The organism is Variovorax boronicumulans (assembly GCF_019352895.1).
GTDB classification, from domain to species: Bacteria; Pseudomonadota; Gammaproteobacteria; order Burkholderiales; family Burkholderiaceae_C; genus Variovorax; species Variovorax boronicumulans_A.
In genome coordinates, this window is sequence record NZ_JAAAFX010000004.1 from 2,478,156 (window position 1) to 2,533,346 (window position 55,191).

Annotated in this window: 54 protein-coding genes (2 of these 54 running past the window's edge); 22 read left to right on the top strand and 32 right to left on the bottom strand. The window is 69.3% G+C overall.

The features are described from left to right. The 3 genes from ccsB to K0H49_RS13200 all read right to left on the bottom strand — a co-directional run. Positions 1–595: the start of a c-type cytochrome biogenesis protein CcsB gene (ccsB, locus tag K0H49_RS13190; RefSeq protein WP_219212750.1), read on the bottom strand. Its footprint begins 722 nt before the window's first position; 595 of the gene's 1,317 nt are visible here — the first part of the coding sequence; it begins with the start codon at positions 593–595; its stop codon lies off the left edge, out of view. Further along, the gene (locus K0H49_RS13195) at positions 592–2,730 is read right to left on the bottom strand and encodes a cytochrome c biogenesis protein ResB (protein WP_219212752.1); all 2,139 of its coding nucleotides are present in this window, start codon (positions 2,728–2,730) and stop codon (positions 592–594) included. Before K0H49_RS13195 ends, ccsB begins: the two co-directional genes overlap by 4 nt. A 167-nt stretch (positions 2,731–2,897) precedes the next feature. Beyond that, positions 2,898–3,566 (bottom strand): c-type cytochrome, encoded by a 669-nt coding sequence (locus tag K0H49_RS13200; RefSeq protein ID WP_219212754.1) that lies wholly within the window; start codon positions 3,564–3,566, stop codon positions 2,898–2,900. A gap of 71 nt (positions 3,567–3,637) precedes the next feature. On the opposite strand from K0H49_RS13200, the gene yihA reads away from it, so the two are divergent. Together yihA and K0H49_RS13210 are read left to right on the top strand one after the other, a co-directional pair. Then, positions 3,638–4,321, top strand: coding sequence for a ribosome biogenesis GTP-binding protein YihA/YsxC (gene yihA / locus K0H49_RS13205; protein WP_219212757.1), 684 nt, complete (start codon positions 3,638–3,640; stop codon positions 4,319–4,321). Positions 4,322–4,377: 56 nt separating this feature from the next. Continuing rightward, positions 4,378–5,289: an alpha/beta fold hydrolase gene (locus K0H49_RS13210; protein WP_219212759.1), complete on the top strand. Its 912-nt coding sequence runs from the start codon at positions 4,378–4,380 to the stop codon at positions 5,287–5,289. Positions 5,290–5,394: 105 nt separating this feature from the next. On the opposite strand, the gene K0H49_RS13215 is transcribed toward K0H49_RS13210, so the two are convergent. Beyond that, complete coding sequence (locus tag K0H49_RS13215) at positions 5,395–6,279, bottom strand: lysophospholipid acyltransferase family protein (RefSeq protein ID WP_219212761.1); 885 nt, start codon at positions 6,277–6,279, stop codon at positions 5,395–5,397. After that, entirely contained in the window at positions 6,276–7,154 is an 879-nt protein-coding gene (locus tag K0H49_RS13220) for a lysophospholipid acyltransferase family protein (protein WP_219212763.1), read from the bottom strand. Before K0H49_RS13220 ends, K0H49_RS13215 begins: the two co-directional genes overlap by 4 nt. A gap of 208 nt (positions 7,155–7,362) precedes the next feature. On the opposite strand from K0H49_RS13220, the gene metK reads away from it, so the two are divergent. Further along, positions 7,363–8,547 carry a methionine adenosyltransferase gene (metK, locus tag K0H49_RS13225; protein ID WP_219212764.1) on the top strand — a complete coding sequence of 395 codons (1,185 nt, stop codon included), beginning with the start codon at positions 7,363–7,365 and terminating at the stop codon, positions 8,545–8,547. A gap of 3 nt (positions 8,548–8,550) precedes the next feature. Here the strand turns inward: metK and K0H49_RS13230 are convergent, their stop codons facing one another. Next, positions 8,551–9,975, bottom strand: a complete 1,425-nt coding sequence (locus tag K0H49_RS13230) for a sensor histidine kinase (protein ID WP_219212766.1) — start codon at positions 9,973–9,975, stop codon at positions 8,551–8,553. Between the two features lie 199 nt (positions 9,976–10,174). After that, on the bottom strand, positions 10,175–10,849 hold the full coding sequence (locus tag K0H49_RS13235; RefSeq protein WP_219212767.1) for a response regulator: 675 nt from the start codon (positions 10,847–10,849) through the stop codon (positions 10,175–10,177). 155 nt (positions 10,850–11,004) lie between these two features. On the opposite strand from K0H49_RS13235, the gene K0H49_RS13240 reads away from it, so the two are divergent. The 3 genes from K0H49_RS13240 to K0H49_RS13250 are packed head-to-tail and all read left to right on the top strand — an operon-like array spanning position 11,005 to position 13,762. Beyond that, the gene (locus tag K0H49_RS13240; RefSeq protein ID WP_219212770.1) at positions 11,005–12,036 is read left to right on the top strand and encodes an ABC transporter substrate-binding protein; all 1,032 of its coding nucleotides are present in this window, start codon (positions 11,005–11,007) and stop codon (positions 12,034–12,036) included. A gap of 2 nt (positions 12,037–12,038) precedes the next feature. Then, on the top strand, positions 12,039–12,851 hold the full coding sequence (locus tag K0H49_RS13245) for an ABC transporter ATP-binding protein (protein ID WP_219212772.1): 813 nt from the start codon (positions 12,039–12,041) through the stop codon (positions 12,849–12,851). 38 nt (positions 12,852–12,889) lie between these two features. Next, positions 12,890–13,762, top strand: coding sequence for an ABC transporter permease (locus tag K0H49_RS13250; protein WP_219212774.1), 873 nt, complete (start codon positions 12,890–12,892; stop codon positions 13,760–13,762). Between the two features lie 58 nt (positions 13,763–13,820). Here the strand turns inward: K0H49_RS13250 and K0H49_RS13255 are convergent, their stop codons facing one another. The 7 genes from K0H49_RS13255 to K0H49_RS13285 form a co-directional block, all read right to left on the bottom strand. After that, complete coding sequence (locus K0H49_RS13255; RefSeq protein WP_219212776.1) at positions 13,821–15,950, bottom strand: TonB-dependent receptor family protein; 2,130 nt, start codon at positions 15,948–15,950, stop codon at positions 13,821–13,823. A 55-nt stretch (positions 15,951–16,005) separates the two neighbouring features. Continuing rightward, the gene (locus K0H49_RS13260) at positions 16,006–17,583 is read right to left on the bottom strand and encodes a DUF4394 domain-containing protein (RefSeq protein WP_219212778.1); all 1,578 of its coding nucleotides are present in this window, start codon (positions 17,581–17,583) and stop codon (positions 16,006–16,008) included. 123 nt (positions 17,584–17,706) lie between these two features. Then, positions 17,707–20,364 (bottom strand): excinuclease ABC subunit UvrA, encoded by a 2,658-nt coding sequence (locus K0H49_RS13265; RefSeq protein ID WP_219212780.1) that lies wholly within the window; start codon positions 20,362–20,364, stop codon positions 17,707–17,709. Beyond that, positions 20,361–22,655: a xanthine dehydrogenase family protein molybdopterin-binding subunit gene (locus tag K0H49_RS13270; protein ID WP_219212782.1), complete on the bottom strand. Its 2,295-nt coding sequence runs from the start codon at positions 22,653–22,655 to the stop codon at positions 20,361–20,363. The genes K0H49_RS13265 and K0H49_RS13270 overlap by 4 nt, the downstream gene beginning before the upstream one ends. Beyond that, the gene (locus K0H49_RS13275) at positions 22,652–23,686 is read right to left on the bottom strand and encodes an FAD binding domain-containing protein (RefSeq protein ID WP_219212784.1); all 1,035 of its coding nucleotides are present in this window, start codon (positions 23,684–23,686) and stop codon (positions 22,652–22,654) included. The genes K0H49_RS13270 and K0H49_RS13275 overlap by 4 nt, the downstream gene beginning before the upstream one ends. Further along, positions 23,683–24,228: a (2Fe-2S)-binding protein gene (locus K0H49_RS13280; RefSeq protein ID WP_219212786.1), complete on the bottom strand. Its 546-nt coding sequence runs from the start codon at positions 24,226–24,228 to the stop codon at positions 23,683–23,685. The genes K0H49_RS13275 and K0H49_RS13280 overlap by 4 nt, the downstream gene beginning before the upstream one ends. Positions 24,229–24,380: 152 nt before the next feature. Further along, a complete protein-coding gene (locus K0H49_RS13285; protein ID WP_219212787.1) occupies positions 24,381–25,358 on the bottom strand; it encodes a ferritin-like domain-containing protein in 978 nt (325 codons plus the stop codon). Between the two features lie 251 nt (positions 25,359–25,609). Between K0H49_RS13285 and K0H49_RS13290 the strand changes: the two genes are divergently transcribed. Then, complete coding sequence (locus K0H49_RS13290; protein WP_219212789.1) at positions 25,610–25,852, top strand: hypothetical protein; 243 nt, start codon at positions 25,610–25,612, stop codon at positions 25,850–25,852. A gap of 207 nt (positions 25,853–26,059) precedes the next feature. Next, complete coding sequence (locus K0H49_RS13295; protein WP_219212791.1) at positions 26,060–27,055, top strand: CysB family HTH-type transcriptional regulator; 996 nt, start codon at positions 26,060–26,062, stop codon at positions 27,053–27,055. On the opposite strand, the gene K0H49_RS13300 is transcribed toward K0H49_RS13295, so the two are convergent. From K0H49_RS13300 to K0H49_RS13345, 10 genes are all read right to left on the bottom strand, one after another. After that, positions 27,024–27,893 (bottom strand): ABC transporter permease, encoded by an 870-nt coding sequence (locus K0H49_RS13300; protein WP_219212793.1) that lies wholly within the window; start codon positions 27,891–27,893, stop codon positions 27,024–27,026. The two genes, K0H49_RS13295 and K0H49_RS13300, sit on opposite strands and share 32 nt — an antisense overlap. 115 nt (positions 27,894–28,008) lie before the next feature. Beyond that, entirely contained in the window at positions 28,009–28,911 is a 903-nt protein-coding gene (locus tag K0H49_RS13305) for an ABC transporter ATP-binding protein (RefSeq protein WP_374122344.1), read from the bottom strand. After that, positions 28,911–29,921, bottom strand: coding sequence for an ABC transporter substrate-binding protein (locus K0H49_RS13310; protein WP_219212795.1), 1,011 nt, complete (start codon positions 29,919–29,921; stop codon positions 28,911–28,913). The genes K0H49_RS13305 and K0H49_RS13310 overlap by 1 nt, the downstream gene beginning before the upstream one ends. A 140-nt stretch (positions 29,922–30,061) precedes the next feature. Further along, on the bottom strand, positions 30,062–30,970 hold the full coding sequence (locus tag K0H49_RS13315; RefSeq protein ID WP_219212797.1) for a TauD/TfdA dioxygenase family protein: 909 nt from the start codon (positions 30,968–30,970) through the stop codon (positions 30,062–30,064). Positions 30,971–31,112: 142 nt separating this feature from the next. Continuing rightward, positions 31,113–31,703 (bottom strand): hypothetical protein, encoded by a 591-nt coding sequence (locus K0H49_RS13320; RefSeq protein ID WP_219212800.1) that lies wholly within the window; start codon positions 31,701–31,703, stop codon positions 31,113–31,115. A gap of 9 nt (positions 31,704–31,712) precedes the next feature. Next, a complete protein-coding gene (locus K0H49_RS13325; RefSeq protein WP_219212802.1) occupies positions 31,713–32,537 on the bottom strand; it encodes a MetQ/NlpA family ABC transporter substrate-binding protein in 825 nt (274 codons plus the stop codon). Positions 32,538–32,689: 152 nt separating this feature from the next. Beyond that, positions 32,690–33,352, bottom strand: coding sequence for a methionine ABC transporter permease (locus K0H49_RS13330; RefSeq protein ID WP_219212804.1), 663 nt, complete (start codon positions 33,350–33,352; stop codon positions 32,690–32,692). Then, a complete protein-coding gene (locus tag K0H49_RS13335) occupies positions 33,345–34,220 on the bottom strand; it encodes a methionine ABC transporter ATP-binding protein (RefSeq protein WP_219212806.1) in 876 nt (291 codons plus the stop codon). Before K0H49_RS13335 ends, K0H49_RS13330 begins: the two co-directional genes overlap by 8 nt. 102 nt (positions 34,221–34,322) lie before the next feature. Next, positions 34,323–35,102, bottom strand: a complete 780-nt coding sequence (locus tag K0H49_RS13340) for a tRNA-uridine aminocarboxypropyltransferase (protein WP_219212807.1) — start codon at positions 35,100–35,102, stop codon at positions 34,323–34,325. A gap of 38 nt (positions 35,103–35,140) precedes the next feature. Next, positions 35,141–35,548 (bottom strand): Rid family hydrolase, encoded by a 408-nt coding sequence (locus K0H49_RS13345; protein WP_219212810.1) that lies wholly within the window; start codon positions 35,546–35,548, stop codon positions 35,141–35,143. Positions 35,549–35,682: 134 nt separating this feature from the next. On the opposite strand from K0H49_RS13345, the gene K0H49_RS13350 reads away from it, so the two are divergent. The 3 genes from K0H49_RS13350 to K0H49_RS13360 all read left to right on the top strand — a co-directional run bounded on the left by K0H49_RS13350 (position 35,683) and on the right by K0H49_RS13360 (position 38,064). Then, positions 35,683–36,609 carry a LysR family transcriptional regulator gene (locus tag K0H49_RS13350; protein ID WP_219212811.1) on the top strand — a complete coding sequence of 309 codons (927 nt, stop codon included), beginning with the start codon at positions 35,683–35,685 and terminating at the stop codon, positions 36,607–36,609. Between the two features lie 112 nt (positions 36,610–36,721). Then, positions 36,722–37,549 (top strand): MetQ/NlpA family ABC transporter substrate-binding protein, encoded by an 828-nt coding sequence (locus K0H49_RS13355; protein WP_219212813.1) that lies wholly within the window; start codon positions 36,722–36,724, stop codon positions 37,547–37,549. Positions 37,550–37,581: 32 nt separating this feature from the next. Continuing rightward, entirely contained in the window at positions 37,582–38,064 is a 483-nt protein-coding gene (locus tag K0H49_RS13360; RefSeq protein WP_257624691.1) for an HPF/RaiA family ribosome-associated protein, read from the top strand. Between the two features lie 15 nt (positions 38,065–38,079). On the opposite strand, the gene K0H49_RS13365 is transcribed toward K0H49_RS13360, so the two are convergent. Continuing rightward, positions 38,080–39,066 carry a glycosyltransferase gene (locus K0H49_RS13365; protein ID WP_219212815.1) on the bottom strand — a complete coding sequence of 329 codons (987 nt, stop codon included), beginning with the start codon at positions 39,064–39,066 and terminating at the stop codon, positions 38,080–38,082. Between the two features lie 237 nt (positions 39,067–39,303). On the opposite strand from K0H49_RS13365, the gene K0H49_RS13370 reads away from it, so the two are divergent. Beyond that, positions 39,304–40,317, top strand: coding sequence for a sensor domain-containing diguanylate cyclase (locus tag K0H49_RS13370; RefSeq protein ID WP_219212817.1), 1,014 nt, complete (start codon positions 39,304–39,306; stop codon positions 40,315–40,317). Here the strand turns inward: K0H49_RS13370 and K0H49_RS13375 are convergent. After that, positions 40,314–41,321, bottom strand: coding sequence for a Bug family tripartite tricarboxylate transporter substrate binding protein (locus K0H49_RS13375; RefSeq protein ID WP_219213315.1), 1,008 nt, complete (start codon positions 41,319–41,321; stop codon positions 40,314–40,316). The two genes, K0H49_RS13370 and K0H49_RS13375, sit on opposite strands and share 4 nt — an antisense overlap. A gap of 127 nt (positions 41,322–41,448) precedes the next feature. On the opposite strand from K0H49_RS13375, the gene K0H49_RS13380 reads away from it, so the two are divergent. Then, on the top strand, positions 41,449–42,060 hold the full coding sequence (locus tag K0H49_RS13380) for a hypothetical protein (protein ID WP_219212819.1): 612 nt from the start codon (positions 41,449–41,451) through the stop codon (positions 42,058–42,060). Positions 42,061–42,082: 22 nt separating this feature from the next. Here K0H49_RS13380 and K0H49_RS13385 read toward each other — a convergent pair whose 3' ends face one another. From K0H49_RS13385 to K0H49_RS13405, 5 genes are read right to left on the bottom strand one after another with little or no spacing between them, the layout of a single operon-like run. Beyond that, positions 42,083–42,811, bottom strand: coding sequence for an ABC transporter ATP-binding protein (locus K0H49_RS13385; RefSeq protein WP_219212821.1), 729 nt, complete (start codon positions 42,809–42,811; stop codon positions 42,083–42,085). Beyond that, positions 42,795–43,823, bottom strand: a complete 1,029-nt coding sequence (locus K0H49_RS13390) for an ABC transporter substrate-binding protein (RefSeq protein WP_219212822.1) — start codon at positions 43,821–43,823, stop codon at positions 42,795–42,797. The genes K0H49_RS13385 and K0H49_RS13390 overlap by 17 nt, the downstream gene beginning before the upstream one ends. Then, positions 43,820–44,944, bottom strand: coding sequence for an LLM class flavin-dependent oxidoreductase (locus K0H49_RS13395; RefSeq protein WP_219212824.1), 1,125 nt, complete (start codon positions 44,942–44,944; stop codon positions 43,820–43,822). The genes K0H49_RS13390 and K0H49_RS13395 overlap by 4 nt, the downstream gene beginning before the upstream one ends. Positions 44,945–44,960: 16 nt before the next feature. Then, positions 44,961–45,836, bottom strand: a complete 876-nt coding sequence (locus tag K0H49_RS13400; protein ID WP_219212826.1) for an ABC transporter substrate-binding protein — start codon at positions 45,834–45,836, stop codon at positions 44,961–44,963. Between the two features lie 34 nt (positions 45,837–45,870). After that, the gene (locus K0H49_RS13405) at positions 45,871–46,707 is read right to left on the bottom strand and encodes an ABC transporter permease (protein ID WP_219212829.1); all 837 of its coding nucleotides are present in this window, start codon (positions 46,705–46,707) and stop codon (positions 45,871–45,873) included. Positions 46,708–46,886: 179 nt separating this feature from the next. Here K0H49_RS13405 and K0H49_RS13410 point away from each other — a divergent pair, with 179 nt between their 5' ends. From K0H49_RS13410 to K0H49_RS13430, 5 genes are all read left to right on the top strand, one after another. Beyond that, a complete protein-coding gene (locus tag K0H49_RS13410; protein ID WP_219212833.1) occupies positions 46,887–47,534 on the top strand; it encodes a CGNR zinc finger domain-containing protein in 648 nt (215 codons plus the stop codon). A 73-nt stretch (positions 47,535–47,607) separates the two neighbouring features. After that, positions 47,608–48,321: a 2OG-Fe(II) oxygenase gene (locus K0H49_RS13415; RefSeq protein ID WP_219212835.1), complete on the top strand. Its 714-nt coding sequence runs from the start codon at positions 47,608–47,610 to the stop codon at positions 48,319–48,321. Beyond that, complete coding sequence (alkB, locus tag K0H49_RS13420; RefSeq protein WP_219212837.1) at positions 48,321–48,971, top strand: DNA oxidative demethylase AlkB; 651 nt, start codon at positions 48,321–48,323, stop codon at positions 48,969–48,971. The genes K0H49_RS13415 and alkB overlap by 1 nt, the downstream gene beginning before the upstream one ends. Before the next feature lie 85 nt (positions 48,972–49,056). Then, entirely contained in the window at positions 49,057–50,142 is a 1,086-nt protein-coding gene (ada, locus tag K0H49_RS13425) for a bifunctional DNA-binding transcriptional regulator/O6-methylguanine-DNA methyltransferase Ada (RefSeq protein ID WP_219212839.1), read from the top strand. 2 nt (positions 50,143–50,144) lie between these two features. Further along, positions 50,145–50,738, top strand: a complete 594-nt coding sequence (locus tag K0H49_RS13430; protein ID WP_374122345.1) for a 2OG-Fe(II) oxygenase — start codon at positions 50,145–50,147, stop codon at positions 50,736–50,738. A gap of 106 nt (positions 50,739–50,844) precedes the next feature. On the opposite strand, the gene K0H49_RS30585 is transcribed toward K0H49_RS13430, so the two are convergent. Continuing rightward, the gene (locus K0H49_RS30585; protein ID WP_257624693.1) at positions 50,845–50,970 is read right to left on the bottom strand and encodes a hypothetical protein; all 126 of its coding nucleotides are present in this window, start codon (positions 50,968–50,970) and stop codon (positions 50,845–50,847) included. 17 nt (positions 50,971–50,987) lie between these two features. On the opposite strand from K0H49_RS30585, the gene K0H49_RS13435 reads away from it, so the two are divergent. The 4 genes from K0H49_RS13435 to groL all read left to right on the top strand — a co-directional run. Next, complete coding sequence (locus tag K0H49_RS13435; RefSeq protein WP_219212841.1) at positions 50,988–52,901, top strand: S8 family serine peptidase; 1,914 nt, start codon at positions 50,988–50,990, stop codon at positions 52,899–52,901. Between the two features lie 282 nt (positions 52,902–53,183). Continuing rightward, on the top strand, positions 53,184–54,164 hold the full coding sequence (locus K0H49_RS13440) for an acyltransferase family protein (RefSeq protein WP_219212843.1): 981 nt from the start codon (positions 53,184–53,186) through the stop codon (positions 54,162–54,164). Positions 54,165–54,416: 252 nt separating this feature from the next. Further along, on the top strand, positions 54,417–54,707 hold the full coding sequence (locus K0H49_RS13445; protein WP_183026119.1) for a co-chaperone GroES: 291 nt from the start codon (positions 54,417–54,419) through the stop codon (positions 54,705–54,707). A 51-nt stretch (positions 54,708–54,758) separates the two neighbouring features. After that, positions 54,759–55,191: the 5' end (the start) of a chaperonin GroEL gene (groL, locus tag K0H49_RS13450; RefSeq protein ID WP_219212845.1), read on the top strand. Its footprint extends 1,220 nt past the window's final position; 433 of the gene's 1,653 nt are visible here — the first part of the coding sequence; its start codon is at positions 54,759–54,761; its stop codon lies off the right edge, out of view.

Genomic DNA, 55,191 nt, shown 5'->3' on the forward strand with positions numbered 1-55,191 from the left:
GGTAGACCGATTCGAAGTACAGGTAGAAGGCCGCGGTGAGCCAGCTGAACAGCACGAAGACCTCGTAGAGGTTGCTCACCGGGATGTGGCCGATGTCCGGGCCCAGCTGGTGGCTTTCGTACCAGCGCACCATGGTGCCGATCAGTGCCATCGTGATCGCGGCCCAGGCCACGCGCGAGCCGATCAGCTCCATGGCATCGCCCTGCTTGCCGCCGAACAGCCCCAGCCAGTAGAAGATCGTGCTCATGAAGAACAGCACGCTCATCCAGAGGATGGCCGACTGGCTCGACAGGAAATACTTGAGCCAGAACACCGTGTCGGCGCGTGCCAGGTCGCCCTGGTAGGAGGTGATGGCCAGCACGGTCGCCGCGGCGACGCCGACCGCCAGCAACTGCAGCGGGCGCCAGAACCAGCCGAGCCAGATCATGGCCGGCACGGTCGCGACCAGGATGGACTTCTCGTAGATGTCCATCGATCCCGCATAGCGCGAGAAGGCGAACAGCGCGCCGGCCGCGACGATCGCGGCAAACACCCAGTCGAGGAGGTTGCGGCGCGCGAGCCAGCTGTCGTTGAGGGTCAGTGTCGTGGTGGTCATGGCGCCGGTTCTTTCTGGAGGGCGAGCAACTTGTCTTTGAGATTGTCGAATTCGCGGTCGCTGTCGATGGTGCGGCGATTGACCGAGAAGGCCATGGTCGCATGGCTTCCGCCCGCGGTGTCGGCAGGCACGAGCCAGACCCACAGCCGACGCTCGCGCACGTAGAGCATGGCAAAGATGCCGACGATCAGGAACAGGCAGCCCAGGTACACGATGCTCTTGCCGGGGGCGCGGGCCACCTGGAACACGCTGGCCTGCACCTGCTTGAAGTCGGTCATCATCATCGCGACCGGTGCCGGGTAGAAATGCGCGTCGCTGATGGCCAGCACTGCCTGCGTGAGGAAGGCCTGCGACTTGTCGTCGCCCGGCAGCGCCGCCAGGCCCGCCGATTCGCGGCTCAGGTTGAGCACCTCGAACAGCACCTCGTTGAGGATGCGCACCAGCACCGCGCCGGCGCGTGCGCGCTCGGCCTCGGGCACGTTGAATTCCATGAACTCGGCGATCGCCTGCCAGCCGCCCTTGCTGGTGGCATCGGCCTTCACCCGCTCGGTGCCGGCGAACAGCGCCAGCGCGCGCGTGGCCGAGGCCCGCAGCTGCTCGGCCAGCTCGGGCCGCGCCGGGTCGGTGGCGCGCGCGATGTAGCGCTCCACCGCGCGGGCACGCACCGCGTCGTCGTCGAGCGCGGCACGCATGCGCTGGAAGCCGTCCATCGAGCCATTCTCGTCGGCCGGCACGCGCAGGTAGCGGAACGGGTCTTCGGGCTTCTCGCGCATGCCCAGCAGGAACACCGGCTGGCCGTCGCCGGTGTCGACCGGCACCATGTAGTTCTGGTACTCGCGGGCCTGGCCCGCGGCGTCGCGCAGCTTGTAGCCGATGCTCGGGCCGATGTTGCGCAGCACCTTGGGCTTGTTGACCTTGTTGGCCGCGCCCAGGCGCGATTCCAGGCTGTGCTGCAGGTCGACCTTGCGCACGTCGGCACCGCTGGTCATGGCGCCGCCGTGCTCGTCGGCGAAGTTCTCGACGTTGATCACGCGCAGCGCCACGTACTCGAGCGTGAGCTTGTCGCTGCCGTTGGTGATTTCCGAACTGCTGCCGATCGTGCCTTCGAGCTCGAAGGGCTTGGCCGCGGCCGACATCGGCACCGCCTTGAGCTTCACGGTGGAGCCGCCGTCGTCGAAGCTCGACTGGTAGATCTCCACGCCCTTGTAGCTGGCCGGGTGGTTCACCTCGATGCGCGCGGGCACCTGCTCGCCGGTCTCGCGGTCGTGCAGCACCACCTCGCTGGCGAACAGCTTGGGCATGCCGGTGGAGTAGTAGTCGACGATGAACTTCTTGAGCTCGATCGAGAAGGGCAGGTCCTGCAGCAGCACGCCGTCGGCCTGGTTGAGGATCGCCACGCTCGAGCGGCCGCCCTCGGGCACCAGGATGTTGCCGCGGAAGGTCGGGTTCGAGGGCGACAGCCGGTGCTCGGGCGCCACGTCGGCGATCATGCCGCCGCCGGTGAACACGCTCTTGCCGTTGAACCAGGTCTGGGCACGCACCACCAGGTCGCCATCGAGCAGGCCGCCGATGCAGATCAGCACGATCGCGCCGTGCGCCGCGATGTAGCCCAGCTTGTGGGCACCGCCCGCGCGCGCCGCCACCATCCAGCCCGCGCCTTCGCGGTGCTGCAGCTTGACCTTCCAGCCGCCGCCCGACAGCAGCGTGCCGATGCGCTGCGCGGCGGCTTCGGGCAGCTCGCCCAGCGTGGTCGCGGCGCGCTGGCCGAAGGCCCGCAGGCTCTGCGCCCGGATGTCTTCCTTGAAGGTCTTGAGGTCCTTGAGAATGTGCGGCGTGTTGCGCGCGATGCACAGCGAGGTGCTGATCACCAGGAACAGCAGGATCAGCAGGAACCACCAGGCGCTGTAGATCGCGTCGAGGCGCGCGGCGCGGAACAGCGCGGCCCAGAACGGGCCGAACTGGTTGATGTAGTTGCCCAGGGGCTCGTGCTGCTTGAGCACGGTGCCGATGATCGATGCGATGCAGATGACCGTGAGCAGCGCGATCGCGAAGCGCATCGACGAGAACAGCTCCACCGTCGCGCGGACCGCTTGCGGGCCGCGACGGACGCGAAGGCCGTGGGTGGAAACTGACATGGAGAGAAGACTTCGGGACGCTGGGCTGAGAAAGCAAAAAGGCGGGCCATCCTGCTGGATCGGCCCGCCTTGTTGGATTGATTATTGGCGGTTAGTTCATCACGGTCCCGGCCGCCGCGGCGCCTGCAGGAAGCGGCGCGAAAAGACGGCGCGGGCCTGAGGCGCGATTAACGCAGGCCGGCAATGTAGTCGGACACCGCCTTGATTTCACGGTCGTTGAGCTTGGCGGCCACACCGGTCATGGGCGCGCTGTTGGCACGCGCGCCGTCGCGGAAGGCCACGAGCTGGGCAGTGGTGTAGTCGGCATGCTGGCCACCCAGGCGCGGGTACTGCGCGGGCAGGCCGGCACCGGTGGGGCTGTGGCAGCTGGCGCAGGCCGGGATCATGCGGTCGGCGATGCCGCCGCGGTAGATCTTCTCGCCCAGTGCGACCAAGTCCTTTTCCTTGGCGAAGCCGGGCTTGACGGTCTTCGAGCCGACGAACCAGGCGATGTTGCGCATGTCCTCGTCCGACAGGGCCGAGGCATAGGGCTTCATGATCGCGCTCTTGCGCTTGCCGGACTTGAATTCCTGCAGCTGCTTGAGGATGTATTCGGGATGCTGCTGCGCCAGCTTCGGGTTGGCCGCGATGGCCGAGTTGCCGTCCGCGTTGTGGCACGACGCGCAGCTCTGGCTGTTGGCCGGCGTCGCATTGAAGATTGTGTCGCCCTTGGCCGGGTCGGGCTTGGCCGGCTTGGCGGCTGCAGCGGGTGCGGCCGCAGGCTCGTCGGCTGCGAAAGCAGCGCTGGTGGCGGCGCCCATGAGGGCTGCAAGCAGGAAATGGGCAAACAACTTCATATCGGGGGGCTCGATTTATTGGCGCAAAACCCCGCGATTCTACAATGGTGCTCCGTTACCAAGGCTTCCTCATGACCACCCCCGCGCCTTCACCGGCCCCCGCTACGCCCAACGCGGCGATTGCACCCGACCGGATCCGCACGGCCATGGGCTGGATGCACACCGCCCATTTCCTCACCAGTGCCCCTCAGTTGGAGCATCTGCCGGCCTTCGATCTGCCCGAAATCGCCTTCGTCGGGCGCTCGAACGCGGGCAAGTCGACCGCGATCAACACCCTGACGCAACAGCACCGGCTGGCCTTCGCCTCGAAGACCCCGGGTCGCACCCAGCACATCAACCTGTTCGGCGTGGGCAAGCAGAAGGTCGACGACGCCGTGCTGGCCGACCTGCCCGGCTACGGCTATGCCGCGGTGCCGCGCGAGGCCAAGCTGCGCTGGCAGCGCGTGATGGGCAACTACCTCATGACGCGCGAGAACCTGCGCGGCGTGGTGCTGATGTGCGACCCGCGCCACGGCCTGACCGAGCTCGACGAGATCCTGCTCGACGTGATCCGCCCGCGCGTCGAGGCGGGCCTCAAGTTCCTGGTGCTGCTGACCAAGTCCGACAAGCTGACCCGCGCCGAGGGTGCCAAGGCACTGTCGATCGTGCGACTGCAGGCCGGCGGCGGCGAGGTCAAACTGTTCTCGGCGCTGAAGAAGCAAGGCGTCGACGAAGCCGCCGAACTCCTCTGGCGCTGGGCTCACCCCGAGTCCTGACCCCCGGCGGCGCCGGTCGGCTCGTGCCCCCCACACCACCGACCGGAGACCGCCCGATGATCGAGACCTTCCAGCGCACCCTGCCCAACGGCATCACGCTCAGTTGCCGCGCCAGCGGCGCACCGGGCCGGCCCTTGATGCTGTTCCTGCACGGCTTCCCCGAAGGCGCGTTCATCTGGGACGCACTGCTCGAACACTTCTCGCAGCCCGAACACGGCGGTTACCGCTGCGTCGCGCCCAACCTGCGCGGCTTCGAGCAGTCGAGCGCGCCGCCAGCCGTCGAGGACTACCGACCGCACCTGCTGGTGCAGGACGTGCGCCAGCTGGCCACCACCGAAAGCGCCGATGGCGTGATCGACACGCTGGTTGCGCACGACTGGGGGGGCGCCTTCGGCTGGGGCTTCGCCAACGCCTTTCCGGCGCAGGTCCGGCGGCTGGTGATCCTCAACTCACCGCACCCGGGCACCTTCGCACGCGAGCTGCGCGACAACCCGGTGCAGCAGCAGGCCAGCGCCTACATGAACTTCCTGGCGCGACCCGACGCCCCCGCGCTGCTGGCGGCCGACGACTACCGCCGCATGTGGCCCTTCTTCACGCTCATGGGTGCGGGCAGCGACGGCTTCGGCTGGCTCACCGACAGCGTGAAGGACCAGTACCGCGCGCTCTGGGATGCGGGGCTGCGCGGCGCCTGCAATCTCTACGCCGTGACGCCGCTCAAGCCGGCCATGCCGGGCCAGGACGCGCCGCCGATCCCGCAGCTGCCGCGCGAACGCCTGACCATCGAGGCGCCCACGCTGGTGCTCTGGGCGCTCGACGACAGCGCGCTGCTGCCCGGCCTGCTCGACGGACTGGAAGACTACGTGCCGAAGCTCAAGCTGGTGAAGGTGCCGGGCGCGACGCACTGGATCGTGCACGAGCAGCCGCAGCGCGTGGCGGCCGAGATCGAGGCTTTCCAGCGCGGCACCTGAGTTCTTCGCGGGACACCGCGGAACAGGTTTTGCCGGGCCGCGGGAGTCGCCCCCGGACGGGGGAAGGCAAAGCGACACGCAGTGCGCGAAGCCCTCGGGGGCGAGTCAATACACCGGTGGCGCGCCCTCGGGCCGCGTCTTGAAGCGCCGGTGCACCCAGTAGTACTGCGAGGGCATCGCGTCGATGTAGCCCTGCAGCCGGGTGTTCATCAGCGCCGTGTCGGCCACCGCATCGTCGCTCGGGAAGTTCTGCCACGCCGCCAGCACCTCGATGTCGTAGCCCGAGGCCGTGAGCCGCGACACCACCGGCACCACCTTGGCCTTGCCCAGCCGCGCGAAGCGCGAGAGCGAAGGCAAGGTGGCCGCGGGCACGCCGTAGAAGGGCACGAACACCGACTGCTCGCGGCCGAAATCCATGTCCGGCAGCAGGTACAGCAGGCCGTTCTTGCGCAGGCCCGCGACGATCGGCTTGATGCCCTCGGTGCGGTTGAGCGTGATCACGTTGCCGAAGCGCTGCCGTCCCTCGCGGATCCAGGCGTCGACCAGCGGGTCGCGCTGCGTGGTGTAGATGGTGGTCGAGGGTCGCGCCGTGTGCATGGTGAGCGCGGTCGCGGCCGCGTCGAGGCCGTAGAAATGCGGCGCGAACAGGATCATGGGCGCGCTGCCGTGCGCGATCTCGTCGATCTCGGCCGAGGAACCGACCACGCGCAGCCGGCTCGCGACCACGGCCTCGGGCGCGTGCCAGAGCCAGCTGCGGTCGAGCCAGGACTGGGCGACGAAGACGAAGGTCTCGCGGGCGATGGCGTCGCGCTCGGCCTTGGACTTCTGCGGCAGGCACAGCGCGAGGTTGGTCTGGACCACATGGCGGCGCGACACCGCGACGACGTACAACACGCGGCCCAGCACCTTGCCGAAGCCGCGCACCAGCGGCAAGGGCAGGCGCGCCAGCGTGCGCATGAAGCCGATGCCGAGTCGGGACGAGAGGCTCATGTGGCCGCCTTCTGCGCCGGCTCGCCCTTGGGCTGCTTGAAGCGCGCGTAGTCCCAGACGTACTGGCCCGGCAGTTGCCGGATCAGGCGTTCGATGCCCTGGTTCATCGCGGCGGCCGCGGCCTCGGGCGTGGCTTGGGGGTCGCTCATGGCGGTGCCCTCGAAGGGTTCGAAGCGGATCACGAAACGCCCGCCCCGGGGCAGCCGTTCGCACACGCAGAGGAACACGTGCGCGCCGGTCTGCTGCGCCAGGCGCGGCAACAAGGTCATGGTGTAGGCCGGCCGACCCAGGAACGGCGCCCACACGCCCTGCCCCAGCGGCGGCACCTGGTCGGGCAGGATGCCGGTGTAGCCGCCATTGCGCAGCGTGCGCATCAGTCCGCGCACGCCGGCCACGCTGGTGGGCAGGGTCTGCAGGCCGGCGCGGTCGCGCGAGCCCTTCATGAGCTCGGCCATCCATGCCTTGCGCGGCGGCCGGAACAAGGCGGTGAGCGGGCCGTGCACGGCCAGGAAGCGCTCGGCGATCGCCTGGCCGCAGAGCTCCCAGCTGCCGATGTGCGGCGTGACCAGGATCAGGCCCTTGCGTTCGGCCAGCGCGGCTTCGAAGACCTCGGCGCCGTCCCAGCGCGCGATGCGCGGCAGCACGCTGGCGCCCTGCGGACGGGCCCACAGCCAGGGCAGTTCGGCGGCCATGGCCCCCGCCGCACCGATGGCGGGACGGTATTGGGCGGGCGTGAAACCGGCCGCTTCGGCGTTCTCGCGGAAGCGGCGCCGGTAGTCGGGCGCGGCCCACCACACCAGCCAGCCGAAGCACGCGCCAAGCCGATGCATCCATGGCAGGGGCAGGTGGGCGAGCAGACGGAACAGGAGAAGCATCGAGGCGTCAAGGGTGGGAAAGGAGGGCTCGAGCAAGCGGCGCAGCGCTCGCATAGAATCCAAATTGTCGCTGAGTTATGGAACTACTTGCAGGGCGACATGCACAAGCGCCAGGCGATTGTGCCCGTGCCGATCCGGCACTCTGCTAAAGCGTTCGCCGAAGCTCCCCAGCTGGCAACGCGCCAACTGACCAGACGGAGTTTTATCAATGGCGAACGATTTCCTCTTCACTTCCGAGTCCGTTTCCGAAGGCCACCCCGACAAGGTCGCCGACCAGATCTCGGATGCGATCCTCGACGCGATCTTCGAGCAGGACCCGCGCAGCCGCGTGGCCGCCGAGACGCTGACCAACACCGGCCTGGTGGTGCTCGCGGGCGAGATCACGACCAACGCGCACGTCGACTACATCCAGGTCGCGCGCGACACCATCAAGCGCATCGGCTACGACAACACCGAGTACGGCATCGACTACAAGGGCTGCGCGGTGATGGTCTGCTACGACAAGCAGTCCAACGACATCGCCCAGGGCGTGGACCATGCGAGCGACGACCACCTGAACACCGGCGCCGGCGACCAGGGCCTGATGTTCGGCTACGCCTGCGACGAGACGCCCGAGCTGATGCCCGCGCCGATCTACTACGCGCACCGCCTGGTCGAGCGCCAGGCCCAGCTGCGCAAGGACGGCCGCCTGCCCTTCCTGCGCCCGGACGCCAAGAGCCAGGTCACGATGCGCTACGTCGACGGCAAGCCGCACAGCATCGACACCGTGGTGCTCTCGACCCAGCACCACCCCGACCAGAGCGAAACCTCGACCAAGATGAAGGCCTCGTTCAACGAAGCCATCATCGAGGAGATCATCAAGCCCGTGCTGCCCAAGGAATGGCTGCAGAACACGCGCTACCTGATCAACCCCACCGGCCGTTTCGTCATCGGCGGTCCGCAGGGCGACTGCGGCCTGACCGGCCGCAAGATCATCGTCGACACCTACGGCGGCGCCTGCCCGCACGGCGGCGGCGCGTTCTCGGGCAAGGACCCGTCGAAGGTCGACCGCTCGGCCGCCTACGCCGCGCGCTACGTGGCCAAGAACATCGTGGCTGCGGGCATCGCGCGCCAGTGCCAGATCCAGGTCGCCTACGCGATCGGCGTGGCCGAGCCGATGAACATCACGGTCTATACCGAAGGCACCGGCCTGATCCCCGACGAGCAGATCGCCGCCCTGGTGCGCGAACACTTCGACCTGCGGCCCAAGGGCATCATCCAGATGCTCGACCTGCTGCGCCCGATCTACCAGAAGACCGCCGCCTACGGCCACTTCGGCCGCGAGGAGCCCGAGTTCACCTGGGAAGCGACCAACCAGGCTGCGGCCCTGCGCGCCGCCGCCGGCCTGAAGTAAGGCCTACACGCCTTGCGTCGGCGCGGCCGGCGCAAGGCGCACCGTGACCAGCAAGCCGCTCGCCTCGCGCGGGTTGGCTGACAGGTTCACGTCCGCGTCGAAGGCCCGCGCGATCTCGCGCACGATGGCCAGTCCCAGGCCCGTGCCCTCGCTGTCCTGGGCCACGCGGTAGAAGCGCTCGAACACCCGTTCCCGCACCTCGGGCGCAATGCCCGGGCCGTTGTCTTCGACGGTCAGTTCGGCCCTTCCCTGCCCCTGCCGCACCCCCACCGTCACGCGACCGCCCTGCTGCGTATAGCGCAGCGCGTTGTCCAGCAGGTTGCTCACCAGCGCATCGAGCAGCGCCGGCTGCGCCATCACGATCACCGGCTGCGCGGCTTCCAGGCCCAGGTCGATGCCGCGCCGGTCGGCCAGCGCAGCCAGCTGCTCCACGCAGCGCAGCGCGGCGGCGCTCAGGTCGACCCGCTCGAAACCGGTGTGCGCGTCACCATGCTCGGCCTGCGCCAGCAGCAGCAGCTTGTTGGTCACGTCGACCAGCCGGCGGTTGCTGGTCTGCATCGCCTGCCACATCGCATCCATGTCGGCCCGGCGCGTGTCCCATTCGCCGCGGTGCTGGCGCGTGTAGCGCGCGAACTCGATCTGCGAGGCCTGCAGGGCCAGCGGTGTGCGCAGCTGGTGCGCCGCATCGGCGATGAAGCGGCGCTGTGCCTCGGAGTGCGCCTTGAGCTGGCCCACGAAACGGTTGATGGTGTCGGCCACCGGCCGCAACTCGCTGTGCAGCGCAGCCGGGTCCACCACCAGGTCGAGGTGCAGCGGATCACGCTGCGCCAGCTGCTGGCTCAGCCGCACGATCGGCCGCAGCTCCAGCGTCAGCGCCGCCACGGCCAGCGCGATGGCCAGCAGCAGGGCGACCAGCAGGTACTCCATGGTCGGCCACCACAGGGTGCGCAGCATGTGATTGCGGCTGCCCTCGGTCTTGCCCACGGCGATGGTGATGTCGCGCGCGCCGCCGACCTCGAACATCGCACGCGTGGTGACCACGGCGCGCAGCGGCAGGCCGGCGAACTGCGCGTCGTACCACTGCGCGCGGTCGATGCCCTCGGGCTTGCGCACCGCGGGCAGCGGGAAGTCGGCCGAACCGGCCAGCACCTCGCCATTGGCGCCGGTCACGCTGAGGAACACACGGTCGCGCTCGGGCGAGACGAACAGGCTCAGCGCCGAGGGCGGCACGCTGGCCTGCACGTCGTCGCCCTCCCAGATCAGCCGGTCCGACAGCACCTTGGCCGAGGACAGCAGGTCGTGGTCCTGCACATAGTCGGCCACCTCGGCCGCGTTGCGCCAGCTGAGCCAGCCGCAGATCGCGACGAAGACCGACAGGGGCAGCAGCAGCCAGAGGGCGAGTCGGAGGCGAAGGCTGGCGCGTTTCATGTCGAGCGGCTCCGTCCGGGACGCGTGCACAGGCCGCCGGCCAACGACCGCGTACCTCGATCTCGTCGATGGGGTGCCTTGCGCAGCGACATAAAGGAGGAGGCCGCAGACCGGGGGACAGTCGCAGAGCAAGGTACCCCGTCGGCGGGATCGCGCCCCGACCGGCAGACCTCCCTCACAACCGACACCGCTTGCATCCTCAATCCTCCTGCCGCATCCGCAGCAGATACCCCACGCCCCGCAGCGTGATGATCGTCGCCTGGCTGGCCTCGAGCTTCTTGCGCAGCCGGTGGATGTAGATGTCGACCGCGTCGGCGCTGGGCTCGTCGTCGAGGCCGAAGATGGCGTCGATCAGCGCCTGTTTCGACACCGTGCTGCCGGTCTTGAGCATCAGCGTCTCGAGCAGCGTGCGTTCGCGCGGCGGCAGCGCGAGCTCCTCGCCGGCCAGCGCGAACTGGCGCGTGCGCAGGTCGTAGCGCAGGTCGCCGCAGGCGATGTCGTTGGCCTTGCCGGGCATCTGCCGGCGCACCAGCACCTTGATGCGCGCCACCAGCTCGCGGATCTCGAAAGGCTTGACCAGGTAGTCGTCGGCGCCGATCTCCAGGCACAGCACCTTCTGGTCGAGCGAGGCGGTGGCCGTGAGGATGATCACCGGCACCGTGTCGCCGCGCTCGCGCAGGCGGCGCAGCACGGCCTTGCCAGAGAGGCCCGGGATGTTGAGGTCCAGCAGCACCACGTCGTAGGCGGCCTGGCCCAGCAGCAGGTCCGCGGCCTCGCCGTTGTCCACGTGGTCGACCACGAAGTCCTGCGCGCGCAGCAGGCTGGCGAGCCAGTGCGCGAGTTGCGGGTTGTCTTCGATGAGCAGCAGCTTCATGGGGCGGGAGGGTGGCGGTGGATTCTAGGAAGCATCGCCGATGTCGTATCGGCCTAGGGATAACCATGAGAAATCAGGCAGCCCGCCGAAAGCTGGCCGAAGGATGCCGATTTCTAGACTGGCCTCGTCGCTCAACCCTTCCGGAGACAACAACCATGTCCGCTTCCCGTCGCACCCTGCTGGCTGCCGCCCTGTGCACCGCCTTCGCCGTCGCCGCGCCACTCGCGCAGGCCGCCGAGGCGCCCATCACCATCATGGTGGGCGGCATCAACAAGATCATCTACCTGCCGGCCAAGCTCACCGAGGCACTGGGCTACTTCAAGGACGAGGGCCTGAACGTCGAGCTGCAGTCGCAGCCCGCGGGCGTCGATGCCGAGAACCAGCTGATCGCCGGTGCGGTGCAGGGCGTGGTGGGCTTCTACGACCACACCATCGACCTGCAGAGCAAGGGCAAGGAGATCCAGGCCATCGCGGTGTTCTGCAAGGTGCCGGGCGAAGTCGAACTGGTGTCGACCAAGGCCGCGGCCGCGGGCTTCAAGTCGATGGCCGATGCCAAGGGCGGCAAGACGCTGGGCGTGACCGGCCTGGGCTCGTCGACCGACTTCCTCACGCGCTACCTGGCCGACCGCGCCGGCGTGGCCTCGAAGGAATACTCGCTGCTGCCCGTGGGCGCCGGCAACACCTTCATCGCCGCCATGAAGCAGGACCGCATCCAGGCCGGCATGACCACCGAACCCACCGTCTCGCAGATGCTCAAGACCGGCGACGCCCAGGTGCTGGTCGACCTGCGCACCGAGCCCGACACCGTCAAGGCGCTGGGCGGCCTCTATCCCGCAGCCAGCCTCTACGTGCAGAACAGCTGGGCCGAGTCGCACAAGGCCGAAGCCACCAAGCTGGCCCATGCCTTCGCCCGCACCATGCAGTACATCCACTCCCACAGCGCCGAGGAGATCGCCGAGAAGGTGCCGCGCGACTACTACGGCAACGACAAGGACCTGTACATCACGGCCCTCAAGGCCTCGCTGCAGATGTTCACCACCGACGCGAAGATGCCCGCCGGCGGCCCCGAGACCGTGCTGAAGGTGCTGGCCACCTACAAGCCGCTGGTCAAGAGCAAGAACATCGACCTGTCCAAGACCTACAGCAACGCCTACCTGGCGGCAGCCACGGCAACGGCGGCCAAGTGACCATGCGCAACGGAACCCCCAACGGCCCGGGCACCGCGGTGACCTCGGCGATCGACTTCGACGACGTCTCGTTGCGCTTCATCTCGCAGGACGGCAACGCCACCGTGGCGCTGCGCAACTTCAGCATGTCGGTGGCGCGCGGCGAGTTCGTCGCCATCGTCGGCCCCACGGGCTGCGGCAAGTCGACCACGCTCAACATGATCACCGGCCTGCTCAAGCCCACCGTGGGCGACGTCAAGGTGATGGGCCAGCCGGTCAACGGCGTGGACCCGCGCATCGGCTTCGTGTTCCAGGCCGACGCGGTGTTCCCGTGGCGCAGCGTGGAAGACAACGTGGCCGCCGGCCCGATGTTCCGCGGCAAGCCCAAGAAGGAAGCCATGGAACTCACGCAGGAGTGGATCCACCGCGTGGGCCTGTCGAAGTTCGGCAAGCACTACCCGCACCAGCTGTCGGGCGGCATGCGCAAGCGCGTGGCGCTGGCGCAGACCTTCATCAACAACCCCGAGATCCTGCTGATGGACGAGCCCTTCTCGGCGCTCGACATGCAGACCCGCACGCTGATGCAGGACGAGCTGCTGCACCTGTGGTCGGGCAACGGCGGCAGCGTGCTGTTCATCACCCACGACCTCGAGGAAGCCATCGCGCTGGCCGACCGCGTGTTCGTGCTGTCGGCACGCCCCGGCACGCTCAAGCGCATCTACGAGATCGACCTGCCGCGTCCGCGCGTGATGTCCGAGGTGCGCTACGACAAGCAGTTCATCGAACTGTCCAAGCACATCTGGGACGACCTGCGCGAAGAGGTGGTGATTCAATGAACACGACGACAACGACAACAACGACGACGACCCGCGCCATGAACCCGTCCACCCTTCCGAAGACCGGCGAGCTGCCCTCGTCGCTGAGCGACGCCGCGCTGGCGCGCGAATCCGAGATTGCGCAGGCCGCCATCCGCGCGCACCGCCGCGTGATCATCGCGCTGCGGCTGGTCGTGCTGGTGGTGGTGCTCGGCGGCTGGGAGCTGGCCGCGCGCTTCAAGTGGATCGACCCCTTCTTCTATTCGCAGCCCACGCTGATCTACGACCAGCTCGTGGAATGGATGCGCGACGGCACCTCGCAGGGTTCGCTGTGGATGCAGGTGGCGGTCACGCTGGAAGAGACCGTGATCGGCTTCCTGATCGGCTCGATCGCCGGCGTCATCTGCGGCATCCTGCTGGGGCGCAACAAGCTGCTGTCGGACGTGTTCAGCCTCTACATCCAGATCGCCAACTCGATCCCGCGCGTGGTGCTGGGCTCGATCTTCGTGATCGCACTGGGCCTGGGCATGGCCTCGAAGGTGGCGCTGGCGGTGGTGATGGTGTTCTTCGTGGTCTTCGGCAACGCCTTCCAGGGCGTGCGTGAAGCCGACAAGTACATGATCGCCAACGCGCAGATCCTGGGCGCCTCGCCACGCCAGCTGACCTGGTACGTGGTCATCCCGTCGGCCATGTCGTGGATCCTGGCCAGCCTGCACGTGAGCTTCGGCTTCGCGCTGGTCGGTGCGGTGGTGGGCGAGTTCCTCGGCGCCAAGGAAGGCATCGGCCTGCTGATCTCGACCGCGCAGGGCGCGTTCAACGCCAGCGGCGTGTTCGCGGCCATGATCGTGCTCGCGGTGGTGGCCCTGGCGGCCGACTTCCTGCTGAGTTCGCTGGAGAAGCGGCTGCTGAAGTGGCGGCCCGCGGCCTTCTGATCACCAGGCGACTTCAAGGACAGACGGCGGGCATTCCCCGCCGTTTGTCATTTCAGCCTCAGAAGCGGTACGCCGCGCCCGCGCCCACCGTCCAGTTGCGGCCCGGCGCGGGTTCGTAATAGCGCGCATTGCCTTCGTTGACGATCACCGAGCCGACCGTGCGCCGGTCGGCGAGGTTGTCGACGCGCGCGAAGGCCTCGAGCTCCCAGCGGCCCCAGCGCTTCAAGTAGCCGGTCTGCAGCGCGAGCAGCGCATAGCCCGCGGCGCTGGCGGTGTTGGCGTCGTTGGCCTGGATGCGGCTCAGCGCGCGCAGCTCGGCGCCGGCGCGCCAGCCTTCGCTGGGCGCATAGCCGAAGGACGCGAAGAAGGACTGCTTCGCGATGCCCGGGATGCGGTTGCCCGCGGCCACCGCATTGCCGGGCACGCAGGGTGCGGGCGAACAGAAGCCGTCGCTGTAGCGCGCATCGAGCCAGGTGAAGGCCAGTTGCGTGCGCCAGTGCGAAGGCGTCTCGTGCAGCCAGCCCAGCTCGAGCCCCTGGCGCCGCGTCCGGCCCGCGTTCTGGAAGGTGGCGCGGCCGCCGATGTTGGTGCCGGTCACGATCTCGTCGTCGGTGCGGGTCTGGAACACCGCGCCGGTCAGCAGGCCATCGGCCATGCGCGCCTTGGCGCCGAGCTCGAGGCTGCGGTTGACGGCCGGCTGCAACGCGAAGTTCAGGCCGCCGACATTGCCCGGCCGGTACGAGAGCTCGTTGAGCGTCGGCGTCTCGAAGCCGCGGCCGGCCGAGACGTAGAGGTTCAGGTCGCGCGTGGCGGCGTAGCGCAGCGCGGCCGCGGGCAGCGCCTGGCGGTAGCGCGCGGCGCCGCTGTCGTCGCCGTTGGCGCCGCGGATGTAGCGGTCGTCCGAATCGAAGCGCACGCTGCTGTGGCGCAGCCCGGCCTCGAGCGTCCAGCGCTCGGCGAAGTCCCAGCGCGTCTGCACGTACGGATCGACGTTGCCGACCTCGTTGCGCTCGTCGCGCCGCAAGGCGCCCTGCACGCCCAGCTGCTGCGCGGCACCGCTGCCCAGGAAGTTCTCGTAGCCGCGGCGCTGCTCGCGCAAGGTGTCGTAGGCCAGGCCGGTCGAGAGTTCGAAGGGCCGGCCCGCGAGCGCGGTGCGCAGCGTCCAGCGCGCGTCGAAGCCCGCATAGCGGCGCTGCAGGTCGATCACGGCGCCTGCGCTCAGCGGGCTCGCCTGCGCCGAGGGCGGGATCGACTGGAACTGCGTGGTGCGGCGGTCGCCGCCGTAGAGCATCAGCCGAAGGTCCTGGTCGGCGTTGAGCCGGCGTTCGTAGAGCAGGCCGACCTGCGTCTGGTCGACGGTCTTGCGCGTGTCGTACTGCGTGGCCAGCGGCGCGGCGCGCGGGTCGGCGTCGAGCTGCGCGCGCGTCAGGCCCAGCGGGTCCTGCGCGTCGATGCGCACGCTGTTGGCCACCAGCGTGAGCCGGCTGTCGTCGTCGAGCTGCACGCCCAGCTTGCCGTTGGCGATGTCGCGCGTGGCCGCGCTGTGCTCGCGGTAGCCGTCGGTGCGGAAGCGGCTGGCGCTCAGCACGTAGTCGATGCCGCCGCTGGCGCCCGAGGCCTTGGCGCCGAGGCGCGTGCTGCCGAAGCTGCCGCCGGCCACCGAGAAGCCCAGCCGCGGCGCGCCTTCGCCGTCCTCGGTGAAGACCTGCACCACGCCACCCGAGGAGTTGCCGTAGAGCGCCGAGAAGGGGCCGCGCAGCACCTCGACGCGGTCGGCCGAGCCGATGTCGATGTTCGAGCTCTGGCCCTGGCCGTCGGGCAGCGTGGCCGGGATGCCGTCGATGTAGAGCCGCACGCCGCGCAGCCCGAAGGTCGAGCGCGCTCCGAAGCCGCGGATGGAGATCTGCAGGTCCTGCGCGTAGTTCTGCCGGTTCTGCACCTGCAGGCCGGGCACGCCGCCCAGGCTCTCCGACAGGTTGACCTGCAGCTTGCCCTCGCGCAGCTGCCGGCGGTCGACCAGGTCGACCGAGGCCGGCATGTCGAAGGGCGCGGCCGCGCCGCGCGGCGTCGAGACGGTGACCGCGCGCAGGCTGGGCACGCTGTCGGCCGCGGCCTCGGGTGGAAGGGTTTGCGCCTGCAGCGTGGCGGCGAACAAGGCCGATGCGGCCGCGACAGTGTTTCTTCTCATGCCCCGATTCTGACGACCCGCCGCCAAGCGGGTGTCAGCCAAGAGACCGTACCGCTCAATAGCGGATCGCGAGGTCCCGCACCACCGGCCCGCCCGCGCCGCCGATCTGCGCGAAGGCCGCGCCGTTCGCCGCGCCGAAGGGCGTGGCCGCACCGGTCGCGAGCGACAGCGTGTAGAGCGTGAAGGGGCCGGCATTCGTGCCGCGCAGCGCGGCCAGCGCCAGCCCGTTGGCGCCGCCCGCGATGTCGAACGCGGCCTGCCCGTTGAGCGGGACGCCCACCGCGCCCACGTTGACCAGCGTGCCGTCGTTGGGCGGGCTCTGGCGCGCCAGCACGTTCTCGTTGCCCTCGAGGTCGAACAGGTCGGTGGCGGTGCTGCCGGCAAAGCTGTTGGTGTAGGCGCCGGCCACGACCACGGCCGGCGTGGCGCGGTTGATCGCGCCGTCGGTGGTGGTGAGGCCGGTGTCGACGTTGATGCGCAGGCTCTGGCCGGTGTCGCTGATCACGCGCAGGCGATCGGCCACCGGATTGAAGTCGACGGTGAAGCGCGTGCCGGCCAGGCCGGCATAGGGCAGCGTGGTGTCGGCCGGGTCGGCCGCAAGCACGGTCGCCACGGTCGCGGCGCCGGTGTCGGGGTCGACGGTCAGCACCCGGGCCGCGCTGGTCAGCGCGTAGAGCCGGCCGTTGGCGGGGCGGAAGTCCACGCCCACCACCGTCTCGTTGGCCGCGAGGCCGCCGATGGTGACGGCGCTCGACAGCGTGTTGGGCGCGGTCAGCGCGAAGCTCGCGAGCCGCGCGGCGTCGTGCAGCACATAGATCTTGGGCGCCGCGGGCGGCACCAGCGTCAGGCCGACCAGCGCGTCGCCCGCGCCGATGGTGCCGATGCGCTGCGCGCCGGCCGTGCCGCTCAGGGGCACGGTGTAGAGCTGCGTGGCGCCGCCGACCGTGAGCGCCGCATAGCCCACGTTGTTGCGCGCATCGATGTCGAAGCCGTTGCTCGCGCTGAAGACCACGTTCAGCGGCACCGGGTTGGCCAGCGTGCCGTTGTTGGGCGGGTCCTGCAGGTAGAGCGTGCCGGCCGCATCGAGGTTGTAGAGCTGCGTGGTCGTGGTGCCGGCGAAGGCGTTGGTGTAGGCCGAGGCGGTGATGCTTGCGGACGCGCCGTTGATCGCGCCGTCGACCACGGCCACGCCGGTGTTCACGTCCACGCGCAGGTTCTGGCCGGTGTTGCTGACCAGGCGCAGACGATCGGCCACGGGGTTGAAGTCGACGCCGAACTGGGTGCCGGCCAGCGGCGTGCTCAGCGTGGACTTCAGCGTCAGCGCGCCGCTGGCCGCATCGAGCGTGAAGATGCGGCCCTGGCTGCTGACCGCATAGATCGCGCGGTCGGCCGGCCGCACGTCGATGCCGACCAGCGTCTCGCCCGCCGCCAGGCCCGACACGGGCAGGCTGGTGGCGAGGGTGCCGGGGGTCGTGCGGTTGAAGGAGATGACGCGGCCCGAGGCGGTGACCGCCACGGTGTCGCCCAGCGGGCCGGTGCTGCCGGTGCCGCCGCCGTCGTGGCTGCCGCCACCACAAGCGGTCAGCGCGGCAGCGGCGATGAGGGAGAACGGAAGAAAGGAAAAGCGGTGCATGGGGAGGTCCTGGGAGTGGAGGGGCATGCCCCGCGCCCTGTTTTTCTTCGGCGTCGGCGGCGCGGCATGTCGGTACTACCCGCGAGACGACGCTTTGGATGCACCCCGCGCTTCACTTCCCTGTCACTTACCTTTGGTTGCGCGTGGCGCGGCCCCCAACGCACGCGCCAGGTACGGCGCGGTGCGGCTGCCCGGGCTGCGTGCCACCTCGGCCGGCGGCCCGCAGGCCACGATGCGCCCGCCCTCGCCGCCCGCGCCCGGGCCCAGGTCGATCACCCAGTCGGCGCCGGCCACCACCCGCATCTCGTGCTCGACCACCACCACCGTGTTGCCCGCGTCGGCCAGGCCGTCGAGCTGCGCCATCAGCTTGTCGACGTCGGCCGGGTGCAGGCCGGTGGTGGGCTCGTCGAGCACGTAGAGCGTGTCGCCGCGCTGCGCGCGCTGCAGTTCGGTCGCGAGCTTGATGCGCTGCGCCTCGCCGCCCGAGAGTTCGGTCGCGGGCTGGCCCAGCCGCAGGTAGCCCAGGCCGATGCGGCGCAGCAGGTCGAGGGGGCGCAGCACCGCGGCCTCGTCGGCGAAGAAGGCGCAGGCCTGGTCCACCGTCATGCCCAGCACCTCGGCGATGTGGTGGCCGTTCCAGCGCACCTGCAGCGTGGCCTCGTTGTAGCGCGCGCCGTGGCAGGTCGGGCACGGCGCATAGACGCTGGGCATGAACAGCAGTTCGACGCTGACGAAGCCCTCGCCCTCGCAGGTAGCGCAGCGCCCCTTGGCGACATTGAAGGAGAAGCGCCCGGCGTCGTAGCGGCGCTTGCGCGCGGCCGGCGTGGCGGCGAAGAGCTTGCGCACCGCATCGAACAGGCCGGTGTAGGTCGCGAGGTTGGACCGCGGCGTGCGGCCGATCGGCTTCTGGTCGACCTGCACCAGCCGGCGGATGCGGTCCGCGTCGCCCGCCAGGCGGCCCGCGGTCGCGCCGGCCGCAGGCGCGGGCATGTCACCGCCGGCCGCGTCCTCCTCCGCCACCGGCACCTCGTGCCCCAGGTGCGCCGACAGCAGTTCGATCAGCGCCTGGCTCACCAGGCTGGACTTGCCCGAGCCCGAGACGCCGGTCACGGCCGTGAGCACGCCCAGCGGAAAGGCCGCGTCGATGTCCGCGAGGTTGTTGCGCACCACGCCTTCCAGCCGCAGCCAGCCGGTGGGCTCGCGCGCGGGCCGCGGCCTGACCGACGTGTGGTCGCCGAACAGGTAGCGCGCGGTGTGGGATGCACTCACGTGGCGCAGGCCCTCGGGCGGCCCGCTGTAGAGCACCTGCCCGCCCTGCTCGCCGGCATCGGGGCCGACGTCGACGAGCCAGTCGGCGCGGCGCATCACCTCGAGGTCGTGCTCGACCACGAACAGCGAGTTGCCCGCGCCCCGCAGCGCGCCCAGTGCCGACAGCAGCGCCTCGGCATCGGCCGGATGCAGGCCGGCCGAGGGCTCGTCGAGCACGTAGACCACGCCGAACAGGTTGGAGCGGATCTGCGTGGCCAGCCGCAGCCGCTGCAGCTCGCCGGGCGACAGCGTGGGCGTGCTGCGCTCCAGCGACAGGTAGCCCAGGCCCAGCCCGCGCAGCGTCTCGACGCGGTCCAGCACCGCCTGCGCGATGCGCTGGGCGGCGATGCGTTTCTCTTCCGACAACTCGGGCGTGCGCCGCACGTCGGGCGAGGCCGCATGCGTCGCGCCGCCGGCCGCCACGCGGCGCGCCGTGTCCTGGCGCGAGGCAGCGCGGCTGCGCACCCTGGCATCGCCCTCGGCGCGCTGCATGCCGGCCGCGGCCGGCGCCAGCACCTCGGCCAGGCGGTCGAGCGGCAGCCGCGCCAGCGCGCCGATGTCGAGCCCGGCGAAGGTCACGCCCAGCGCCTCGCGCTTGAGCCGCTTGCCCTCGCAGGCCGGGCAGACGCTGCCGGCCATGAAGCGGGACACGCGCTTCTTCATCAGCGCGCTCTGCGTGGTCGCGAAGGTGTGCAGCACGTACTTGCGCACGCCCATGAAGGTGCCCTGGTAGCTGGGCTCGGTCTTGCGGCGCAGCGCGGCGCGGGTCTCGGTGGGCGTGAAGCCGGCGTAGACCGGCACCGTGGGCTGCTCGTCGGTGAACAGGATCCAGTCGCGGTCCTTGCGCGGCAGGTCGCGCCAGGGCGTGTCGATGTCGTAGCCCAGCGTGACCAGGATGTCGCGCTGGTTCTGCCCGCCCCAGGCCGGCGGCCAGGCCGCGATGGCGCGCTCGCGGATCGTGAGCGTGTCGTCGGGCACCATGGTGCGCTCGGTCACCTCGTAGACGTGGCCCAGGCCATGGCAGGTCGGGCAGGCGCCCTGCGCGGTGTTGGGCGAGAAGTCCTCGGCGAACAGCATTGGCTGCTTCGCGGGATAGTGGCCGGCGCGCGAGTACAGCATGCGCAGGAGGCTGGACAGCGTGGTCACGCTGCCCACCGACGAGCGCGTGCTGGGCGTGCCGCGCTGCTGCTGCAGCGCCACCGCGGGCGGCAGGCCGTCGATGGCGTCCACATCGGGCACGCCGACCTGGTCGATCAGCCGCCGCGCATAGGGCGCCACCGATTCGAAGTAGCGCCGCTGCGCCTCGGCATAGAGCGTGCCGAAGGCCAGCGAGGATTTACCCGAGCCCGACACGCCGCTGAACACCACCAGCGCATCGCGCGGGATGTCGACGTCGACGTTCTTCAGGTTGTGCTCGCGCGCGCCGCGCACGCGCACGAAGGCATCGGGCCGGCGATCCCCGGGCACGCTCACGGCGCCATCACCTTGTCGGGCGTCATCGGCAGGCTGCGCACGCGCCGGCCGGTGGCATGGAAGATCGCGTTGCACACCGCGGCCGCGACGCCCACGATGCCGATCTCGCCCACGCCCTTGGCGCCCAGCCGGCTCACGATGCGGTCGTCCTCCTGCACGAAGATCACGTCGATGTCGTGGATGTCGGCATTCACCGCCACGTGGTACTCGCTCAGGTTGTGGTTCATGAAGCGGCCCAGGCGGTGGTCGGTCAGCGTCTCCTCGTGCAGCGCCTGGCTGATACCCCAGACCACCGCGCCGCTGACCTGGCTGCGCGCGGTCTTGGCGTTGATGATGCGGCCGGCCGCCACGGCGCTGACCACGCGCGTCACGCGCACCGTGCCCAGCAGCTCGTCCACCCGCACCTCGCAGAACACCGCCGAGTGCGTGGCGCGCTGGTACTTCCTCTGCTGGAACACATGCGGCAGCATCAGGTACTTCTCCTCGATGCGCGCCGCGCGCGCATGGGCCAGCACGTCGACCAGCCGGACCGCGCCCGAGGGATCGACCGCGCGGCGCAGGGTGCCGTCGACGAATTCCATCTCCTCGAAGGCCACTTTGCGCAGCGCGGTGCCGGGCATGGCGCGCGCCATCCCGAACAACCGGCGCTGCAGTTTCTCGCACACGCCCTCGACCGCAGAACCGACGGTGGTGACGTGCGAGGAGCCGCCCTGGATCGGCGCCACCGGCAGGGTCGAATCGCCCAGCTGGAAACTGACCTGCTCCATCGGCAGGCCCATGGCCGCGGCCGCGATCTGCGCCATCACGGTGTAGGTGCCGGTGCCGATGTCGGTCGCGGCGCTGCTCACCACCAGCCGGCCGTCGGCATGCAGCACCGCACTGGCGCGGGCGAACATCTGCATCGCATCCCAGGTGCCGGTGGCCATGCCCCAGCCGACCCACTCGTGGCCCTCCTTCATCGAGCGCGGCGCCAGCGGGCGCGCGGCCCAGCCGAAGCGCTCCGCGCCCTGCAGGTAGCAGGCGCGCAGTTCCTTGGTCGAGTAGGGCAGGTCGTCCATCGGGTTGCGCTCGGCGTAGTTCTTTAGGCGCAGCGCGAGCGGGTCCATGTCCAGTACATAGGACAGCTCGTCCATCGCGACCTCGAGCGCATGCACGCCGTGCGCGGCACCTGGCGCGCGCATGTCCATCGGGCTGTAGTGGTCGAGCGGCACCACTTGGTAGCCGAGCCGGATGTTGTCGCAGCGGTAGAGCTGGCCCGACCAGTTCACCACCACCTCCACATAGTCCTCGAAGCGCGAGGTCTCGGCCACCGCGTGGTGCCGGATGGCCCGCAGCGTGCCGTCGCGCTCGGCCGCGAGCCCGATGCGCTGCTGCGTCTCGGGCCGGTGGCCGAAGCTGAACATCTGCTGGCGTGTGAGCACCACGCGCACCGAGCGCTCGAGCTTCAGCGCCGCCATCACCGCCAGCGGCAGCTGGTACTGCGGCCGCAGGCCGGAGCCGAAGGCGCCGCCGACATAGGGGTTGCGCACCGTGACCCGGTCCTTCGACAGGCCGAACACACGCGATACATACCAGCGGCTGTTCTGCGAGCTCTGCGTCTTGTCGTAGATCGTGAGGTGGCCGTCGGCACCGCGGATCACGGTCGAGGCGAACAGCTCCATCGGGTTGTGGTGCTCGACGCCGCTGTGGTACTCGGCCTCGATCTTGACCGGCGCCGCGTCGAAGGCCGCGCGCGCGTCGCCCTTCTCCGCGGGCGGCGGCGCGTAGCCGGCCTTGAGCCGGCTGGGCTTGCGGCCGCGGTGCAGGTTGGCCAGCAGGCGCGTGTCGTGCGGCTCCATCGCGTAGTCGACCCGCACCAGCGAAGCCGCATGGCGCGCCGCCTCGAAGCTCTCGGCCACCACCAGCGCGACCGGCTGGCCGCTGTAGGCGATCTGCGCATCGTGCAGCGGCTTGAAGGGCGTGCCGCCGGGGGCCGTCATGTCCTTGTAGAACAGGCCGGCGCTGCGCGTCTTCGGCTTGTTGGCGTGCGTGAGGATGTCCAGCACGCCGGGCACGGCCAGGGCCGCGTCGAGCGCGAAGCCGGTGATGCGGCCACGCGCGATAGTGCTGTTGACCACCACGCCATACACCAAGGGAGACGCCGGGTCGTCGACCTGCACCTCGGCCGCATAGCGCGCCTGGCCCGTGACCTTGGCGCGGCCGTCGATGCGCGAGACCGGGTCGCCCACCCGCACATGGCCGGTGCCGGCGTCGGCGCGGGGCACGGCGAGCGCGTCGATGAGATCGGTCACTGGAGCGCTCCTTCGGGCACGCGGCCCTGGTTGTCGACGGTGCCGGCCGCGGCGGTCTCGAGCGCGCGCACGATGGCGCGGCGGGCCAGCGGGATCTTAAAGTCGTTGTCGCCCTGCCCCTGGGCGCTGCGCAGCAGCGCGTCGGCGACCAGCGCGAAGTGTTCGGCCGTGGGCCGCGCGCCGACCAGCAGCGACTCGGCCTCGGGCAGGCGCCAGGGCTTGTGCGACACCCCGCCGAGTGCCACGCGCACCGCGCGCACCGTGCCGTCCTCGGCCATGTCGAGCGCGGCCGCCACTGACACCAGCGCGAAGGCATACGACGCCCGGTCGCGCAGCTTGAGATAGGCCGAATGCGCACGGAAGGCGGCCGCGGGCGGCAGCACGATGTGGGTGATGAGTTCGTCCGGCGCGAGCGTGGTGTCCTGCGACGGCCGGTCTCCGGGCAGCCGGTGGAAGTCGGCGAAGGCGATGCTGCGCTCCCCGCGCTGCGAACGCACCTGCACGGTGGCGTCCAGCGCAGCCAGCGCCACGCACATGTCCGACGGGTGCGTGGCGATGCAATGGTCGCTGGCGCCCAGGATCGCGTGCTGCCGCGTGAGGCCCCCGATGGCCGGGCAGCCCGAGCCCGGCTCGCGCTTGTTGCAGGGCACGCCCACGTCGTAGAAGTAGTGGCAGCGCGTGCGCTGCAGCAGGTTGCCGCCGTTGCTCGCCATGTTGCGGATCTGCGGCGAGGCGCCGGCCAGGATCGCTGCGCCCAGCAGCGGACAGTGTTCGCGCACCAGCGGGTGGTAGGCGGTGTCGGCGTTGCGCGCCAGCGCCCCGAGGCGCAGGCCGCCGTCTTCGGTGGTCTCGATGCGGTCGAAGGGCAGGCCGTTGATGTCGACCAGGCGCTCGGGCCGCGCGATGTTCTCCTTCATCAGGTCGATCAGGTTGGTGCCGCCGGCGATGCAGCGGGCACCGTCGTCCGCGGCGGAGAGCGCAGCGAGCGCGGCCTGGACGTCGCCGGCCCGCTCATAGGCAACGGGCGTCATGCGGGCACCGTCCCGATCACGATGCGGCGCTGCGCATCCGCAGGCGCCGCCAGGCCCATCACCTCGCCGACGGCCTGCACGATCTGCGGATAGGCGCCGCAGCGGCACACGTTGCCGCTCATGAGTTCGCGCACCTCGTCGGCCGTGCGGGCATGGCCTTCGTTGATCAGGCCCACGGCCGAACACAGCTGGCCGGGGGTGCAGTAGCCGCACTGGAAGGCATCGTGCGCGATGAAGGCCTGCTGCAGCGGATGCAGTGCATCGCCGTCGGCCAGGCCCTCGACCGTGGTGACCTCGCGGCCCTGCTGCATCACGGCCAGCGTGAGGCAGGCGTTGATGCGGCGGCCGTCGACCAGCACGGTGCAGGCACCGCACTGGCCGTGGTCGCAGCCCTTCTTGGTGCCCGTGAGCGCGAGCCGGTCGCGCAGCAGGTCGAGCAGCGTGACCCAGGTTTCGACCTCCAGCGTGTGCGGCTGGCCGTTGACGCTCAGCGAGAGCGCATGGCGCGGCACCGTGCGCGAGGGGGATTCGGAGGTGTCCATGGCGACTCCAGAGGCAATCGTGAGGGGTTTCAAGATGGGTCAGCGGCCGGCTCCGGCGTGTAAGACAAGGGCGGTATCGGAGCGTGCCACGCCTTGTGCCCAGAAAAAAGCCGCCCGAAGGCGGCTGTCCACGCGTGCCCGCCGGAACCGGCTCAGGCGCGCGCGCGGGCGGCGTCGCGCAGGTCGCGGATCTGGTCGTGGTTGCGCTGCGCACCCTGGGCCTGGCGCTCGATCACGGTGCGCACGGCGGAGGGCAGCGTCTGCTTGAGTGCCTTGCGGTAGCGCGCCAGTGCGGAGTCCTCGCCCCGCTCGCATTCCTCGAGGATCGACTTCTCGCTGTTGGCGCCGACCGCCCCCTTCACATGCACCCAGCCGCGATGCATGGCGCCGCTGGCGGTGCCGCCCTCGGCCGGGATGCCGCCGTACTGAGTCACCAGGTGCACCAGTTCGTCGGCCGCGACACGGCAGCCGGCCGCACGCTCGCCGAACAGCTGCTGCAGCGTGCTGCTCTCGACCTCTTCGGCGCAGGTACGGAAACCGTACTCGCCATCACGCGAGTTCTCGATCAGGTCGTTGAGCACGTCGACCACCTCGTCGTCGGCAAGGCCTTCGCCGGATGTCGACAGCGCACGGTTCTCGCCAGCGCTGAAATAGTCGCGGTCGACGCGGTCCCAGGCCGCACGCGTCGCGGGGCGCGCGCGCTCCCAGTCGAGACTGGAGTTGCCGCGCAGCCGATCCCATTCGGTCGCCATGCTGGGCTCGAGGATGTCGAAGGATTCGTTGCGCGCGGCGCGGCTCGACCAGCCCAATTCGTAAGCCGGGCGATAGTCGTCATAGGGACGGCCCGCCTCGTAATAGGCTTCCCGGTCGTAGGCGCCACGCCAGTGCGCATCCTCGGCGCTCGGGTTGACGGCTTCGGCTACGGCCTTGCCGCCCAGGCCACCCGCCACACCGCCGGCCACCAGTCCGACCACAGCACCGACGGGCCCTGCCAGGGCACCGGCCGCGGCGCCGGCGAGCGCGCCGCCGGTGGTTCCCAGGCCCGTGCCCACAGGATGCGCGCCGGGCGCGCCAGTGATCGGGTCGCGGTTCAGGTCGGTCGCGGGAGAAAGGTCTCGTTCGTTGGCCATATGTGGCTCCTTTGGAAGGTGAAGGGGTGGATGGCGCCCTTGGCGATCAGCAGCGCCGCGGGCATCGCGAGAGACCACTGTCGATGGCGTGCCGCGCACACCGGGTCGTCCCTGCCCCACCCTGCGTGTAGGGCTTGGCCTTCGCGGCATGCGATGCGATGCGCCGCCCATCGACGGGCCTGGCCTACACGCTTCGCTCTCTGCCCGCCTTATCAATGCGACATCACTTCCACTGCCCAAAGGAGCGCCACTTGGACGCCAAGAATTTCATCCACAAGGCCCGCGTCGCGGACGACCGGCGTGCCGACTTTCCCGGCGAGCACTGGGTCGTGCTCGGCGCCGGCCTGTTGCTGCTGCTGGCCGCGAGCCGCGGACGTTCGTTCGTGGGCCGCGCGGTGGCTGGCACGCTGGGCAGCGCGCTGGTCGGCCGCGCCGCCGCCGGCCGCGGTGGGCTCGAACGCCTGGTGAAGGCCGTGAGCGGCGCACGTCGATGAACGCGTGAACGGTTCGAGCAGCGCAAACGCGCGCCCGTACGGTGAGCACCACCGTGACGTGATCGCTTCGCGCAGCAGGCCCTCGATGTGTTCATAGACGATTGGCTCATTTGAAACCAACGAAACGGTCGTTCCTTCCGGGGACCATGCGCCGGAAAATCGCGGCCTGCGCCATCCACGGCGCCTTATGCCGCGAAGTTTCCTGCCATGAATTTCCAACAGCTGCGCTCGGTGCGCGAGGCCGTTCGTTGCGGCTTCAACCTGACCGAAGCCGCGCACACCCTTCACACCTCCCAGCCGGGGGTCAGCCGGCAGATCCGCGAACTCGAGGACGAACTTGGCATCGAGCTGTTCGTGCGCGCGGGCAAGCGCCTGACCGGGCTGACCGAGCCCGGCGGCCATGTGCTGCCGATCATCGAACGCGTGCTGCTGGAGAGCAGCAACCTGCGCCAGGCCGGCCAGGAGTTCGCCGCGCGCCAGGACGGCATGCTGTCGGTCGCCGCCACCCATTCCCAGGCCCGCTATGCGATGCCGGTGGCGGTGCAGGAATTTCGCGCCCTCTTCCCGCAGGTCAAGCTGCACCTGCACCAGGGCTCGCCCAAGCAGATCGCGCAGATGCTGCTCGAAGGCGAGGCCGATGTGGGCGTGGCGACCGAGGCGCTGGGCGACTACCCGCAGCTCGTCGCCCTGCCCTGCTACCGCTGGACCCACTCGGTGGTGGTGCCGCCCGGCCATCCGCTGCTCGACGAACCGCTCACGCTCGAGCGGCTCGCGCAGCATCCGCTGATCACCTACGACACCGGCTTCACCGGCCGCACGCGCATCGACGACGCCTTCACCGACAGCGGCGTGGACCCGTCGATCGTGCTGACGGCGATGGATGCCGACGTGATCAAGACCTATGTGCAGCTGGGCATGGGCGTGGGCATCGTCGCGGGCATCGCCTACGAGGCCGAACGCGACACGCAGCTGCGGGCCATCGACGCCGGCCACCTGTTCGGCATCAACCTCACGAAGCTGGCGGTGCGCCGCGGCAACTACCTGCGCGGCTACGTGTACGCCTTCATCGAGGCCTTCGCCCCTACGCTGACGCGCGAGGTGGTGGATGCGGCGCTGGGCGCCGATGCGGTGGCACCCGCCGCGCGCCGGCCCGCGGGTTTTGCACTGAGCGCTAGCGCTGCTGACCCCAGCGTCGCACAGTGAGCCGCTCCAGGGTGGCAAAGCCCAGGCTTTCCACCAGCAGGCCGATCAGCACCACCATCGCGAGGCCGGCGAACACGCGGTCGGTGTAGAGCTCGTTGCGGTTCTGGAAGATGTACCAACCCAGGCCGCCCTTGCCCGAGGACGCGCCGAACACCAGCTCGGCCGCGATCAGCGTGCGCCAGGCAAAGGCCCAGCCGATCTTCAGGCCCGACAGAATCGCGGGCAACGCCGCCGGCACCAGGATCTGCAGCACGTAGCGCAGGCCCGTGAGGCCGTAGTTGCGCCCGGCCATGCGCAGCGTCTCGGGCACGCCCTGGAAGCCCGCATAGGTGTTGAGCGCCAGCGGCCACATCACCGAATGGATCAGCACGAAGACCAGGCTGCCGCGCCCGAGGCCGAACCACAGCAGGGCCAGCGGCAGCAGTGCGATCGCGGGCAGCGGGTTGAACATCGAGGTCAGCGTGTCCAGCAGGTCGCGGCCGATCTGCGTCGACACGGCGAGCGTGGTGAGGCCGAAGGCCAGCAGCACGCCCGCCACATAGCCCTGCAGCAGCACGGCCAGCGAGATGCGCACCTTCTCGACCAGCTCGCCGCTGGCCAGGCCCTCGACCAGCGCGCGCGCGGTGGCGCTGAAGGTGGGCAGCAGCAGGTCGTTGTCCTGCCAGCGCGCGGCGAGTTCCCACAGCAGCGCGATGGCGACCAGGATCAACCCCTTGCGCAACCATCCCTGCGCCCAGAGGCGCGTCGTGAAAGGCAGGGCACGCTCGACCGGCAGCTCGGTGAAGGGCTGCAGCGTGCGTTCGTATTCGGGGCGGATGGGCGGTGTGAGAGTGCTCATGGGTTTTCGCTCCTTCCCCCTCTGGGGGAAGGTGGGGATGGGGGCAGGCGGCGGTGGACAGGCGGCAAGCCCCCACCCCTGCCCTCCCCCAGCGGGGGAGGGAGAAAAAACGCCGTCATGCGTGCTCTTCCTCGAACAGCATGTCGTGGATGCGCGTGGCCGTGGCCTGGAACTCGGCGCCGCCCAGGCTGTGCTGGCCGAAGGCGTGGCTGTTGATCTCGGCGCGCATGCGTCCCGGATGCGGCGACAGCAGCGCGATGCGGTTGCCCACCACCAGCGCCTCTTCGATCGAATGGGTGACGAACAGCAGCGTGAAGCGCACCTCGTCCCAGAGTTCGAGCAGCTCTTCCTGCATCTTGCGGCGCGTGAGTGCATCGAGCGCGGCGAAGGGCTCGTCCATCAGCAGCACGCGCGGCTGCATGGCCAGCGCGCGCGCAATGGCCACGCGCTGCTTCATGCCGCCCGAGAGCTGGTGCGGATGCACGTCGGCGAACTTGTCGAGGCCGACCTTGGCCAGGTAGTGCAGCGCGCGTTCGGCCGCTTCCTTGCGGCCCAGCGTCTTGGAGGCCAGCAGCGGGAACATCACGTTCTGCTTGACCGTCTTCCACGGCGGCAGCTGGTCGAACTCCTGGAACACCACGATGCGGTCCGGGCCCGGTGCCTGCACGCGCCGGCCCTCGAGCCGGATCTCGCCTTCGACCGGCGCGATGAAGCCGGCCACCGCCTTGAGCAGCGTCGACTTGCCACAGCCCGAGGGGCCCAGCAGCACGAAGCGGTCCGCCGCATGCACGTCGAAGCTCACGCGGTGCGTGGCGCGCACCACGCGCTCGGGCGTGCGGTACTCGAGGCTCACGCCATCGACCTGAAGCAGCGCCGAAGTGCCTTGCTCCCTCCCCCCCCGGGGGAGGGCCGGGGTGGGGGCCGACGGCCGTGGATCTGCCATGGCTGTGCGAGCGCCCTCGGACACCCCGGCCTTCCCCCACAGGGGAAAGGCGTCCACGCCTTCGGCCGCGCGCATCAGTTCCCCGCCGCGTTCTGCGCGTCGTCGAAGAAGTAGTCCTTCACCGAGGCCGGCTTGTTCTTGATCGCGCCCACGCGGTGCATGAACTCGGCCAGCGCGTAGGTGTTCTGCGGCGTGGTCTTGAACTGCACTTCGGGGTTCTTGATGATCTTGAGCAGCAGGTCGCGGTCGATCTTCGCGTTGCTGACCTTGATGTAGATGTCGGCCGCCTTCTCGGGGTTGGCGGTGACGAACTGCGCCGCCTCGTTCAAGGCCTCGACGAAGGCCTGGTAGGTCTTAGGACTGTCGTTGCGGAATTTCTCGGTCGCATAGAGCACCGTGGCCGAGGCCGGGCCGCCCAGCACCTGGTACGAATTGAGCACGATGCGCGCCTGCGGATTGCCGGCCAGTTCCTGCTCCTGGAAGGGCGGGTTGCCGAAGTGGCCCGTGATCTCGGTGCCGCCCTTGATGATGGCCGCGGCCGCATCGGGATGCGGCACCGCCACGCTGATCTTGTCGAGCTTGGCGAACTCCTTGTCGCCCCACAGCTTGGCCGAGGCCAGCTGCAGCACGCGCGACTGCACCGACACGCCCACGGCCGGCACGGCGATGCGGTCTTTCTCGGTGAAGTCGGCGATCGACTTCACGTTCGGGTTGTTGGTGACCAGGTAGTAGGGAAAGTTGCCCAGCGAGGCCACGCCCTTCACGTTCTGCTTGCCCTTGGTGCGGTCCCAGATCGTCAGCAGCGGGCCCACGCCGGCACCGGCGATTTCGATGTTGCCCGACAGCAGCGCGTCATTGACCGCCGACCCGCCCGAGAGCTTGACCCACTCGACCTTGGCATCGATGCCCGCGGCCTTGGCGTGCTTCTCGATCAGCTTCTGGTCCTGCGCCACGTTGAGCAGCAGGTAGACGATGCCGAACTGCTCGGCGATGCGGATCTGCCCCTCGGCATGGGCCGCGAGGCTGGAAAGAACGAGGCCGAGGCCGGCGATGGTGGTGGCGGTCTTGCGAAGGATCGGATGCATGGAACTAAACCTTGGAAGGAAGAGGAGGGACGGTCTTCACGGGAGACACCGCGGAACTGGCTTTGCCAGGCCGCTGGTGTCGCCCCCTTGAGGGGGAAGCGCCGCAGGCGCTTCGGGGGTGGGTCAATGCCCGGGGGTGGTCAAAAGACCCGGTCGCCTTCGATCGTGGTGCGGAACAGCTTGCGACGCAGGTGGTCCGGCGTGCCCGCCGCCAGGTGCATCAGCGAGCGGTTGTCCCAGAACACCAGGTCGTGCGGCTTCCATTCGTGCCGATAGACGAAGGCCGGTTGCACGCTGTGGGCGAACAGTTCGGCCAGCAGCGCATCGCTTTCGTCCTGCGGCAGGCCGACGATGCGGGTCGTGAAATGCTCGCTCACGAACAGCGCCTTGCGGCCGGTCTCGGGATGGGTGCGCACGATCGGATGCACGGCCGGCGCGACCTGGTCGACCTGCTGCTGCGAGAGCTTGGGCCGCCACGGGTTCTTGGCGCGCAGTTCTTCGTACTTCGCGAGGTAGCTGTGCTCGGCCTTGAGCGGCAGGATGCGCTGCTGCAGCGCGGGCGACAGCGTCTCCCAGGCCAGGTGCTGGTCGGCGAACAGCGTGTCGCCGCCCTCGCTGGGCAGCTCCTGCGCATGCAGCAGCGAGCCCAGGCTGGGCGTCTCCTTGTACGACAGGTCCGAATGCCAGTAGACGCCGGCATCGCCCAGGCCGATGGGCTCGCCGTTTTCCTTGATGTTGGACACGATCAGCACCTCCGGATGTCCCTGGAGCTGGAACTGGTGCAGCACGTGGATCTGCAACGGCCCGAAGCGGCGGCTGAAGGCTACATGGTCGTCGGGCGACACGCGCTGGTCGCGGAACACCACCACGTGGTGGTCGAGGTGCGCGCGATGCAGCCGCGCGAAGTCGGCGGCGTTGATGGGCTTGGCGATGTCGAGGCCGATGACCTCGGCGCCCACGGGCGCGTCGAAGGGGCGGACCTCGAAGTCCTGCGGTGCGGCAGCCTGCGCCGCGGCGTTCTCGGTATCGGTGGGGGTGATGACGGTCATGCGAGCCACTCTTGTGAAGTGCCGCCGGCCCAGGGCCCCGCGGCGAAGAGTTCGACTCTAGGCAAGACCGACCCCGCACGGAACGACTGAATCGTTGCTTGCTTATGCTCGAAACGTCTTTAGGCGCCAGCGGCGCCCGGCCTCAACCGACTTCCGCTTCGTGCCCGGTCATCTCGAGCAGCCGCTCGACGAAGTCATCGAACAGCGGCAACGCCGCGGGCAGCGCATGGCCCGTGGGCTGCGCGACCCAGCCCTGGGGGTCGGCGAACAGCCGCAGCGCATCGAAGTCCGGCTCGGTGCCGGCGTCGAAGGCGTGCGTGGTGCCGGCCGGCAGCGCGACCCAGTCGCCGGCCTCGCACAACAGGCCGACGTAGCCCTCGCCGCTGCGCACATAGAACAGGCCCGCACCTTCGAGGAAGAAGCGGATCTCCGCGTCGGCGTGGGTGTGTTCGGTGAGGAACTGCGCGCGCAGCGCGGGCCAGCCCGGCTGCCCGGGCGCCACGCGCACGCGGTCAGCGCTCTGCACCTCGAAACGGCCCGGCAGCGCGGCGATCTCCTCGATCTCCTGGCCGTAGGCCGCGCGCACCGCCGCGGCATCGCTGCCGTCGACCTCGCGCACCGGCCAGCGGCCCCAGGCCACGCCGGCCTGCGCCAGCGAGCGGCCGATCAGGTGGTCGCACACCAGCGTGTCCTGCCAGTGGCCCTCGGCGTCGAAGCAGACCAGCGCGGCCATGGCTTCGGCTTACTGCAGGAAGCTGGGCTTGGCGTAGCCCTGGAACTTGCTGTCGACCACTGCCTTGTATTCCTTCGAGCGGTAGGCGTCGGCGATGTCCTTGGCCCAGGCGGTGTCCTTGTCGGCACGCTTGACGGCCACCACGTTCAGGTAGTGGTCGGGGGTCTTCTCGAGCGCCACGGCTTCGGTGAGCTTCAGGCCCGACGAGATCGCGAAGTTGCCGTTGATGATGGCGAACTCGGTGTCGCCGATCGAACGCGGCAGTTGCGCGGCTTCGAGCGGGATGAACTTGAGCTTGCGCGGGTTCTGGTCGATGTCCTTCTCCGACGCGCGGATCGGGTCGATGCCGGTCTTGAGCGTGATCAGCTTGTTCTGCTCCAGCAGCACCAGCGCGCGCGCCAGGTTGCTCGGGTCGTTCGGCAGCGTGACGCGGTCGCCGTCCTTGGCTTCGGTCAGGCTCTTGCGGTTGTTCGAGTACACGCCCAGCGGCGCGATCGGGCCCTGCACCAGTTCGACGATGTCGAGCTTCTGGTCGGCCGCGAACTTCTTCAGGTAGACCAGGTGCTGGAAGAAGTTGGCGTCGAGCGAGCCCTGGGCCAGCGCCAGGTTGGGCTGCACGTAGTCGTTGAATTCGACCAGCTTCACCGTGTAGCCCTTCTTCTCCAGGATCGGCACGATGCCCAGCTTGAGCTGGTCGATGTTCGAACCGGCGGTGCCGCCGATCACCAGGTTCTTCTTGGCGGCTTGCGCCTGGGCGTCGAGCGTGAGGCCGCCGAAGGCGAGGGCCGCGATGGACAGGGCGAGGAAGGAGCGGCGCAGGGCAGAGGTTTTCATGGATTCAAGACACTGAGGAAAAAACGAGGGGACCAAAGGCTTGGAGGAATCGCCGCGAGCGGCCCGAGCTTGCATCGAGGACCGGAGCCGCACTCGCGTGCGGTGAGGACCGCAGATGCGAGATCGGGTCGCGCAGCAGATTCCTGCTGCCTTTAGCGCTTGTCGAGGCGGCGGGCCATGGTGTTGCCCACGAATTGCAGGATCTGCACCAGCACCACCAGCAGCACGACGGTGAAGACCATCACGTCGGTCTGGAAGCGGTAGTAGCCGTAGCGGATCGCCAGGTCGCCGATGCCGCCGCCGCCCACCACGCCGGCGATGGCCGAGTAGGACAGGAAGCTGACCGACAGCACGGTGAGCGCCAGCACCAGGCCCGAACGGGCCTCGACCACCAGCACGCGCCAGACGATCTGCAGTTCCGAGGCGCCCATCGCATGGGCGGCCTCGATCACGCCGCGCGGCACCTCGCGCAGGCACTGATCGACCAGGCGCGCGAAGTACGGGATGGCCGCCACCGACAGCGGCACCGCGGCCGCGAGCGGGCCGATGGAGGTGCCCGCGATGATCCGCGTGAAGGGCACCAGCGCGACCAGCAGGATGATGAAGGGGAAGGAACGCACGGTGTTCACGATCCAGTTCAGGATCAGGAAGGCCGGCTTGTTGTCCAGCGACTGGCCCGGGCCCAGCAGGAACAGCAGGATGCCCAGCGGGCCGCCGATCAGCACCGCGGCGGTCAGGCCGATGCCCAGCATCAGGAAGGTCTGGCCCGCGGCGAGCCAGAGCTCGGGCAGGATGGCGGCAATGTTCTCAGGCATGGGCGAGTCCTCGGGGCGCGGCGGCAGCCGACAGGGGGGTGTTGGCGGCTTCGCGCGCATCGCGTTCGCGACGGCGCACCAGGGCATCGATCTCGCGGCCCAGCGCGGTCAGGCGCTCGGCCTGCGGCGCCTCGTCAACCGCGAACTGCTCGATCAGCTGGCCCTTCTCGAGGATGGCGACGCGGCGGCACAGCACCTCGACCACCGAGAGTTCGTGCGTGACGATCACGATGGTCACGCCGATCTTGGCGTTGATGTCGCGCAGCGTCTCGAGCAGCGAGCGCGTGGTCTCGCTGTCGAGCGCCGAGGTGGGCTCGTCGCACAGCAGCACCTGCGGGCGCGGTGCCAGCGCGCGGGCGATGGCCACGCGCTGCTTCTGGCCGCCGGACAGCTGGGCGGGGTAGGTGTCGATCTTCTCGGACAGGCCGACCAGCGCGAGGCATTCGCGCACGCGGGCGTCGATCTCGGCACGCGAGTGGCGGCCGTGGATCTTGAGCGGGAAGGCGACGTTGTCGAACACGCTGGCGTTCTGCAGCAGGTTGAACTGCTGGAAGATCATGCCGAGGTTCTGGCGCGTGTCGCGCAGCTCGCGGCGCGAGAGCGTCGTGAGGTCGCGGCCACCGACGAGCACCTGGCCGGCATCGGGCCGCTCGAGCAGGTTGATGAGCCGCAGCAGCGTGGACTTGCCGGCGCCGCTCTTGCCGATCAGGCCGAAGATCTCGCCCTCGGGAATGTCGAGCGTGAGCGCACGCACGGCATCGAACACCTCGCCGCTGGGCAGGGCGAAGGATTTCTGCACCCCCTGGAGACGGATCACCGGAGGTTTCAGGGGCGGCGCCTGTGCCGCATCGGTCGAAGAAAGGGTCATCGCGACGGAATCGCCGGGGGCCACGCGGCCATCGGACAGAAGAAAAGGACGCGAGTATGGCAAATGAACCACACCGGATGGAACGACTGAATCGCGATCTGCTTATTCGGATTCCGTATAAGGCGGTCCAGGCACGGCCGGAATGCGCGTTTCGCCCCCGGCACGAAGCGCTTGCAGGCGCTGGTGCGCAGGGCTGTCCCAGACCACCGGCTGCTGGTTCTTGGCCAGCAGGTAGTGCTCGGTGAACAGCGGCAGGTAGGCGTCCAGCGTCCGCGCGACGGCGTGTTCGCCGGCCAGGTCCATGCACAGCGCGGCCACCTCGCTGGTGCAGAGGTGATCGTCGCGGCCGGAGCGGCGCAGCCGGTACTGCGTGGCCTGGTCGGGTTGCAGGCTCAGCACGGGCAATCCGTTCAGGTACGGGCTGCGGCTGAACATCTTGCGCGCCTCGGACCAGGTGCCGTCGAGCAGGATGAACAGCGGGCGCTTGCCGGCCGCGGCCAGCGCGGGGTCCACCTGGTGCACCACGCGCTCGGGTTCGGCGTACTGGCCCGGGAACACCACGTAGGGCTGCCACCGCGGATCGGCCATCAGCGCCAGCAGCGCGGGATCGACCTCGGTGCGGGCCCAGCCGAAGGCGAAGGTGTCGGCCACCACGTCGGCGATCAGCCAGCCGGTGTTGGTGGGCTTGAGCGGCTCGATGTACGACATCAACAGGCACACGCCGGCGCGCGTGTCCATCGACGGGCGCAGCGCGCAGAGGCAATGGCTGGGCAGCAGCCGGCAGCCGGCGCAGCGCTCGCGCTTGAAGCCGCCACGGGACAGAAAGGGTTTGGTGCTGCCCGCGAGACGAGTGGCGCGCAGTAGGGAGACGGCGTGGGGCATGCGGGGATTCTCCGTCCCCGTGGAATCTCCGCGCCGGCTCAGTCCGCCCGGGCCGGTTCGGGCAGCTTCGCGATCACCTTGATCTCGAACTGGAAGCCGTAGAGCCAGGTCACGCCCACGCCCGTCAGCGTGGGGTGCGGCGCCTGGCCCCAGTACTCGGGCACGACCTTCCAGATGGTCTCGAAGTTCGCTTCGGGGTCGACCACGAAGACCGTGACGTCGACCACGTCGTCGAAGCTGCAGCCGGCCGCTCCGAGCACCGCGTTCAGGTTGTCGAAGGCGCGCCGCACCTGCGCCTCGAGTTCGGGTTCGGGCGAGCCGTCGGGGCGGCTGCCGACCTGGCCCGAGACGAACAGGAAGCCGTTGGAACGGATGGCCGGCGAATAGCGGTTCTTTTCGTAGAGCGCTTGGCGCCCGGGCGGGAAGACGACGTCGCGTGAAGTCATGGTGAGCCTTGTGTGGAATGCGTGCAGAAGAGCAATGAAGGGACTTTAGGGATCCGGGTCGCACAGATAAACAGGCCAGATCGACAATCACTGTTTGCAGAATCCAAACAATCTTCCAAGGCGCGGACACCACGATGGACCGTATTGACGCGATGCAGGCCTTCGCCCGGGTTGTGGAAACACGCAGCTTCACCCAGGCCGCCAAGACCCTTCACCTGAGCAAGACCACCGTGACGCAGCTGGTGCAGCAGCTCGAGGCGCGGTTGCGCGTGAAGCTGCTCCACCGGACCACGCGCAAGGTCAACGTAACGGCCGACGGCGCGGCCTACTACGAGCGCGTGGTGCGCCTGCTGGCCGACATGGACGACGCCGAGACCAGCCTGTCCAGCGCCGTGGCCGCACCCCGGGGGCGGCTGCGGGTCGACGTGCCAAGCCCGCTGGCCCGGATGATCCTGGTGCCCGCCCTGGCCGCCTTCCATGCGCGCTACCCCGACATCCAGATCGACATGGGCGTGAGCGACCGCCCGGTCGACCTGATCGGCGAGAACGTCGACTGCGTGGTGCGCGGCGGCGAGATCACCGATGTTTCGCTGATCGCGCGCCGCGTGGGCGACCTCCAACTCGGCGTCTACGCGGCACCAGGCTACCTCGAACGCGAGGGCACGCCCGCGCGCCCGCAGGCGCTGGAAGATACGCACCATCGCATCGTGGGCTTCCGGTGGGCACGCAACGGCAAGACCTTCCCGTACGCCATGCATCGCGCCGGCGAGCGCATCGAAGTGCAGGGCCGCCACGCGTTCGCATTCGACGATGGCAATGCCTACCTCGAAGCCGGCCTGGCCGGCCTCGGCATCCTCTGGCTGCCGGACTACATGGCCCGACCGCAGGTGGCGCGCGGCGAACTGGTGCCGCTGTTCACCGACTGGCAGCTGGATCCCATGCCGCTGTACCTGGCGTTCCCGCCGAGCCGGCACGTGAGCGCCAAGCTGCGCGTGTTCATCGACTGGATCGTCGAACTGATGGCGCTGCATGCACCGGTCGCGCCGCCTCGCGGCGCCTGATCGAGGCCGGCCGCGCGGGGCGCGGGCATATAGACATGAGGATTTGTTCGTTCGCGAAAGGGCGCGGCACGGGCACAGTCGCCCCCCTCTTCTCTTCATTCCTTTCGTCGCCATGCTGCTCTCCGCCCTTCGCCGTCGTGGCGCCCTCGCCGCCCTGTCCGCCACCGTGCTCGCCGCCGCCTTCGCCACGAGTGCGCCGGTGCACGCCCAGGACAAGTCCCGCATCAAGGTCGGCATCTCGGTCGGCAACGCCGAACAGATCTTCGAGGTGGTGAAGAAGGTCGCCGCGCGCGACGGCCTGACCATCGATGTCGTCGTGTTCAACGACTACCAGCTGCCCAACGCCGCGCTATCGGCGGGCGACCTGGACGCCAACGCCTTCCAGCACCAGCCCTTCCTCGACAACCAGATCAAGTCGCGCGGCTTCGACCTGGTGTCGGCCGGCCTGACGGTGACGGCGCCGCTGGGCTTCTACTCGCGCAAGCTCAAGAGCATCGACGCGCTGCCCGACGGTGCCTCGGTCGGCATCCAGAACGACCCGTCCAACGGCAACCGCTCGCTGCTGCTGCTGCAGGCCGCGGGCCTGATCACGCTCAAGCCCGAGGCCGTGAAGAACAACACGGCCACGCCGCTGGACGTGGTGACGAATCCCAAGAAGCTCAAGCTGGTGGCGCTCGACGCCGCACAGCTGCCGCGCTCGCTCGACGACCTGACGATCGCCTCGATCAACAACGACTACGCCGAGAAGTCGGGCCTGTCCTTCAACAAGGACGCGGTGCTCAAGGAATCGGCCAAGAGCCCCTATGCCAACCTGATCGCGGTGCGCCGCGCCGACAAGGACGCGCCGTGGGCGAAGAAGCTGGTCGCGGCCTACCAGTCGGCCGAGGTGCGCCAGTTCATCGAGACCAAGTTCAACGGCGCGTTGATCCCGGCCTTCTGATCCGCCAGCGCCGCAAGCGGCAAGAGGCTCCCTTGGCCTACGCCGCGGCGCCGCCGGTGGCGCCATGCTGTGACTTCGAACCGCCGCCGCGCTCTCAGCTGCGGCGCGTGGCCTCGCTGCCGAAGGGCAGCGCCGAACATGGAGCACAGATCCGCATGGAAATCCACATCAACACCGGCAACGGCATGGACAACAAGGAAACACTGGAGAGCTGGGCCGACGGCGAGATTCGCCGCACCCTGGGCCGCTTCTCGAACGACGTGCGCCGCATCGAGGTCCATCTCTCCGACGAGAACAGCGGCGCCAAGGGCGGCGCGGACGACAAGCGCTGCGTGATCGAGGCCCATGTGACGCATCTGCCGCCGGTGGCCGTGACGCACCAGGCATCGAGCATGGACGAGGCTTTCAGGGGCGCCGAAGCCAAGGCCCGGCGTGCCCTGGACACCGTGGTCGGCAAGCTCAACGAGCGGCGCGACCACACGTCGATCCGCACGCAGCAGCCCGACGGTCTGTAGCGCGTCTTCTGCCCGTCAGCCGCGCCAGGGCAGCGACCGCGCAGTGTCCTGGATGGCTGGCGGCACGGCATTGAGCAGTTCCCCGGCCACCACGCGCTCGTAGCAGCGCAGGTAGCCGCGCGCCATGGCATCCGAGCTGAAGTGCTGCACCACGTGCGCATGGCAGGCGCGGGCGTCGAAGCGGCGCGATTGCAGCGCCTCGGCCAGCGTGGGCGCATCGGCCGCGAGCACGCCGCAGTCCTGCGGCACCAGTTCCGGCAGCGAGCCGTAGGGCGTGGAGAACACCGGGCAGCCGAAGTAGAGGCTCTCGATCACCGCGAGGCCGAAGGGCTCGTGCCAGCGCACCGGGAACACCATGCCGCGCGAACCGTTGAGCAGTTCGCATTTCTGCTGGCCGCCCACCATGCCGTGAAAGTGCACGCGGCGCGAGAAGGTCATGCGGATGCCGCGCCGGAAGTTGAAGCGCTCGCCGCCCAGCACCTCGAGCTCGACGCCGGCCAGCCGCGCCACGCGGATCGCGCCTTTGAGGTTCTTGACGCCCCAGGCGCCCTTGCCCAGGAAGTGCGCATAGCGGCGCGGCCGATCGAAGTCGACCGGCCCGTAGGCGGACCAATCGAGCCCGTTGTAGACGAACTCCGTGGAACCATAGCGCGCCGCATGGTTGCGCGTCAGGAAGACCGTGTTGCGCGGCAGCGCGCGCGGTCGGTGGCTGTTGCCGTGCTCGGTGAACAGGAAGGGCTTGCCCAGCGCATCGTCGGAAGCCAGGCGCGGGTCGAACTGGAAATGCACCAGGTCGACATCGTCGGGCACCTGTTCGTGCCAGGGCCGCTCGGGACGGATCGGCAGCAGCCGCGCGAAGTCGCAGCGCGAACCCTCGGGGACCAGGTAGGTGACCTGATGGCCCATCTCGACCAGCTTGCGCCCCAGGTCCCAGATCACGCGCTCCGTACCGCCATAGGCAAACACCGGGATCGGGGAGTTGTTGGCGATCATCACATGCATGACGACCTCCGTGACGGCCACGCCGCATCGGGGATCCACGCCATGACAGGGTCTGCATGGGGATCGTGAAAAGACCAGGTCATGAGAGTCGCTTTCCTCTGGCGCTCCGTCGAAGCGGGAGCTGTCAGGGCGTGATTCTGAATGCAAATCGAATGGGACAAACGAAACATCTTTGATCGGACGCAAGCGCTCCGCACCCTTCGGTCGCAGCGACCGTGACACAAGACACAATAGGTCATGGATTCATTGATCGTTCAGCTCTCCGAATCGGTTTCGTCGGCCCAGACGCTGGAAGAACTGGCGCGCCCCATGCTCGAGATGCTCGAAGCCGTCACAGGCTGCGAATCGACCTACCTGACCGCCATCGACCTGCAGGCCGGGGTGCAGCAGATCGTGATCGCGCGCAACACCAAGCAGCTCCAGATTCCCGAGGGCCTGTCGGTGCCCTGGGAGGACACGCTGTGCAAGCGCACGCTCGACGAGGGACGGCCCTACACCGACGACGTGGCCGGATGCTGGGGCGACTCGGATGCGGCCCGCCAGCTGGGCATTCGCACCTATGTCAGCACCCCGGTGCGGGCCGACGGCGATCTCTACGGCACGCTGTGCGCCGCGAGCTCGGCCCGGTTGCCGCTGCCGCCCAACGCGCAGCATGTGCTGCAGCTGTTCTCGCGCCTGATCGGCCAGCACATGGAGCGCGAGCGGCTGCTCACGCAGCTGCGGATCGCCAACGCGCAGCTGGTGACCAGCACGCTGACCGACACGCTGACCGGCCTGCCCAACCGCCGCATGCTGGTCGACGAGCTGGGCCGGTTGCTCGCCCGCGGCGCACGCAACGACACCACCGTGCTGGTCGGCTTCGTCGACCTCGACGACTTCAAGGCCATCAACGACAGCTACGGCCACGACTGCGGCGACGACTTCCTGCGCGCCATCGCCAGCCGGCTGAACACGACCCTGCGCGCGGGCGACACGCTGGCGCGCCTGGGCGGCGACGAGTTCGTGGTGGTCGGCCCGGGCCCGGTGCGCGGCCCCGCAGCGGATGCGGCGGTGCGGGCGCTCGAAGCGCGCCTGAGCCTGGCCAGCACCGGCGAGATCGCGCTGCGCGAGCGCACCATCTCCTACGGCGGCGCCAGCGTGGGCGTGGTCGCGGTCGACCCCAAGACCCACAACGTGAACGATGCGCTCAAGCTGGCCGATGCCGCGATGTACCGGGTCAAGCACCGGCGGCGCTCCGCAGCGTCGCGTTAGGCGTCCGTCTTGATGCCGCGCATCAGGATCACGCCGCCGAGCAGCGAGGTGTCCTGGCGCATGCGGTAGCTCAGCGCCTTGGGCGTGCCCGACTGCGCCTGCCAGCCGGCCTTCAGCAGGGTCTGCTGCACCTCGGGCGCGCGCACCACCTCCGACAGCGCGGCATTGAGCTTCGCGACCGCCGCGGCCGGCATGCCCGCGGGTGCGGCGATGGCCGTCCAGATCTCCAGATCGGCGCCGTGCACGTTGGCATCGCGCAAGGTGGGCAGCTCCTCGTACAGCGGGCTGCGTACCGCCGAGGTGACCCCGATGGCCTTGAGCTTGCCCGACTGGATGTGCGGCTTGACCAGCCCCGGCGGCAGCAGCGCCAGCTGGATCTCGCCGGCCAGCATGGCGGCGATGACCTGCGGGTTGCCGTTGAAGGGCACGTGCGTGGCCAGGATGCCGCTGCGGCTCTTGATCAGTTCCATGCCCAGGTGCCCGACCGTGCCGGCCCCGGGCGTGCCATAGCGGCCCTTGTCGTTGAGGTTGCGTGCCCACAGCAGCAGTTCTACCGGATTGGCGCCCACCGCCTGCGCGCTCGCCGCCAGCACCAGCGGGGCCGTGCCGATCAGGCTGACCGGCGCGAAATCCTTCTCCGGATCGAAGGGCGTCTTCGGATTGAGCAGCCGGGCGATCGTGAGGTTGCCGTTGATCAGCGCGCCGATGGTGTGATCGTCCTGCGCCTTGGCCACCAGGTTGGCGGCGATATTGCCGCTGTCGCCGGGCTTGTTCTCCACGGTCACGGGCTGGCCGAGCAGGCGCGACAGCGGCTCGGCGATGGCGCGGGCCGCCAGGTCCGGCGAGGCACCGGCGGGGAAACCCACCAGCAGGCGCACCGGCTTGCTCGGCCAGCCGCCGGGCGACGGCGCGGCGGCGGCGCGCGTGCTGCCCTGGGCCCAGACGCCGGGCGCACAAAGGGCAAGGGCCATGGTTTCGAGCGCGCGGCGTTTGGTGATCGTCATCATCGGCGTTGGTAAAAATGTTACATAACGTTACCGCACTGCAGCAATGGCGCGCAAGTAGACGAAATGCCTCGTCTGCACACCCACTGCCACGACGCTTGCCGCCGGCCGCCGTATGCTGTGGCGCATGCAGCCGCTCCATCGCCTCTGGATCTCCCTCGCCTGCCTGGCCGCCCTCGGCGGCATCGCGTCCGTGGCCGCGGCGGGCGCAGCACCGGTCGAACTCGCCGGCATGGATCCGCCAAGCTGGGTGCACGGCGCCGACAAGGCCAGCGGCCGGGGCTGCCGCGCGGTACGCGCGCGCCGGCCTGCGGAACTGCCGGCGCCCTGGCGCGGGCTGGTGCGCACGATCACGATGCAGTGCACGCCGATGGCCGGCGTCGACAAGGAGCCGGACGCGAGCACCGAATCCGTGGCCACGCTGCGGCCCGGCGCCGCGACCCTGCGCGGCATCCCGGTGCTGGCGCTGCGCCTGAGCGAATCGTGGGCGCACGGCGACACCCAGTACGTGCTGGACGCGCCCCATGCCGAAGTGGCCGCCCTGCTCGGCGCCTACATCAAGGCGCGCTGCCTGTCGCGCGCGGGCACCACCGTGGTGGTCGAGGGCCTGTGCGAGCCCATGGCCGACGAGGGCAACGGCGGGACCTACACCCGCACCAGCGAACTGGGCGGCGCCTGGCTGCACCCGGACCCCGACGACGCGCGCCGCACGATCCTGGCGGACGCCTGGTCGGATTAGCGCAGCCGCCCGGATGGGCGGCTCAGGCGTCGACTTCCACGCCCAGCAGTTGCAACAGATCGACCTTGTGCGCCTCGAGCCCCGGGTCCGACATGCGCCGCGGCCGCGTGATGTCCAGCGCCAGGTCCGACACGATGTGGCCCTGGTCGAGCACCAGGATGCGGTCGGCCAGCAACAGGGCCTCGTCGACGTCGTGGGTCACCAGCAGCACGGTCGGCTGGTGACGCTGCCAGAGGTCGAGCACCAGGCGCTGCATCGTGAGCCGGGTCAGTGCATCTAGCGCGCCGAAAGGCTCGTCGAGCAGCAGCAGCGACGGTTCGCGGGCCAGTGCGCGGGCCAGCGACACGCGCTGCGCCTGCCCGCCCGACAGCGTCTGCGGCCAGGCCTCGGCCTTGTCGGCGAGGCCGACCTCGGCCAGCGCCGCCAGGCCCTGCGCCCGGCGGTCGTCGCCGCCGAGGTTGAGCACCACGTTGCGCCAGACGCGCAGCCATGGAAAGAGCCGCGGTTCCTGGAAGGCCACCGACACCGAGCCGGGCACCTGCAGCCGCTCGGCCTCCTGGCCGCCGTCGAGGCCCGCGAGCACGCGCAGCAGCGTGGACTTGCCCGAACCGCTGCGCCCCAGCAGCGCCACGAACTGGCCCGGCGCAATGTCCAGCGACAGGTTGTGCAGCACCGGCGGCGCGTCGCCGAAGCGGCGCGTCAGCCCACGCAGCTGCACCCGGCGGTCGTCGCGGTCAGAGGGCGGCGACATCGAGGGTGCTCCCCTTGACCTCGATCGGCTGCGCCGACAGGCCGTACTTCGCATAGAAGTCGGCGATCTCCTGGAACTCGCGCAGCAACGCATCGTCGGCCGGCACCACGGTCGAGGGCGGCACCTGGCGGATGATGTCCGCGACCGCCTTGGGCACGCCCTGCTTCTCGTTGAGATCGGCCACGCGGCCGGGCGTGGCCTGCACGGCCTCGGCCTCCTTGCGCAGCGCCTCGTACACGGCTTTCACCAGGTCCGGGTTGGCCTGCGCGAAGGCGCGCGTCGTGACGTGCACGTTGCGGTTGAGCGAGCCGATGTCGCCACCGTAGACCACCACGCGCGCACCGGGCTCGGCCTGGCCGGCCGCGAAGAACTGCTCCCACACGGCCCAGGCGTCGACATGGCCCTGCGCGAAGGCGGTCGAGGCATCGGTCGGGCCCAGGTAGACCACGGTCACCTTCTCGACCGGGATGTCGTGGCGCGCCAGCGCGAGCCGCAGCAGGTACTCGCCGGTGCCGCCCTTGTTGACCGCGATCTTCTTGCCGACCAGGTCGGCCACCGTGCGGATGCCGCTGGCGCCGGTCGCGACGATGCCCTGGTCCTTGCCCGAGCTCTTCTCGGCCGCGAACACCACCAGGTCCTTGTCGGCCGTCGAGGCCGCGAGGAAGGAGGTCGCGCTGCCGCTGCCGATGTCGATCGCGCCGCCGCGCAGGGCCTCGGCCGTGGGCACGTAGGCCGGGAACGGCGGCTTCCACACGACCGCACCGCCCGCAGCCTTGACCGAGGTTTCGATGCCGCCGCTCAACTGCGCCAGCGTGAGAAAGTTGAAGGCCTGCAGCGGCGCGATGCGCGCGACCTTGGCAGCAGCCGGTGCGGCCGCAGGTGCCGCGCCCGCTGCGGCAGGCGCCGGCGTGGACTCGCGCGAGCAGGCCGCGAGCAGCGTGGCGAGCACGCCGCCGCCGATCAGGCCCAGCGCTGCGCGGCGGCCGCTGTTGTTCAGGTCCGAAGATTTCATGCTTGCTTTTTCCATGCCGTATCCCTTTCTTTGGTCCAGGCGGAGGTGACGCCCGGGTCGACCGCACGGTCGACGGGCAGATGGGGCAGCACCAGTTCGGCGAAGCGGTAGGCCTCTTCGAGCAGCGGCATGCCGGAGACGATCAGCACCTCGATGCCGGCATCGCGGTAGTCCTGGATGCGCGCGAGCACCTGCTCGGGGCTGCCGACCAGCGCGGTGCCGGGGCCGTGGCGCACCAGGCCGATGCCCGACCAGAGGTTGGGCGCGATCTCGAGCTCGCGCAGGTCGCGCGGCTTGCGCCCGCCGTGCAGCGCGGACATGCGCTGCTGGCCGATCGAATCGATGCCGGCCACGTACGACTGCGCACCGGCGATGGAGCGCTCGTCCATGTGCTCGTACAGGTCGGTGGCCGCTTCCCAGGCCTTGGCCTCGGTCTCGCGCACGATCACGTAGAGGCGGATGCCGAAGCGGATCTTGTCGGCCCGACCGTGTTTGGCCGCGAGCGCGCGCACTTCGCGGATCTTCTCTTCGGCCTGCTGCGGCGTCTCGCCCCACGAGAGGTAGGTGTCGATGTGCTTGGCCGCCACCTCGTGCGCGGCCGGCGAGGAGCCGCCGAACCACAGCGGCGCGGGCTGACGGTACGGCGGCAGCGGGATGCCGGCATCGACCACGTGGATGTACTTGCCCTTGAAGGTCACGGTCTCGCCGCGCAGCAGCGCCGTCAGCACCGTGAGGTACTCGTCGGTGTAGGCATAGCGTTCGTCGTGGCTCAGGTGCACGCCGTACTGCGCCATCAGCTTGGCGTCGCCGTTCACGATGTTGACGCGCAGCCGGCCCTTCGAGAACTGGTCGAAGGTGTTGATCATCTTGCCCAGCAGCACCGGCGACAGCAGCGGCGGATGGGCCGCGATCAGGTGCTGGAAGTTGTCGGTGTAGGGGATCAGCGACGCGCCCTGCACCCAGGCGTCGTGCGAGCCCGTGGCCAGCAGGGCGCCGGTGTAGCCGAGATGGTCGACCGCACGCGCGAGCTGCTGGAAGTAGGGATAGGTGAGCGCGCGGGCGCCGTCGGCGCGCCAGGGGTAGCGGCCGTCGGGGCCGGTGAGGTACCAGAGAACTTCCATGATCGATTCCTTTGAGTCAGTGCGTGCGGCCGGCCGGGAAGGCGGCGGTCACGGTGTCGCTCACGTCGAGCGGCGAAGGGATGAGGCCGAAGCGCGCGAAGATGTCCGCATGCGATTGCTGCTCGGCCGCGAAGGCGGCGTCGGGCACTTCGATGCCCCAGGGGCGCGAGCGCAGCGAAGGCAGCCATTGCGCGGCCGTGTTGCCGTTCACGCCCTCGAGCAGCTGCGCAGCGGCCTGCGGGTCGGACTCGGTGAGCCGGTCGGACTCGGCGATGGCATCGACCAGCGCCTGCACGGCCTGCGGGTGCGCGGCCACCGTGGATTGCCGCGCCCAATACACCGAGCGGTTCGAGAAGCTGCTGCCGGGCTGGGCCAGCACGCGCACCGGCACCGTGGATTCGATCTTCGACAGCAGCGGATCGGTCGCGACGATGGCGTCGAGCAGGCCGGCCTCGAAGGCGTCCTTGGCGGTCGCGGGCAGCAGCTCGACCGCATTGACCTCGCGCCAGTCGATGCCCGCGGCGTGCAACTCTGCCGCCAGGAACTGCGTGTGCCACGAGACCGGCATCAGCGCGATGCCGCGGCCTTTCAGGTCGGCGAGGCTGTGCAGGTCCGAGTCGGCGCGCACCACCACGCCGCCGCGCTCGGCGCGCGGGCCGGACATGCCGAACACCACCACCGGCAGCTCACGCGCCTTGGCCAGGATCGGCGGCGTCGCGCCCGTGCCCATGAGCTGCAGCACGTCGAGTTCCATCAGCGGGATGGTCTGCGCGCCCGCGCCGTGGATGAAGAAGTCGATACCCTGCGCCTTGAGCGAGGCGCGCAAGGCAGGCCGGCGGGCGAGGATGGACAGCGAAGGGTTCTGCGGATGGGCGCCGACGATCAGGGACATGGCATGCAAGGGAGAGAGGGAAAGGACGCTGGCTTCAGCCCGTGTAGACACGGCGCCAGGAGAGAAGAAGGCGCTCGAGCAGGCGCACGCCGTAGTCGGTCGCCAGGCCCAGCAGCGCATAGACCGCCACGCAGACCAGCATGATGTCGGTGCGCACGAACTGGCGCGCATTGGTCAGCAGGAAGCCGATGCCGGAGTCGGCGCCGACGGTCTCCGCGATGATCACCGCCACCCAGGCCAGGCCGAGCGCGAAGCGCAGGCCCACCAGCAGGCTGGGCAGGGCCGCGGGCAGCAGCACCTGCAGCGCGATCGCGAAGCGGCCCATGCGCGCGACCCGCGCCACCTCGACCAGCTTGGCGTCGACATTGCGGATGCCGCCGAAGGTGTTGATGTACATCGGCACCGCGACGCCGAAGGCCACCAGCAGCACCTTGGGCGTTTCGTCGATACCGAACCAGAGGATGAACAGCGGCACCAGCGCCGTGAAGGGGATGGTGCGCAGCATCTGCATGGGCTTGTCGACGAGGTCCTCGCCCAGCCGCGAGAAACCCGCGAACACGCCGGTCGCCAGCCCCACGGCCAGGCCCAGCAACGCACCCTGCACCACGCGCGACAGGCTCACGAGCAGCGCATGGGGCAGCGAGCCGTCCAGCACCATGGTCCACGCGGTGGCGAGCAGGCGATCGGGGCCGGGCAGCGTGCGCGGGTTGAGCCAGCCGGCCGCGGACGCGGCATACCAGGCGAGCAGGAACACCACGATCGACAGCCAGCTGCGCAGACCGGCCAGGGCCACCCACACGCTCGACCTGGGCCGGGAGGCGCGTTCGCCTGCAATGCGTTCGGCCTGCAACGCTGCACTTTCGTCAGTCATGCGCGGGCCGTTCCGTGAAGAGGTTGCGCGGCCACGAGGGCCGCATGAGGTTCGTCGTCATGGGTCATACCAATGACGAATCTAAGGGTCGACCCTGAGTCGACCAAGGAAGGAAAACAGATATCCATATGCGATCTCCGACGCGGACCGGGACCGGCAACGCTCCTAAACTGCCCCGCGTGCAAAGCGGACGCAGACCCCACACCCCCGAGGCGACGCCGCGCGCGCACGTCGCCGTGCGCCCGCTCAAGGCCAGCGACTTCTCCTTCAAGTTCCGTGCGGGCGTGCCCTGCCTGCTGCTGGTCGAGACGCTGGGCGAATGGACCGGCCGGCGCTACGAGCGTGTGCGCAACGAAGGCCTCTGGCACAGCTGGCTGCGCAAGATGAAGCTACCCGTGCCGCAACTGCCGGTGGGCGAAGAGGGCCTGGCCGACATGCGCGTGCTGCGCGCCGCGATCTACGAGACGGCGCAGGCCATCCGCGGCCAACGCGCGCCGCAACACGACGCCATCACGCAGATCAATGCCTGGGCCTGCCACACACCGCTGCCGCGCCTGCTCGACGGCACCGGCACCGCGCTCGAGCCGCTGGCCGAGGTGTCGAACGCCCATGTGCTGGCCCTGCTGGCGCGCGACGCGATCGCACTGTTCTCGAGCGAGGCGCGCAGCCGCATCAAGGAATGCGCGAGCCCGACCTGCCCCGTGATGTTCCTCGACCGTTCGCGGCGCGGCGACCGCATCTGGTGCTCGCCGACCTGCGGCGCGCGGCTGGCCTCGGCGCGCTACCGGCGGCGGCTGTTCCCGCTGCCCGAGGAAGAGGTGGCCTGAAGCGCGGGCGAGGAATTCGGGCGCAAGCTTCGGAGTGCCGCGCGGCAGGGCACCGGCCTAGACTGGGTCGGCCATGCACGACCTCTTCACGCCATCGCCCGACACGCCCGAAGACGCCGCCCTTGCGTCGGCGCTCGATGCCGAAGGCCATGCGCTGTTGCCGCGCTTGCTCACGCCCGACCAGTGCCGGCAACTGGCCGGCCGTTACATGGACGAAAGCCTCTACCGATCGACCGTCGTGATGGCGCGCCATGGCTTCGGCCGTGGCGAGTACAGGTACTTCGCCTACCCGCTGCCGCCGCTGCTGGAACGACTGCGGCATGCGCTCTACCCGCGGCTGGTGCCGATCGCGAACCGCTGGAACGCGCAGCTGGGCCTCGATGTGCGCTACCCCGCCACGCTCGCCGAATTCCTCGATCGCTGCCACCGCGCCGGGCAGCGCCGGCCGACGCCGCTGATCCTGTGGTATCGCGAAGGCGACCACAACTGCCTGCACCAGGACCTCTACGGCGAGCATGTCTTCCCGTTGCAGGTCGCGATCCTGCTGTCGCGGCCCGGTGACGATTTCACCGGCGGCGAGTTCGTGGTGACCGAAAGCCGCACGGGCCATCAACGCGCCGACGTGGTGCCACTGACGCAAGGCGACGCGGTGGTCTTCACGGTCAACCAGCGCCCCGAGACAGGCCCCAGTGGCCGCACGCGCAGGCTGGCCATGCGCCACGGCGTGAGCCGGGTCCATGGCGGCCAGCGGCACACTGTGGGCCTGATCTTCCACGACGCCCTGTGATGCACACGCTCGCGCTCTTCGACGACGAGGCCCCGCTGCCCGACCAGCCCCTGGGCCCGCAGGCCGTGGTGCTGCGGGCCTTCGCGCGGCCGCAGGTCGACGCCCTGCTGCCCTGCATCGACGCGATCGCAGCGGTGTCGCCGTTTCGGCGCATGGTCACGCCGGGCGGCTTCACCATGTCGGTGGCGCTGACCAACTGCGGCGCGCTGGGCTGGACCACCGACCGTCGCGGCTACCGCTACGCGGCCGTCGACCCGCTCACCGGTCGGCCCTGGCCCGCGATGCCCGAGCTGCTGTCGCGGCTGGCACAGGACGCTGCCGAGGCCGCGGGCTTCGTCGGCTTCCGGCCCGACGCCTGCCTGGTCAACCGCTACGAACCCGGCGCGCGGCTGACCCTGCACCAGGACAAGGACGAGCAGGACTACGGCGCGCCCATCGTGTCGGTGTCGCTGGGCATGGCGGCGCGCTTCCTGTTCGGCGGACTCGAGCGCGCGCAGCCCACGCAGAAGGTCGCGCTGCAGCACGGCGACGTGGTGGTCTGGGGCGGCTCGGACCGTCTGCGCTACCACGGCGTGATGCCGCTCCAGGGCGATGCGCACCCGCTGCTCGGCCTGCAGCGCATCAACCTCACCTTCCGCCAGGCAGGCTGAGCGGGGCACGCCAGTTCGAACGCAAGAAGCGGAGTGCTTGCGATCGAAGTCCGCCCGACACTGGGATCTCACCTGGAGCACCGCCATGAATGCCATCCTCAAGCACCCCGACGCCGCCACGCCCGCCTATCTGGACGACAACCAGCGCTGGGCCGCCGTCCAGGCCCGTGACGCGCGCGCCGACGGCCACTTCGTCTATGCCGTGCGCACCACCGGCGTGTACTGCCGGCCCAGCGCCTCGGCTCGCCTGCCGAAGCGCGAGAACACCGTGTTCTTCGACACCGCGCAGGCGGCCGAGGCCGCGGGCTACCGTGGCAGCCAGCGCGCCGCGGGCGACCGCAGCGCACTGGCCGCGCAGCGCGCCGCCACCGTCGCCCAGGCCTGCCGGCTGATCGAGCGTTCGGAATCGCCGCCCCCGCTCGATGCGCTCGCCGCCGAGGTCGGCCTGAGCCCGCACCACTTCCACCGCGTGTTCAAGGCCCAGACCGGGCTCACGCCCAAGGCCTATGCCTCGGCCTTCCGCGGGCGCCGGCTGCGCGCCGAACTGGCCGAGCACGGCGCCACCGTCACCGACGCGATCTACGGCGCGGGCTTCAACTCCAACAGCCGCTTCTACGCGGCCGCCGACGACCTGCTGGGCATGCAGGCGCGCGACTACCTCGCAGGCGGCCCGAACCTGCAGATCCGCTTCGCGGTCGGGCAATGCGCGCTGGGCGCGATCCTGGTCGCGCAAAGCCCGCGCGGCATCTGCGCGATCCTGCTGGGCGACGACCCCGACCGGCTCGTGCGCGAGCTGCAGGACCAGTTTCCCAAGGCGGAGCTGATCGGTGCCGATGGCGACTTCGAACAGCTCGTGGCGCAGGTCGTGGGCTTCGTCGAGGCGCCCTCGCTGGGCCTGGACCTGCCGCTGGACGTGCAGGGCACGGCCTTCCAGGAGCGCGTGTGGCAGGCGCTGCGCGAGATCCCGCCCGGCGCCACCGTGAGCTATGCGCAACTCGCGGCGCGCATCGGCCAGCCGAAGGCGGTGCGCGCCGTGGCCCAGGCCTGCGGTGCCAACCACCTGGCGGTCGCGATCCCCTGCCACCGCGTGGTGCGCACCGACGGCGCGCTGTCGGGCTACCGCTGGGGCGTGGAGCGCAAGCGCGCACTGCTCGCGCGCGAGGCGGCCTGAGCGTGGGCTTCGACGCAGCGCTCGCCCGGCTGGACTGGGCCCGCCTCGGAGCCCGGCTCGACCAGGAAGGCTTCGTGGTGATCCCCGCGATGCTCGGCGAGGCGCAGATCCGCGCGCTGGCGACGGGCACGGGCTGGCCCGCTGGGGTCGCCGAGCTGCAGCGGGCCTTCCATCCGCGGCTCGCGCCGATCTCGGCGCGCTGGAACGACACCCTGGGACGGCCGCCGCGCCACGCCGGCACGCCGGGCGTCTTTCAAGCGGCGCAGGCAAGCCTGAGCCGCCTGCGGGCCGGCGAGGACCAGCCCCTGCACGACCGCGGCGCCGAGACCCAGGGCTTCGCGCTGCAGCTCGTGGCCCTGCTCGGCGAGCCCGGGCTGGACTTCACCGGCGGCGCCTTCGTGATGACCGAGCAGCGCCCGCGCATGCAGTCGCGGCCCCTGGTTGTGTCGCTGCGCCGGGGCGATGTCGCGGTGATTGCCGTGGCGCAGCGGCCCCAGGTGGGCAGCAAGGGGATTTACGCGGTCCATCTGCGGCATGGGATCGGCCGGGTGCGCAGTGGCGAGCGCCTGGGGCTGGAATTGCTTTTCTTGAATTGAAATTGTTAATTTGAATTTTCAATTCAAAACCAAAATCCCAAGAACAACAACAGCCCAACGAAGATTCATCGACACCCAAAAACATGACTAACTTCATGTTTTTTAATCATTTTTTGTCAACAATATTTAACCGAGTTTCATAGCAAATAAAACTTTCTACAACAAAAAGAGAATAAGAACCGATGCCCTGCAGGCGGCGCACCCGTCCCTCAGGCGCGATGTCCTTGTTCACCTCCAAAGGATCTTCCGTTGAAGAAAGTTAAATATTTATCTTGTGGTTGGACCTCCGCCCGCCGTGCGCTGCCGATCGTCGCGCTGGCCCTGCTGGCCGGCTGTGGCGGCGGCAACGGCGCTGGCGGGAACACCGGAGGCGGCGGTGGCGGCAGTGGCGCGCATGTCGGCGGCGGGAACAGTGGCAACGGCAATGGCGATGTCGTCGCGGCTTCGCCCAACCGCAACACGCTGGACGTTCGCTGCGCGGACACGGCCACGCCCCTGCAGCGCGCCACGGCCGCCAACGAGGACCCGCTGTTCATCGACCAGTGGTACCTGAAGAACACCGGCCAGGCCGTCTTCGCCGACACGCTGCCCTGCGCCGGCGTGGACCTGAACATCGGCACGCTGCACGCACAAGGCCTTCGCGGCCATGGCGTGAAAGTCGCGGTGGTCGACAGCGGCATCGACATCGGCCACGAAGACCTGGCCGCCAACATCGTCCCGGGCGGCAGCAAGAATTTCCTCAGCGACACCCAGCCGCTGGGCGACAAGGACGGGCATGGCACCAACGTCGCCGGCATCGTCGCGGCCACGGGCTGGAACGGCCAGGGCGGCCGCGGCGTGGCGCCCGAGGCCGGCCTGCAGGGCTTCAACGTCGGCGAGTTCATCTACAGCGGCACGGTGGCCGAACAGGCCGCAGCCTTCCGGAAGTACGTCGGCTATGCCTGGGGCGAAGGCGTCGAGGCCAAGGCCACCGACGTGTTCAACACCAGCCTGGGCGCGCCCTACACCGGCGCCTATCCCGCCGTCTCGCCGGCCGAACTCCAGGCCTGGGAGTCGCTCATGAGCGGCACGCGCGCGGGCAAGGGCGGGGTCTATGTCTATGCGGCGGGCAATGGCTTCATGCAGCCCGAGGACGCCGAGAACGCCGATCCGTTTGCTGGCTGCGTGGCCAACGCCGCGGGATTGAGTTGCGTGCTGGCCAACACCGATCCGGCCGCCAACTTCCGCCAGACCCTCGCCGTCGCCTCGGTCAACGCACGCGGCACGCGCTCGTACTTCTCCTCCGCCGGTTCAGCCATCTGGGTTTCGGCACCGGGTGGCGAAGGCGGTCGGCAGCTCGGCGTGGCGGGCCCGGGCCAGCGCGACTACGGCCCCGGCATCGTCACCACGGACATCCGCGGCTGTTCGCAGGGCCTGAACACCACGGCCATGCGCCTCAACGCGCTCGACGGCGGCACGCCGCTGGACCCCGACTGCCACTACACCGCGGCTTTCGGCGGCACCTCCTCGGCCGCACCGATGGTGGCGGGCATCGCGGCCCTGATGCTCGACGCGAACCCGGCGCTGACCCAGCGCGATGTGAAGTTCATCCTGGCCTCCACCGCCCGCCCGCTGGACCTGGCCCAGCCCGCCGTCCACGTCCAGGGCAGCGCGGTCGAATCCGGCTGGATCACCAACGCCGCGGGCTACCGCTTCAGCAACTGGTACGGCTTCGGCCTGGTCGACGCCAGCGCGGCCGTGGCCATGGCGCGCGGCTTCAGGACGCTGCCGCCGCTGCAGGACAGCGGATGGACCGCCTCGGCCGACCGGCCGTCGGACATCGGCGGCGCCCCGTCGTCGGCCGCGCTGCGGGTGCGTCTGGACGCGAACGTGGCGATCGAATCGGTGCAGTTCAGCCTGGCCACCACCCACGGCCAGCCGAGCGCGCTCTCGGCCACGCTGACCTCGCCCTCGGGCACGGTGAGCCATGTGCTCACGCCGATGTCGACCCTGAAGAACGGCAGCGACTTCGGCATCCCCCTGTCGTCGAGCAATGCCTTCTTCGCCGAACCATCGAAGGGAGAGTGGGTGCTGCGCGTGACCGATGTCTCGGGCCAACCCGTCAGCGCGGCTCAGCTGCGCAGCTTCCAGTTGCGCGTGACGGGGCACGCGAAACGCACGTGACGCGGACGCCGGTTTGGCTGCTCGACTGCAGCGCATCCCCTGCCTTCCGTAGGGCGGGTGGCGTGACCACGACGCTGCAAGACCGGCGCAGGGGGAGCAGGGCGTCGGCAGCGCCAAGCGATACAAAAGAATACTTTTGATTTACCATCCACGCGTTCAGCCCCCGCATCGATATCGGCATACGGCGGCACTGAGGTCATTCCGCTCCGAGCCATGCGCATGCACTGAAGCCCAACACATGTGGCACCTCGGTTCAAGCTTCTCCTGCACACCTACGCCACCATGCTGCCCGCCACACCCCACCGACTTCAGCATCTCGATGCCATTCGCGGGCTTGCTGCGCTGAGCGTCTGTCTGTGCCACTTCAAGCACGCTTTCGCGCCCGCCGTGGCCACGCTGTTTTCTCCGCTCGGCGATTACGGCGTGTTCGTATTCTTCGTGTTGTCGGGTTTCATCATCCCGCGCGTGCTGCGCAAGGAGGGCTACCGTCTTGCGAACGCCGGACGTTTTCTGCTCAAACGCATCGTGCGGCTGCATCCACCGTACCTCGTTTCGCTGGCACTGACCCTGGCCTTGAGCATCGCGGCGGCGGCATGGAAGCACGAAGCCACCACCTGGTCCGCGGTCGACCTGGTCTCATACTTCTTCTACGCCGAAGCGCCTGCAGAAAACCCGGTCTACTGGACGCTCCGCGTGGAAATCTGCTTCTACATCTTTCTAGCGCTCGCCTACCCCCTCCTCAATTCATCCAACCGGATCGTCCGAACGCTGGCCTTCCTGGCCCCCTGCGTGGTCTGGTTCTTTCTGGCTGACATTCTGTTCATTCACTTCATTGCCTTCTTCCTTGCCGGCATGGCCCTGGAGCAGGTTCAGTGTGGGTGGATCGACTGGACAGAGTTCAGCGCCAAACTGCTGCTGGCTTCCGCCCTCGCATGGGCACAGACCGGCTTGGACGGTATGGGCATCGCGCTGGCATCGGTGGCGCTGATCAGCGTGCCGCTGCGTGTGCAGATTCCCCGAGTCATCCTCTGGTTCGGCGCCATCTCCTATTCGCTCTATCTGGTGCATTTCCCCATCGGCGTCAAACTGCTCAATCTTTCGCTAGGTCGAGTGCCGCAGGTGCCATCGGAGCTGTTCGCGCTGGCGGCGCTGGTGGCGAGCGTACTGGCGGCTTGGGGGATGTATGCGCTCGTCGAGCGCCCTGCCATGGCGCTTTCGCGCTCGATCGGCAACGGGAACACCAAGCTGGCGCCCATCGCCTGAATCGTTGCGTCGGAGAACAGCCGGCGGCGCTGCCGACGGCGCACGGCAGGGAGCGCTGGAGGCGCAGCCGACTTCCAATGAAGGCATCTGCATGCCTCGCCTTCGGCCCAGACCTTGAAACCCCGGCAAATGCCCTTATCATTAGCACTCGCCAAGACCGAGTGCTAACAACGCACTTTCCAGGCGATGGGGCATCCGGCCTGTGGTCGAAGCCCTCCACAACCCCGTTTCTATATCCCTCCAGGAGATGCAATGAACCTTCGTCCTTTGGCCGATCGCGTGATCGTCAAGCGTGTTGACAGCGAAACCAAGACCGCCTCTGGCATCGTCATCCCCGACGCAGCCGCCGAGAAGCCCGATCAAGGCGAAGTCCTGGCCGTGGGCCCGGGCAAGCGCAACGACAAGGGTGAACTGATCGCCCTGACCGTCAAGGTCGGCGACCGCGTCGTGTTCGGCAAGTACAGCGGCCAGACCGTCAAGGTCGGCGGCGACGAGCTGCTGGTCATGAAGGAAGACGACCTGTTCGCGGTTGTCGCGAGCTAAGTCCTCTCCCTCCTTCTTTCCATTCATTCAATCCATTCGGAGTAATTCAACATGGCAGCAAAAGACGTCGTCTTCGGCGGCGAAGCCCGCGCACGCATGGTCGAGGGTGTGAACATCCTGGCCAACGCAGTCAAAGTGACCCTGGGCCCCAAGGGCCGCAACGTGGTGCTCGAGCGTTCGTTCGGCGCCCCCACGGTGACCAAGGACGGTGTGTCCGTCGCCAAGGAAATCGAACTCAAGGACAAGCTGCAGAACATGGGCGCCCAGCTCGTGAAGGAAGTGGCTTCGAAGACCAGCGACAACGCTGGTGACGGCACCACGACCGCTACGGTCCTGGCCCAAGCCATCGTCCGCGAAGGTTTCAAGCTGGTGGCTGCCGGCATGAACCCGATGGACCTGAAGCGCGGCATCGACAAGGCTGTCACGGCCCTGGTCGCCGAGCTGAAGAAGGCTTCGAAGCCCACGACCACGTCGAAGGAAATCG

Excerpts from the sequence above, each read along its gene's own strand:
- K0H49_RS13195 (WP_219212752.1), bottom strand. The coding sequence starts at position 2,730 with ATGTCAGTTTCCACCCACGGCCTTCGCGTCCGTCGCGGCCCGCAAGCG.
- K0H49_RS13200 (WP_219212754.1), bottom strand. The coding sequence starts at position 3,566 with ATGAAGTTGTTTGCCCATTTCCTGCTTGCAGCCCTCATGGGCGCCGCC.
- yihA (WP_219212757.1), top strand. The coding sequence starts at position 3,638 with ATGACCACCCCCGCGCCTTCACCGGCCCCCGCTACGCCCAACGCGGCG.
- K0H49_RS13210 (WP_219212759.1), top strand. The coding sequence starts at position 4,378 with ATGATCGAGACCTTCCAGCGCACCCTGCCCAACGGCATCACGCTCAGT.
- K0H49_RS13215 (WP_219212761.1), bottom strand. The coding sequence starts at position 6,279 with ATGAGCCTCTCGTCCCGACTCGGCATCGGCTTCATGCGCACGCTGGCG.
- K0H49_RS13220 (WP_219212763.1), bottom strand. The coding sequence starts at position 7,154 with ATGCTTCTCCTGTTCCGTCTGCTCGCCCACCTGCCCCTGCCATGGATG.
- metK (WP_219212764.1), top strand. The coding sequence starts at position 7,363 with ATGGCGAACGATTTCCTCTTCACTTCCGAGTCCGTTTCCGAAGGCCAC.
- K0H49_RS13230 (WP_219212766.1), bottom strand. The coding sequence starts at position 9,975 with ATGAAACGCGCCAGCCTTCGCCTCCGACTCGCCCTCTGGCTGCTGCTG.
- K0H49_RS13235 (WP_219212767.1), bottom strand. The coding sequence starts at position 10,849 with ATGAAGCTGCTGCTCATCGAAGACAACCCGCAACTCGCGCACTGGCTC.
- K0H49_RS13240 (WP_219212770.1), top strand. The coding sequence starts at position 11,005 with ATGTCCGCTTCCCGTCGCACCCTGCTGGCTGCCGCCCTGTGCACCGCC.
- K0H49_RS13245 (WP_219212772.1), top strand. The coding sequence starts at position 12,039 with ATGCGCAACGGAACCCCCAACGGCCCGGGCACCGCGGTGACCTCGGCG.
- K0H49_RS13250 (WP_219212774.1), top strand. The coding sequence starts at position 12,890 with ATGAACCCGTCCACCCTTCCGAAGACCGGCGAGCTGCCCTCGTCGCTG.
- K0H49_RS13255 (WP_219212776.1), bottom strand. The coding sequence starts at position 15,950 with ATGAGAAGAAACACTGTCGCGGCCGCATCGGCCTTGTTCGCCGCCACG.
- K0H49_RS13260 (WP_219212778.1), bottom strand. The coding sequence starts at position 17,583 with ATGCACCGCTTTTCCTTTCTTCCGTTCTCCCTCATCGCCGCTGCCGCG.
- K0H49_RS13275 (WP_219212784.1), bottom strand. The coding sequence starts at position 23,686 with ATGACGCCCGTTGCCTATGAGCGGGCCGGCGACGTCCAGGCCGCGCTC.
- K0H49_RS13280 (WP_219212786.1), bottom strand. The coding sequence starts at position 24,228 with ATGGACACCTCCGAATCCCCCTCGCGCACGGTGCCGCGCCATGCGCTC.
- K0H49_RS13285 (WP_219212787.1), bottom strand. The coding sequence starts at position 25,358 with ATGGCCAACGAACGAGACCTTTCTCCCGCGACCGACCTGAACCGCGAC.
- K0H49_RS13295 (WP_219212791.1), top strand. The coding sequence starts at position 26,060 with ATGAATTTCCAACAGCTGCGCTCGGTGCGCGAGGCCGTTCGTTGCGGC.
- K0H49_RS13300 (WP_219212793.1), bottom strand. The coding sequence starts at position 27,893 with ATGAGCACTCTCACACCGCCCATCCGCCCCGAATACGAACGCACGCTG.
- K0H49_RS13305 (WP_374122344.1), bottom strand. The coding sequence starts at position 28,911 with ATGCGCGCGGCCGAAGGCGTGGACGCCTTTCCCCTGTGGGGGAAGGCC.
- K0H49_RS13310 (WP_219212795.1), bottom strand. The coding sequence starts at position 29,921 with ATGCATCCGATCCTTCGCAAGACCGCCACCACCATCGCCGGCCTCGGC.
- K0H49_RS13315 (WP_219212797.1), bottom strand. The coding sequence starts at position 30,970 with ATGACCGTCATCACCCCCACCGATACCGAGAACGCCGCGGCGCAGGCT.
- K0H49_RS13320 (WP_219212800.1), bottom strand. The coding sequence starts at position 31,703 with ATGGCCGCGCTGGTCTGCTTCGACGCCGAGGGCCACTGGCAGGACACG.
- K0H49_RS13325 (WP_219212802.1), bottom strand. The coding sequence starts at position 32,537 with ATGAAAACCTCTGCCCTGCGCCGCTCCTTCCTCGCCCTGTCCATCGCG.
- K0H49_RS13330 (WP_219212804.1), bottom strand. The coding sequence starts at position 33,352 with ATGCCTGAGAACATTGCCGCCATCCTGCCCGAGCTCTGGCTCGCCGCG.
- K0H49_RS13335 (WP_219212806.1), bottom strand. The coding sequence starts at position 34,220 with ATGACCCTTTCTTCGACCGATGCGGCACAGGCGCCGCCCCTGAAACCT.
- K0H49_RS13340 (WP_219212807.1), bottom strand. The coding sequence starts at position 35,102 with ATGCCCCACGCCGTCTCCCTACTGCGCGCCACTCGTCTCGCGGGCAGC.
- K0H49_RS13345 (WP_219212810.1), bottom strand. The coding sequence starts at position 35,548 with ATGACTTCACGCGACGTCGTCTTCCCGCCCGGGCGCCAAGCGCTCTAC.
- K0H49_RS13350 (WP_219212811.1), top strand. The coding sequence starts at position 35,683 with ATGGACCGTATTGACGCGATGCAGGCCTTCGCCCGGGTTGTGGAAACA.
- K0H49_RS13355 (WP_219212813.1), top strand. The coding sequence starts at position 36,722 with ATGCTGCTCTCCGCCCTTCGCCGTCGTGGCGCCCTCGCCGCCCTGTCC.
- K0H49_RS13365 (WP_219212815.1), bottom strand. The coding sequence starts at position 39,066 with ATGCATGTGATGATCGCCAACAACTCCCCGATCCCGGTGTTTGCCTAT.
- K0H49_RS13370 (WP_219212817.1), top strand. The coding sequence starts at position 39,304 with ATGGATTCATTGATCGTTCAGCTCTCCGAATCGGTTTCGTCGGCCCAG.
- K0H49_RS13375 (WP_219213315.1), bottom strand. The coding sequence starts at position 41,321 with ATGACGATCACCAAACGCCGCGCGCTCGAAACCATGGCCCTTGCCCTT.
- K0H49_RS13380 (WP_219212819.1), top strand. The coding sequence starts at position 41,449 with ATGCAGCCGCTCCATCGCCTCTGGATCTCCCTCGCCTGCCTGGCCGCC.
- K0H49_RS13385 (WP_219212821.1), bottom strand. The coding sequence starts at position 42,811 with ATGTCGCCGCCCTCTGACCGCGACGACCGCCGGGTGCAGCTGCGTGGG.
- K0H49_RS13390 (WP_219212822.1), bottom strand. The coding sequence starts at position 43,823 with ATGAAATCTTCGGACCTGAACAACAGCGGCCGCCGCGCAGCGCTGGGC.
- K0H49_RS13395 (WP_219212824.1), bottom strand. The coding sequence starts at position 44,944 with ATGGAAGTTCTCTGGTACCTCACCGGCCCCGACGGCCGCTACCCCTGG.
- K0H49_RS13400 (WP_219212826.1), bottom strand. The coding sequence starts at position 45,836 with ATGTCCCTGATCGTCGGCGCCCATCCGCAGAACCCTTCGCTGTCCATC.
- K0H49_RS13405 (WP_219212829.1), bottom strand. The coding sequence starts at position 46,707 with ATGACTGACGAAAGTGCAGCGTTGCAGGCCGAACGCATTGCAGGCGAA.
- K0H49_RS13415 (WP_219212835.1), top strand. The coding sequence starts at position 47,608 with ATGCACGACCTCTTCACGCCATCGCCCGACACGCCCGAAGACGCCGCC.
- alkB (WP_219212837.1), top strand. The coding sequence starts at position 48,321 with ATGCACACGCTCGCGCTCTTCGACGACGAGGCCCCGCTGCCCGACCAG.
- ada (WP_219212839.1), top strand. The coding sequence starts at position 49,057 with ATGAATGCCATCCTCAAGCACCCCGACGCCGCCACGCCCGCCTATCTG.
- K0H49_RS13440 (WP_219212843.1), top strand. The coding sequence starts at position 53,184 with ATGCTGCCCGCCACACCCCACCGACTTCAGCATCTCGATGCCATTCGC.
- K0H49_RS13445 (WP_183026119.1), top strand. The coding sequence starts at position 54,417 with ATGAACCTTCGTCCTTTGGCCGATCGCGTGATCGTCAAGCGTGTTGAC.